The sequence below is a fragment of the Marinobacter lipolyticus SM19 genome, from assembly GCF_000397065.2.
Taxonomy (GTDB): Bacteria; Pseudomonadota; Gammaproteobacteria; order Pseudomonadales; family Oleiphilaceae; genus Marinobacter; species Marinobacter lipolyticus.
Genome location: NZ_KE007317.1, coordinates 406,494 through 464,164, shown reverse-complemented (window position 1 = coordinate 464,164; position 57,671 = coordinate 406,494). Strand labels below are relative to the sequence as shown.

The window sequence follows — 57,671 nt, the reverse complement described above, 5'->3', positions numbered from 1 at the left end:
CGGTCTTGATCCGTTTGCGGACTTCCGGTGGATTTTTCTCCGGCGCGCCAAACCAGGGCCAGCAAATCGGAATGCCTCCCCTTATCGCGCGCCCCGTTTCAAAGCGTGCTGTGTCACTGAGCCAGAGCCAGTCCGGTTTGTCGTGTGTGGCGAAGTGAGTGAGGTGAGCTCCCTGGAGGAACAGTTGTGCGCGGAATAGTGGATGATGTACGTCAATGGCTTCCAGTTGCCCGATGGTAGTCCAGCGGGTAAACGACCAGTGCCCGGGTTGTGTTGTCACTCTTTGCCTCATGCTGCGGTATGGCGATCCCCGGTCTGTGTGACGGGGATTAGGTGTATTTGCGTACCAACAGAGTAAATTAAAACTGCCGTTGCCGCGAGAATCCGGCATAAAATATCGGGCTTGCAGAGGAGCCTTGCCATGGACCATCCGGTCGTTACCCCGATCAGGGACACCCTGACTTCCGATACCCGTCGCCAGTTTGACGCCGTTGCAGGTGAAGTTGACATGGTGTCGGATGTAACCACCGTCGATATGGGCCACGAAGGCATCAGTGAAGAGTGGCTGGATGAGCTCGCTGGGGGCCTGACCGAGTCCGGCTGGATGAGCCTGGATGTGCGCAACCATTTGGGGGGCGGCCTGCTGAATGCGCTGCGAGATGAGGTGCGGATACTGGATGTGACCGATGCCATGAAGAAGGCGGGTATCGGTCGCGGTGCGGACCTGACCCGGGACCGCTCTGTGAGGCGGGACAGGATTGCCTGGCTGCAGGGGATTACTCCGCCCCAGCGGGAATTGTTCCGGTGCCTGGAGCGAATTCGGGAAGGCCTGAATCGACGGTTATTTCTGGGGCTTAAACGTTTTGAGTCCCACTACGCGACCTACCAGTCCGGAGATTTCTATCGCAAACACGTGGACAGCTTTGCCGGCCGCGCATCCCGGGTGGTCAGCCTGGTGTTGTACTTTAACGAAGACTGGCAGCCTTCGGATGGCGGAGAGCTTCAGGTATTCAACCGCGACAGTCCGGATGAGGTCTGCGGCCTGATCCTGCCGGAAATGGGGCGGATGGTGTTGTTCCTGAGTGAAGAAATTCCCCACGAAGTGTTGCCGGCAAATCGTGCTCGTTACAGTTTGGCTTGCTGGTTTCGACAGGATGAAGTGCCACTTCCACTATAAGTCGTTGTAGTCCGCCAACCCTTTTGCTACTATGCGCGCCGCTTTCAGGGAAATGTCCTGAAACGCCGTTATGGTGGCTCCATTGGTGCCTCCGCAACATGAAACCGTGAACCCGGTCAGGCCCGGAAGGGAGCAGCCGCAGCGGTGGAATTGTGTGCCGGAGTGTCGCTGGTGGAGTCACCCCCAGATTTTTCCCTTCGTGATGCCTTATCCCACTGAAATCGACGTTTTTTCCAGTCCGAACTGATGACCCGGCGGCTTCTTATCAGTGGATGTCCATGCTAAGGTTAAGGCCATTTTCACAGCAGTTGGCAAAACATGAGCTACCAGGTACTTGCCCGTAAATGGCGCCCCCGTACATTTGAGGACATGGTTGGTCAGGAACACGTGCTTCAGGCATTGATTCACGCCCTGGAAAATCAACGTCTTCACCATGCCTACCTCTTTACCGGCACCCGCGGCGTGGGAAAAACCACCATCGGTCGTCTGTTGGCCCGGTGTTTGAATTGCGAAACCGGCGTGACGCCTAACCCCTGTGGTGAATGCTCCAGCTGCCAGGAAATCCAGGAAGGCCGGTTTGTCGATCTGATCGAGATCGATGCAGCCTCCCGTACCGGGGTGGATGACATGCGGGAGTTGACGGACAATGTTCAGTACGCGCCTACCCGCGGCCGTTTCAAGGTGTACCTGATCGATGAGGTGCACATGCTCACCAACCAGTCCTTCAACGCGTTCCTGAAGACGCTGGAAGAACCGCCGGAGCATGTGAAATTCCTGCTGGCTACTACCGACCCCCAGAAGCTACCGGTCACGGTGTTGTCCCGCTGCCTTCAGTTCAACTTGAAACGCATGACGCCGGAGCACATCGCCGGCCACCTGAAGCATGTTCTGACCGAAGAGCAGGTCCCTTTTGAGGAGCCGGCGCTGTGGTTACTGGCCCGCGCTGCGGATGGCAGTATGCGCGATGCCCTGAGTCTGACCGACCAGGCCATCGCCTTTGGCAATCAAAAGCTGGCGGCCAGCGATGTCAGCAATATGCTGGGCACCATCGACCAGCGGGATATCGAGAAGCTGGTGAATGCCCTGGTGAGCAATGACGGGCCGTCACTGCTTTCCGAGATTCATCGTATTTCCGACTTCGCGCCGGATTACAGTGTGATCCTCGCAGACCTGTTGTCCCTGTTTCATCGCGTCACCATGGAGCAAGTGGTACCAGGCAGCGTGGATAACGCACTCGGTGATGCCGCCCAGGTACAGACACTGGCGCGTCAACTGAGTGCGGAAGATGCCCAGTTGTTCTATCAGGCGGCCTTGATGGGCCGAAAGGACCTGGCGGTCACACCGGATGCCAGGATGGGATTTGAAATGACCTTGCTGCGGATGTTGGCCTTCCGCCCGGGCACAGATCGTCGGGAACCACCGACCGTCAGTTCCGGCGGTCAGTCCGGCTCCACGGAATCCCGTGATGAACCCGACCCTGCGCTCGCATCTGTGGGTCAGCAAGCGGAACCGGTGCAGTCAGCCCCGCCACCGGTAGCTGAGCCACCACAGCCAGAGTCCGACCCGAAACCCGAATCCATGCCAGAGCCGGAGTCTGCTCCTACCGCTACACCAATACCGGAATCCGAGCCTGAACCCGAGTTCGATCCTGGCCCGGCACCTGAGTATCTGTCTGAGGCCGATCCTGTCCAGGCCCCGGAATCGAACCCGGAACAGGCACCCGGGCAGCAATCACCAGAATCAGGGCCGGAGCCAGAACCCGGGGTAACGGAACAGGTGAGGGAGCCCGAGCCCGAACTTTCCGGCGAGTTCGTCTGGGAACGTGACTTTCGCAGTCTCGGTATTGTTGGCATGCCTGGAAACTTGGCCAGCCACACCGCTTTCACCCGTGACGGAGACAACATCCTGTTAACGATGGAGGAAGGCCATGCCCGGCTGTTGAACGCCCGGCATGAGGAAAAGATTCTCGCCGCCTTGAGAAACCACTTCGGCGACACCATCAATCTGCGTATAGAGCAGGGGGAGACCGGCGGCAAGACTCCGGCAGCCTGGGAGGAGCGACAGCGTCTGGCGCGTCAACAGGCTGCGGAATCGGCCATCCGGAATGATCCGCTGGTTAAGTCCATTGTTGAACGATTCGAGGGCAGGGTAGTCGAAGACAGTATCCGGCCCGCACAAGGTTCTCGTTGAAGGAGATGAACAGATGATGAATGGCATGGGCGACATGATGAAAAAAGCCCAGAAAATGCAGGAAGAAATGCAGAAGGCCCAGGAAGAGATTGCCAAGGCAAAGGTCACCGGTGAATCTGGAGCCGGGCTGGTCAAGGTGGTCATGAATGGGCGTCACGATGTTCGCAAGGTGGAGATTGATCCATCCTTGATGAGCGAGGAAAAGGAAATTCTGGAAGACCTGCTCGCGGCGGCGGTGAATGATGCCGTGCGTCGGGTGGAAGCAAACCAGAAAGATAAAATGTCCGGATTGATGTCCGGGATGGGTATGCCTCCCGGGTTCAAGATGCCTTTTTAATCCATAGGCTTAAAATGCATTGTTGATAATATGGATGAGGATATTTCATGGCATTTAGCCCGCTGGTAGATGAACTGGTGGAATCACTCCGGTGTCTTCCTGGGGTGGGGCAGAAAACCGCCCAGCGTATGGCGTTTCATCTACTGGAACGGGGGCGTTCCGGCGGTGTAAGGTTGTCAGAGGCATTGAGCACTGCCATGTCAGATGTTCGCCGGTGCGATAGCTGTCAGAATTTCGCGGACACGCCGGTTTGTGGAATCTGTGAGAATCCCGCTCGACATACCGGTACGCTGTGTGTGGTCGAAAGTCCTTCCGATCTGCTGGCCATTGAACAGGCTGGCGATTACCGAGGCAGTTACTTTGTGCTGATGGGCCACTTATCTCCCATTGATGGTGTTGGTCCAGAAGAAATCGGTATCGAACGTCTGCTGCAGCGCATAGAGGCCGAAAGCGTCAAGGAACTGATCCTTGCAACCAATCCGACCGTCGAAGGTGAGGCCACGGCGCACTATATTGCAGACCGTCTGGACGGTAGAAACGTTCTTATTACCCGGCTGGCCCATGGCATTCCTGTGGGTGGAGAGCTCGGGTACGTTGACGGATTCACCCTGACTCATGCCTTTCGCGGGCGCAAGCCCCTGGCTGACTAACGACTGATCGAGCATTTCTATGGCTTCAACCCTTCCCTCCGCAGCGGTCCCGGCGGCCCCTGCTACTGTTCACTGGATAGGTGAGCCCTCAGCGCTTGACCAGTGGCTGGTGAATCGCGATGGTCTGCCGCTGGCTCTGGATACCGAATTTGAGCGAGTCAGCACCTTTTTCCCGATTCCGGGGCTGGTCCAACTGGGGCTGGGCAGTGACTACCGTCTCGTTGATCCGGGGGTTGCCGAACAGTCGGTCGAGTTCCGGCGGATTCTGGCCGATGCGGAGGCACCGAAGCTGCTGTATGCCATGAGTGAGGATCTCGAACTGTTCCGGCATTGGCTACAACTGACGCCCGCGGGCGTTGTGGATTTGCAGATTGGCGCCGCACTGGCGGGTGCCGGCTTTTCAGTGGGTTACGCTCGTCTTGTGGAAACACTTTTCGGCGAAAGCCTGGATAAATCCGCGACTCGTTCGGATTGGGTTTCACGCCCCCTGAGTGAAGCACAGGAACGTTACGCGCTGGACGACATCCGTTTCCTGGCTCCGATGTATCAATGGGTGATGGCCAGTCTCCGGGAAAGGAAACTGGACCACGCCCTGTTCGAGGAGTCCGAGCGTTTTGCGACAGAGCTCTCCGGGCAGAATGATCCGACGAGCCATTACCTGAAACTGCGTGGTGGCTGGACGTTGAGCCCGCAGCAGCAGGCTGTACTGCAGAAGCTGGCTTGCTGGCGTGAGGAGGAAGCCCGTCTTCGTGATCGTCCCCGTGGCCGGGTGGTGGCAGATCCACTGCTGATTGCCATCGCCGAACGACTGCCGGGCTCTGTCAGGGAGTTGTCGAACATCCAGGGCCTGCCTCAGCCAGTCACCCGGCGCTACGGTGATAAGATACTGCAATTGGTGAGCGCAGGCAGGGAGGCCGATGTCTCGGACATGCCGCTGATTGCTGCGCCGTTGACCCGGCAGAATCAGGCCTTTTATAAGCAGATCAAGCGTGTGATTGTGACGGCGGCGGAAAAAGCAGATGTACCCGTGGAACTCCTGGCTCCACGGAAAAGACTGGAAGCCGTGGTTCATCAGCGTGACCTGTCTGCTGGTCTTTTTACCAGCGGCTGGCGCAGCGAGATAATTGCCCCGGTTCGTGAACAGCTTGAGGATTTATTGAAGTCATGACGAATAAACAGTTTGTTTCGGTGTTTCGCAGTAGCAAGAAGGCGGACACCTACCTTTACGTACGACGGGGGCAGGTATGGGACGACCTGCCAGAGAGCCTACGCGGCATCTTCGGTGCTCCCGTTCATGCGATGGATCTGGTTTTGACGCCCGATCGCAAGCTGGCCCGCACCGATGGCAGGCAGGTGCTTGATTCCATTGCAGACAAGGATTTTTACCTGCAAATGCCAGAGGAAAAAGCCGGTTACGTGGTCGATTTCCGCAAGAAGCCGGAGCACAGGTAGTCATGATTGCCGAGATTCCATTCTGGCAGCGCAAACATCTTGATGAGATGACGCCTGCGGAATGGGAATCCCTGTGTGATGGTTGCGGCAAATGTTGTCTGGCCAAACTGGAAGATGAAGACACCGGGGAGGTGTATTACACCGACCTGGTTTGTCGCTATATGGATACCGACAATTGCCGCTGTACCGTCTATCCTCAGCGGCTGGAAAAAGTGCCGGCCTGTACAGTGCTGACACCGGATACGCTGGCGGATTACCATTGGCTGCCGTTCACCTGTGCTTACCGTACCCTGTCGGAAAATCGACCGCTCGCGGACTGGCACCCGCTGAGATCGGGTGATCCGCAAACGGTTCACGAAGCCGGGATTTCGGTTCGTCATCGGGTTGTATCCGAAGCTGGCGTGCCAGAAGAAGACTGGGAAGAACACATAATTCACTGGATCCTGTAATGATCGATAACGACGCACAACTCGCATACGGCATATTCTGGGCGCTCTACGCCGTTTCCTTCGTGGTTTTCTTTTACATGATGTCCCGGCTGTTCCGGGTTTTACCAATATATGGACTGCGGACTCTGCTGCAGGCGGTCCTTGTTGTGGTCTTGCTAACGCCCGTGGAATCGATTGATGTCAGCGGTTGGTGGGTTCCGGCCTGGCTGTATGGTGGATATGAGCTGATCCTTGGTGATGCCGATGCATCGGGCAAGGCGATCATGAATCTGGGTATTGCAACGTTGGTGATGCTGCTGGTGTGGTTACTGGACCTGGTCCGGTACCGATTGGTGAAGCGCTGAATCCATAAAACAATAATAAATCGGAGTCACGATGCGCTGGATAAAGAGCGTCCTTTTTCTGGTTATCTTCAATCTTCCTCTATGGACAAGTGCACAGACCAACGCCAATCTGGAACTCCCTGAGGGGGCCGATGTCCGGATCATAGTGGATATTTCCGGATCCATGAAAGACAACGATCCTGACAATCTCCGGCAGCCCGCCGTGCGATTGCTTGCCAGGATGCTGCCCGAAAATGCCTATGCTGGCCTCTGGACCTTTGGTCAATACGTCAACATGCTGGTTCCCCGCGACCGTGTAGATGAAAATTGGCGGGAACGAATGATCAGCCGGTCCCCGGAGATCAATTCCGTTGCTCTTCGTACCAATCTTGGTAAAGCCATCGAAGTCGCCAGTGATGACTACTATACCGATGGCGATTTGACCCACACTGATTTCATTTTGCTGACCGATGGTAAGGTCGATATTTCTGATGTTGAACAAGTAAATCAAGCCGAGCGTGAGCGCATTCTCGGGCCGCTACTGGATGAGCTGGTCACCAAGGGTGCCACTTTCCACACTGTTGCCTTGTCCGGTGAGGCGGATGTCGAATTTCTCCGGACTCTGGCGACCGAAACCGGGGGCAGTTACAGCGTGGCGCCTTCCGCAGAGGCCCTCAATCGCGCCTTTCTGAAAGCACTGAACGCTGCCGTACCCCAGGAACAGGTCCCGATTGAGGGCAACCGCTTCCGTGTGGACAGTGCCGTGCGTGAGTTCACCGCACTGATTTTCTGGGGAGAGGGCGAAACCAGTGATACACGTGAACTTTTGCTCTCGGACCCGGAGGGTAAAACAGCCAGGGTAGAGCAGCCGGGCAACAGTATGAAATGGGCCCGGGAATCCGGTTATGACTTGATTACCGTTACCGACCCGAAAGCAGGGGAGTGGCGGTTGGACGGCCAACTGGGGGAAGGCAGTCGGGTCACGGTGGTCAGTGATTTACGTATGGTGGTAAGCCCATTGCCGTTGGTCTTTTCCGAGAATGAGCCTTTACAACTCCAAATCGGGTTTTTCGAAGATCAGGTCCGGCTGACCGATCAGGGTTTCCTTGATGTCATGGAGGTGCGAGTCACGATTACCTCCGAGGATGGTCGCAGTGGAACCAAGGTGCTATCCCGGGAGCAGCCGCCAGAAGACGGTATATACCAGGACGTTGTAGAGCGACTCCCGTCTGTCGGGGAATATGTCATTGATGTAGTGGCTGATGGTAAGACATTCTCACGCAAGTTCACTGGTGCCAGCCGTTTCATTATACCGGAAGGGGGGGCTCCCGCTTCCTCTGAAGAACCAGCGCCCGTAGAACCCATCGTCCCCGTTCAGGCGGATGCTCCTGACTCTGAATCAGGCAGTGTGCCTGAACCCGATCCGCAGCCCAATCCGGCGGAAGACGACATCAGCACCAGCCCGATTGACATCAATGCCGTCGAGGAACCCTCGCCCGTCGCCACAGAGCGGGAGGAGGCGGACACGGCACTGCCGTTATGGGCTATGGTCGCCGGAGCCATCGTTCTGATTGCACTTATCGCCGGTGGCCTGTTCGTCGCTGTCAGTCGTAAGAGAAAGGCAGCCTCGGAACCTCAGGAAAGCCCGGGCGATGACGACGTTCCGGTGATTGAGCCGGAACAACGTGAAGAGGAAAAGGCCACTCAAGAGCCGGGGGCGGATCCTGTAACCGAGCCTGAAGCTGATCCGGAAGAGGATATCCCGGTTGCCGATGCTGAGGTAGAGGACAGCGACGAAGAATTTGGTCTGGAGGATTTCGACCTTTCCGAGTTTGATGATCTTCCAGATTCGGGTGAAGACGACGAAGAACACAAATCGTGAGGGCTTCAGCGGTGGTTCGCAACCCTTATCACCGGCCGGGCAAGGCTTTATACTCCGCAGCGGACAAACAGATAATCGAACAGGAACCAACAGAATGAAGTTTACCGGTACCGAGAAATACGTAGCTACTGATGACCTGCAGATGGCGGTGAATGCGGCTATCTCGCTGCAACGCCCGTTGCTGATTAAAGGCGAGCCCGGGACCGGCAAAACCCTGCTGGCGGAAGAAATGGCCTCTGCCCTGGGCATGAGACTGATTCCCTGGCACATCAAATCCACCACCAAGGCCCAGCAAGGCCTGTATGAGTACGATGCGGTGTCCCGCCTGCGTGATTCCCAGTTGGGGGATGAGAAGGTGAAGGATATCAGCAATTACATCGTCAAAGGGAAGCTCTGGGAAGCTTTTGAGGCGGACGAGCAAGTGGTGTTGCTGATTGATGAGATCGACAAGGCCGACATTGAGTTCCCGAACGATCTGTTGCTGGAACTTGATCGCATGGAATTCTATGTCTACGAAACTCAGCAGTTCGTGAAGGCGAAACAACGGCCCATCGTGGTGATTACCAGTAATAACGAGAAGGAACTCCCGGACGCTTTCCTGCGCCGCTGTTTCTTCCACTACATCAGCTTCCCGGATCACGACACCATGCAAGACATAGTGGACGTGCACTTCCCCGGGCTGCAGCAGGCCATCGTGCGGGATGCCCTGGAAGTATTCTTCGATGTCCGCAAGGTGCCAGGGCTGAAGAAAAAGCCGTCCACCTCCGAGTTGATCGACTGGCTCAAGCTGCTGATGGCCGATGAATTATCTGCCAAAATGTTACAGGAGAAGGATACCAGCTCTGCCTTGCCGCCATTGTATGGTGCCCTGGTGAAGAACGAGCAGGACGTTCACCTGCTGCAGAAACTGGCCTTCATGGCTCGTCGTCGCAGCTGACATTCAGCAAGAGCTACACCTTATGTTGATTGATTTTTTTCTCGAAGTGCGGCGGGCAAAAGTGCCTGCCAGCCTGCGCGAATTTCTGGACCTGCTGGAGGCCTTGCAAAACCGGCTGGCCTTCGCGGATATGGAAGAATTCTATTACCTGTCACGGTTGTGCCTGGTAAAGGACGAGCGCCACTTCGATAAGTTCGACCGCGCCTTTAAGGCCTACTTCGAGGGGATCGAGAACCTCGAGGACCTGATGGAGATGCTGATTCCCGATGACTGGCTCCGGGCCGAGTTCGAGAAGCATCTCAGCGAGGAGGACAAGGCCAAAATCGATTCCCTTGGCGGTCTTGAAGAACTGATCGAAACCTTCAAGAAGCGCATGGAAGAGCAGCAGGAGCGCCATGCCGGTGGCAACAAGTGGATCGGTACCGGCGGGACATCGCCGTTTGGTGCCGATGGCTATAACCCGGAAGGCTTCCGTATTGGTCAGAAAAACGGTCGTCAGGGCCGGGCCGTGAAGGTCTGGGAAAAGCGCGAATTCAAGGACCTGGATGACAGCATTACGCTGGGTATCCGAAATATCAAAGTAGCGATGCGCCGGCTTCGCAAATTCGCCCGCCAGGGCGCTGCGGACCAGCTGGATATGGACGACACTATCCGTTCCACGGCTCGCAATGCCGGCTACCTTGATCTGAAAATGGTCCCCGAGCGGCATAACGCCGTCAAGGTTTTGATTTTCTTCGATGTTGGTGGCTCCATGGACCCCCATGTTCGTGTCTGCGAAGAGTTATTCTCCGCCGCGCGTATGGAGTTCAAGCATATGGAGTACTTCTACTTCCATAACTTCGTTTATGAGAGTGTGTGGAAGAACAATATCCGCCGCATGAACGAAACCACCAGTACATGGGATATCCTCAACAAATACACGCCGGACTATAAAGTGATCTTCGTGGGGGATGCCACTATGGCCCCCTATGAAATCTCCCATCCCGGTGGTTCGATTGAGCACTGGAACGAGGAAGCAGGATCCACCTGGTTCCAGCGAATCTCCGATCATTTCCGCAAAGTGGTATGGCTGAACCCGCTGCCCGAGAGCTACTGGGGAACCGGCGGATCACTGGGCATGACCAGACAACTGGTTAACGATCATATGTATCCGTTAACCATAGATGGCCTGGAATCGGCCATGAAGCAGTTGAGCAAATAAAAAAAAGCCGATGCGATTGAGAGCATCGGCAAAGCTCGGCATTCCAAACGGGGTTGCTGTCACAGCTTCCCCGCTATTCCCCGGAGCAATTCCGGGGCCACTTGAACTATTTTCAGGTGTTTCAATGACGTAGCCTGCCTTTGACCATTCCCACGAGTACATTCGCCGATCTACTTTGAATATCCGTCAAATAAGTCGACACTTCGAGTTTTCCAATTGGTGATCTGGATACCGTTCTTGGAAGTAACCGGGTGTTACGCTTCTTGTCAGTGTGTAACGGTGCATAACAAGAGGCAGGATGCGTATGTTCGCGGCAGAATCGGTAACAGGCCCGGCTCCGATCAGGAGGCGATACGAACTCACCGCCATCTTTCTGGTCGTTTTCGGCTATACCACCCTGTTTTTTCCCATTCCTGCGGCGGCCGATGAGCTCGATAAGGATATCAGCCAGCTGAGGGCGGATGTTGCCAGCCTGGCGGGTGAGGTTTTCGCGCTTGAAGAAGACATTCTCCATCCCGCCGACAGCCAGGTGACAATATTTTTGACACTTGCCCGAAAAGATGACCTGACGCTGGACTCCGTTGAACTTTATGTTGATGACACCCCGGTTGCTTCCCACCTGTACACCGACAGGGAGTTCGGGGCGCTCCAGCAGGGCGGTGTTCAGCAACTGTATACCGGAAACCTTCCCCATGGTGACCATGTCCTTAAAGCTGTGCTGACAGCCCGCGCCGCGAATGATCGCTACGTCAGGCGTGAGTCGACCCATTCATTCCGCAAGCCGCCAGGGGAGTTGCGTATCCAGATGTCCCTGGAAGTCAGGGCCCCGGATTACGAGCCACGGATGTCTTTCAGGGAATGGAAGTAAGGACCATGTTTGTCAGCTCTGTAGTCTGTTGTTGGCGGGTGTTTGCTCCTCGGGTCAGCTTAGTGATCCTGATTGCGACAACATTGCTATTGTCCGTAACGGTCAGTGCCCGTGCGGACGAAGACCCGGCTATCGGTCTGGCCAGCTTCGCATTGGCTTCAGGATCACCCGAACAGTCACTGTTTTATTCCCGTAATCTGAGTGGGTATCCGGGGACCTGGCTTAGGGCACAGGCGCTGCTGGCATTGGGACAGGTAAATAAGGCGAGACCACTCCTGCAGTACCTGATAGAGGGCGAACACCAACGCGGGGCCGCTGCATTGGCGCTCGCTCGGATCGCGTTGGACGAAGGTGAAGAGATTGAGGCTCGAGAGCGTTTCCAGATCGCAGCCGACGCTGGCTACGGAGAGGTTCGTGAGCAGGCACTCTATGAGTTGGCGGAACTGGCGCGTCGGGCAGGTCACCGTGACATGACGGGGCGAATTTTATCGGGCATGGAGGCCGGTTACTGGGCCGCCCTTGGCTATATGAATCTGGCAGCGGATTACAGTAAACGGGATCTCAATCCGGCTCGGGCATTAGTCGCTCTTCGCGTTGCCCTGGCAATGTCCGAGCATGACACCGTCAGTGAACGCAGCCGTAATCTACGCAGCCAACTCCTGGTGCGTGCCGGTTACTTGTCCTATCAGAATGAAGAGTATGAGAAGGCCATTGATTTTCTTGACCAGGTTTCCCTCGACAGCTACCACACCCCGCGCGCTTTGTATTTTCACGGTTTAGCGTTAACCGCCCGGGATAATCATCGGGCGGCAATGCAATCCTGGCATCGCGCGAAGAAATACCCGCTCGCTTATCCCGGCGTTCAGGAAGCCTGGTTGGGCATGGGCCGGGGCTATGATCTTTCCGGTTACCTTGGACAGGCAGGGGAAGCGTATCTCGCTGCTAACGCGTCTTATGAAGGTGAACGCGTGACGTTACGGAATCTGGCGTCGCAGATTCGACAGGACGGTGCGTGGAAATCGATGGTACAGGATGCCCGGGATTCTGAGGCGCAATGGTTTCTCTCGGATAGCCGCACTCTCACACAACCACGCATGGCTTATCTGTTCAGATTTATGGAAGATCCCGCAGCACAGGATGCGGTGGGCAATGTCTCGGCTTTGGCAAGAGTGGAGGCCCTGTTGGAAGAAAAGGCGAATAATCTGGAGGTTTTCCGGGGTTCCTTGAAAAACAGGCTCGAAACGCCGACCAAGCCGGTAAGTGGTCGTCAAGAATCGCTTTTTGCCGGGCTGGAGACTCTGCGCGCGCGGATAGAGGACTTGAGAGGCAAGGCAGATCGTCCGGACCGGTTAACGACCATCAACCGCTCGGCCAAGTCCATACAGGACATTGAGGCGTCCCTGAGATTGTTGGGAGAAAGGCTGGCAACCCGGGATGCCAGACTTGAACAGCTTCTGCAGAAAACGAACATCGTCCTGAGCAGAATTCAGGTACTCCGGTCACGAGCAGCTTCGTTGCGGGGGCGAGCGGAAAGCAAGCTTGATGACCTGGCGCTGGCATTCGTGAGCAAGCACGATGATCGGATGGCGCATGCGCTGGACAAAACCGAACAGAAGATTGCTCACCTATACGAATATCTCGCCCTCGAAACCCTCGAAAGGGGAGATCAGTAATGAGAATGTCAGCGATGGGTCTTCTGCTGATAGCTTTTTCTATCCCTTCGGCCTACTGCCAGGAATCATTTCGCGTAGAACTGGGTCGCGACGGTGAAACCATCGCGGAATTGCGTCCGGTGTTCATGACGTTTGAGTCCCGTCCGATGCCTGCGATCTCTCCGGCTGAAGTAGTACGCCGATATCAGCGGCTTTTTGACACATCAGAGGAACCGGAGGTGCGGGTTGATGCTCTGAATCGCCTTGCTAATATCCAGCAGGTGTCCGGACAGCTCACCCAGCCTGATGATACGCAAGAGCTAAGGCGATATCGGGAAGCCCTTGGAAGTTATGAATCGATTATCCAGAGTGGTTCTTTCCACGGAAAGCTTGATGAACTGCTGTACCAGATGGCCAAGGCCCATGCCTACGTGGGCCAGGGGGACCAGTCCATTCAGCGGTTAAGGCAACTCGCCGGGTTGTATCCAAAATCACCCCTGGTACCCGAGGCACGCTTCCGGATTGCAGAAGCGGCATTCTCTGCCGGGAATTACACTGACGCAGAACTGGAATACGGCCGCCTGATATCCGGGAGTGGTGGAGATCGCCTGAAGCTCAAAGCCCACTATATGCAGGGGTGGAGTCGGTACAAACAAGGAAAGGATGCATGGCCTCGTGCCGCTGCCAGCTTTATCCGTGTGCTTGATCAACAATTGCCCGATTCTGAGAGTATGGAGCGGGTTTCCGCAAGTGATGTCGAACTGGTTGACGACACACTGAGAGTGATTGCTTTGATGGCCGCTGAATCCGGTGGTGAAAGAGCGTTGACTGCCTGGTTGGGCGGCTTCGGGGAAAAACACTACGATTATCTGTTGGTTGATCGATTGGCTGATCATTACGCCAGCTCTGGCAGGTTTGGCGACAGCGTGTCGGTGAACCAGGCCTACATTGCGGCCCGTCCGGATCATCCTGCCGCGGCTGCGTTCCTTGCTCAGATTATCGACGTATGGATATTGGCCGGGAATAACGATCGGGTGCGCGAAGCATGGGCCGATTATGTGGTTGCGTACGAAAGTGATGACCGGTACGAAGCATTGTCTGCAACCCATCAGGAATTGTGGCGGACCCTGAGCCGTCAGCTGGCGGACTATTATTACGATCAGGGGGAGCGAGCGTCCGGCGATTGGTTCTCCAGAGCCGCAGCTTATTACGAGGGACTCAGCAAGCGAGCCCACGAACCGGGAGACATTCTGGGGCTGGCAGGCGACGCCAGGTTGCAGGCCGGGCATTACCGGGTTGCACTTGAGAACTACCGACAGGCGGCCTACCGCACCGAGGGATACGGCGATGCAGTCGATGCGGGATGGGCCGCAATCAGCCTTCACCGGAATGGTCTGGACAGCCGAACAACGTTTGAAACCCGTTTGCAGGATTTGTCATCGGAAGTGGACCGGTTTGCCGAGCGATTTCCGGGTGATCCCCGCCTGTCCGGGTTGGATGCCGATATCGCCAATCGCTGGTTGGAGCATCGGGCGTATACCGAGGCCCGTCGATTCGCCGAGCGCGTCCATGCCCATAATTCCGCAAGACCAGATGAGCGCTACAGTGCGTGGCTGGCGCTTGGTGAGGTCCATACGGCAACCGGTGACCATGTCCTGGCTGAGCACGCGTGGCGCAACGCAGCTGCGCTGATAAGCGAGCACAGCCTTGCCGGGGTTGACGTAGCCCAAGCCCATGAGGTCCGGCTGCAACTGGCCCGTGCGGTATATCGGCAAGGCGAGGCCGCTCAGCAGACCGGCGACACCCATGTTGCCGTGGGGCATTTCCAGCGGGTGGGCTCGGTGCTTCCTGGTTCGGAGATTGCCATCAAAGGTCGCTACGATGCCGCCAATAGCCTGTTGTTGGCAGAACGTTGGCAGGCGGCCATTGGTGAACTGAACCGATTCCGCGCTGATTATCCTGAACACAGCCTGACGGCGGGTATCAGCGACAAACTGGTTCTGGCCTACACGCGTTCAGATCAGCCTGTACGGGCTGCGTCGGAACTGATTGGGAACTCCGCACAAACAGGGGCTCATTGGCCTCGAAAACTGCGTGCTGCAGAACTGTTTCATCAGGGCGATGCCATTGATCGTCGTAATAGTATTTACCAGCAATTCCTTAACGAGCCCCATGAGCCCGTCAGCGCCGCTGAGCACATCCAGGCCCAAACCATGCGCCAGCGACTTGTGAAATCGGGTGTGTCCCCCGATCACTTTCGGGAACAGCTGGTGAGCACCGAACTCTCCAGTCAATGGCATTCTCCTGACACCCTGAAATGGTCCGCCAGTGCAGCTATGGCTTTGGGGCGCATGAGTGTCAGGAAATTTGAGGCGATAGCACTGCAATATCCCCTGGCAGAGTCGCTGGCACGAAAACAGGCAGCGCTTGAGAAGGCAACGCAGCGGTTTGCAGAGGCGATCCGGCTGGATGCGCAAACCGTTCAGTCCGAAGCGTTGTTCCGGCGGGCTGAGCTCTATCGGATGCTGGCAGCGGACCTGATGGCGTCCGAGGTGCCGGACGAACTGAACGATCTTGAGCGTGCACAGTACCAAATGCTCCTTGAGGAAGAGGCTTATCCCTTCGAAGAGAAAGCCATCCGACTGCACGCGCGCAATCATGAGCTGCTGGCAGAAGGGGAGTACACCGAGTGGGTCGGTAAGAGCCTGGAAGTTCTTGCTGAGCTGTTTCCGGGACGCTACGACCGGGATGTGCGTTGGATGACGTGGAATGAGGAGTCCAGTGATGATGCCTGAGTACCGGGTGTTGGTAATGCTGGTTGTGCTCGGTGTCCTGGGCGGTTGTGCTGGCCGACCGGCCCCCGACCAGAGCCGTGGGGAAGGCAGGGTGGAGCCTGTCACCAGGGAGGATGTGGTGCAGATCAACAACCAGGCGCTGTCACTTAAGGAGCAGAGCAGATTTCGCGAAGCCGCAACGTTACTGCGTTCCGTTATTGAATCAGCCCCGGACACACCCGAGTTGCATTACAACCTCGCCGTCATTTCTGAACTCTACCTGTTGGACCTCGAAGCCGCGCTGGTTCACTACCGCCAATATCGCGAGCTGTCCAGCAGCGAGGATAAACGGGTGGCCGGATGGATAGCGGACCTGGAACGGAGGCTGCAGTAAATGCTTAATCGTATCTGTCTTGTTGCGCTGGCAGGACTGACAATCATGGCCGGCGGACAAGCCGTAGCAGGCGACGCCGCCGCGAACCGCTCTGGCGACTCTCCGCCTGTCGAACTGAGAGTGGAAGGCATTACCGCCCATTCGGCCGATGATGATCCCGGTGTGCTGTACATCCTCCCGTGGCAGCCGCCGACCTTGCCGCGTCGGCCCCGGGCAAGGCTGGATGACAGTGCCCCCGATTTGCTTGAACCCCAGGATCCGATGGCCCTTGAGCGCCACCGGATATTTCGTGAAACCCTGAATCCGTCACCGGATTCTTACCTGTCTGTGCAGTAACTGCAGGAGTCTGATTATGCTGGAAACCGTCATTCGCTTTTTTCAGGAAGGTGGTCCGTTCATGTATCCCATCGCCGTGGTACTGGTTATAGGCCTGGCCATTACCCTGGAACGATTTGTCTATCTGGGGGCTGTGCGCCGTCGTAATCGGCTGGCGTTTGAGCGAGGGATATTGCCGTTGCTGCAGAAACGGGATTATCAACGAGCCATGAAAGCCGCTAACAGTTCAGACAGCGCCATCGCGTCCATCATGGGGGCCGGAATAGGGCGGTTGCTTAACAATCATCGGCGGGAAGAGATCGAGTACGCCATGGAAGAAGGTCTGATGGAGGTGCTGCCTAGACTGGAGAAACGTACCCAATACCTGGCGACGCTGGCAAATATCGCAACCCTGATGGGCCTGCTCGGAACCATCATTGGTTTGATCTCCGCTTTCACCGCCGTTGCCGCTGCTGATCCGGCCCAGAAGGCGACCCTGTTGTCTGAAAGCATCTCCGTGGCCATGAATACCACCGCCTTCGGCCTGATGTCGGCCATCCCCATGCTCATGTTTCATGCGCTGTTGCAGACCCGGACCAACGAAATCGTCGACAGTTTCGAGATGGCGGGCGTGAAGTTGCTCAACATCATTTCAGATCAGGGCGCCGGTCAATCCGCTGCCTGAACCGGGGTTCGCAGTATGAGACGCAGACATCGCCGGGCCGCGAGTAGTCCGGAACTGGACATCACCGCCTTTCTCAACCTGATGATTGTACTGGTCCCGGTCTTGTTGCTGGGCATGGTGTTCAGTCAGATCCGGACCATTGAGTTGCAATTCCCGGGTATGGAATCCGGTGAAGCGCCGTCCGCCGAACAGTTGCGGCTGGTGGTCACCATTATCCCGGGCGGCATCGAAGTCTCCGATAGTGAGCGTGGCGTTATTCGCACCTTACCGTTGCGGGAAGGCGAACAGGACTTTGCCGGCTTGCTTGAAACCCTTAAAAGTATCAAGGCCCGAGTGCCGGACAAGACGGATGTGGTACTCGAAGTCGGGCCGGAGATTGACTACCAGACCCTGGTAACCGCGATGGATACCGTGCGCTCCTATCCGGCGGTTGTTGCCGCCAGCAAGATAGAAGCGGAACTGTTTCCCGATGTAGCCCTGGCGGACGCGATGGAGGGCACATGAAAACCTCCCGTCGTGCTAGCCGCATGCAGCGGCATTACCGGCGTATGCATCGCGCCGGAGGGCTGAACCTGGTGTCGTTGATGGATATCTTTACCATCCTGGTGTTTTTCCTGATGGTTAATTCCTCTGATGTAAAGGTGATGCAGAACACTGCGGACGTGCCACTGCCGTTTTCTTCTGCAAAGCAGGAAGCGGAAGAAACCCTCACGGTCCAGATCAGCGGTCAGTCCGTACTGGTACAGGGTCGGGAGGTTGCCCGCCTGGACAGTATTGCTGAGGAAGACGCCATGGTGCCGGGGCTGGCTGATGCGTTGGCCTGGCGCAGCGAGCGTCGGGGCGCTGTTCCGGAGGAGGGCTTTGAAGTCACCATCATGGCCAGCCGCGACGTCAGTTATCGGCTACTGCGTAAAATCATGCAGACGTGCGTTGACCAGCAGTACCGTCGGGTAAGGCTTGCAGTTGAATCCTTAGGGGAGGTTCGTAATGGCTGAACCTTCAGGCTACCGGACGGGGTTGCCGTGGTCGTCTGCAAAGGGGGAAAACGGTCGCTTCGGTTTGATTCTGCTATTCACCGTTGCACTGTTTCTCCCGCCGGCGATATGGATTCCTGGTCTGGAGTTGCCGGAGCCAGAGCGCAGTGAGAATGAAGATGAGCCCCCGCGGCTGGCAAAACTGATTGAGCAACGGAAGCCCCCGAAGCCCGTCGTTGCCCCGGATCCGAAGCCAAAACCTGAAATTGAACAGGACACAATGGCTGACGTCCCAATCCCGGAAAAGCAGACACCGGTACGCCAGCGATCGGCGTCAGATCCAATGCCGGAACCCACCCAGCAAACCGTGGACCAAGCCAGGGAAAAGGCATCGCGTTCCGGGTTGCTGGCCATGAAAGCCCAGTTGGCGACGCTCCGGTCATCCGAGTCGGAACCTGGCCAACAGCTGGTTGCCAATATTTCTGACACTATCCCGGATCGTACGCGAGGGATTGAGGAATCGGCTGAGGTCCTGCGCGGCAGTGGCGGGGTTACGAGCGAGCGTGGCCCGAAAAAACACGTGAACGTTGCAGACCACAAGGTACGCGAGGTGACGGTAGCCCCTGAGCCTGTACCGGAGGCGGTCGCCAAACCCGATGCTGGGCCGGCACAACGAGGGATGAGCAACATCCGAAAGGTGTTTGACACCCAGAAAACCGCGCTTTATTCCCTGTACCGTCGGGAACTGAGGCAGGATCCCACCCTTGAGGGCAAAGTGTTGCTGGAGCTGGTGATTGAGCCGGACGGCTCGGTTTCCCGTTGCGAAGTGGTCAGTTCCGAGCTGGATAACCCGGAACTGGAGCGTCGAATAGCCACGCGGGTTCAGCTGTTTAATTTCGGGGCCGACGAGGTGGAGGCCCGAAAGGTGAAGTTTCCAATCGATTTCCTGCCGGGGTGATCAGTGCTCGATGGTTATTTTCGGCATGCGGGGTTTCTCAAGTGACAGTTTCTGGGTTGGGGCGATCACCTTTGCCTCTCCACTGACCACCTTTTCATCCCTCTGGTTGCGAACGTCGCAATCGAACACGACCCGGTTTTTAGGCTCTTTTTTCACCACGGTCAGTTTAACCGTCAGGGTATCGTCCAGCTTGACCGGTCGTTTGAAGGACAAGCTTTGTTCCAGATAGATCGTTCCCGGCCCGGGCATCACGGTTGCGAGTGCTGCGGAAATAAGGGAGCCGCTCCACATGCCGTGTGCAATGCGTTCCTTGAACATCGAGCTGGCAGCAAACTCGGAGTCCAGGTGTACCGGGTTCACGTCACCGGATACCGCCGCGAACAGGACCAACTCGTCCTCGGTCAGTGTGCGGCTGAAGGTGGCGGAGTCACCTTCCTTGAGTTCGTCGTAGGTGAAATTTTCAAGAGTATCCGGCGTTTCACTCATGGTTTGCTCCACGGATTTGTTGATTCAAAGAGGGAAGAACACGTGTGCTCTGAAAACTACCTCATCGTTCACAAAACTGCTATTCTCTCACCCTTATTTTTCGGCTGATACTTTTGTCGGGTTGATTTTTTGATCACATTGACACTGGTAAATCATTATAAACACAAGCGCCAAACAGGAGATGGTGATGGATTTCGAGCAGTTCTATCAGGACAAATACCCCGCTGGTGTACCCCGCGAGGTTGATCTGAACAAATACAAAAGCATGGTTGATGTATTTGAGCAGGCCGTGAAGAAATACGCGGATCGGCCCGCATTCAGTGCTGTTGGCGCCACTCTGACCTATCGTGATCTCGACACCCAGAGCCGTAACTTTGCAGCCTGGTTGCAGAACAAGACCGATCTCAAGCCGGGCGACCGCATCGCTGTGCAGATGCCCAACGTCAGTCAATACCCGGTGGTGGTATTTGGTGCCATGCGTGCCGGACTGATCGTGGTGAACACTAACCCGCTGTATACCACTCGGGAAATGGAACACCAGTTCAACGATTCCGGGGCCAAGGCTTTGGTGGTTCTTGCCAACATGGCGGAAAACGCCGAGAAAGTGTTGCCGCAGACCGGTATTGAACATGTCATTGTGACTGAAATTGCCGACATGCACTCGCCGATCAAGCGGACGCTGATGAATGCGGTAATCAAGCACGTCAAGAAGATGGTACCGCCGTTCAATTTGCCCCAGGCCCACAAGCTGCCAGCGGTCCTGAGTGCCGGTGCCAGGGAAAAGTTCACCCCGGTTGAATGCAAGCAGGATGACATTGCGGTGTTGCAGTACACTGGCGGCACCACGGGCGTAGCCAAGGGTGCCATGCTGACTCACGGCAACCTGGTGGCCAACCTGCTGCAGACCCGCCCGATGATGGAAGACATCGTGGTGGAAGGCCAGGAAGTGGTCATTGCACCGCTGCCCCTCTATCACATCTATTCCTTTACTTTGAACTGCGGAATCATGCTGGAAGCGGGTGCACACAACGTGCTGATCCCGAATCCCCGCGACATTCCGGGCTTCGTGAAAGAATTGAAGAACCACAAGTTTACCGCCTTCCTGGGACTGAACACCCTGTTTGTGGCTCTGTGCAACAATGAGGAGTTCAAAGCCCTGGATTTCAGCGGTCTGAAACTGACGTCTTCCGGTGGTATGGCGCTGACCAGCGACACAGCCAAGATGTGGCAGCGTGTCACGGGCTGTGAAATCAGTGAGGGCTATGGCATGACCGAGACATCACCGGTCGTGACGTTCAATCCTCACAGCGCTATCCAGCTGGGTACCATTGGTCTTCCGATTCCATCAACGATGATCAAAACCGTCGACGAGGAAGGAAACGAAACCGCGCTGGGCGAGCCCGGTGAACTTTGCGTCAAGGGCCCGCAGGTTATGCGTGGGTACTGGCAGCGCCCGGAAGATACCCAGAAGTCCTTCACCGAGGACGGCTACCTCAAGACCGGTGACGTGGCCCTGATTCAGGAAGACGGTTATATCCGCATCGTGGACCGTAAAAAGGATATGATCATTGTGTCCGGCTTCAACGTTTTCCCGAACGAGATCGAGGATGTGGTAAGCAGTCATCCCAAGGTGGTTGAGTGCGCCGCTGTCGGTATTCCGGACGCCAAGAGCGGCGAAGCCGTCAAGGTATACCTGGTAGCGACAGCCGAAGGTGTTTCCGAAAACGAATTGAAAGAGTTCTGTCGTGAGCGCCTGACCGCCTATAAGGTACCGAAGAACTTCGAATTCCGGGAAGAACTGCCCAAGACAAATGTGGGCAAGATCCTGCGTCGCGAACTGCGTGACGAAGCGAACGCTTGATCAAGATTGTGAGTAAAATCCGTTAAGAGCCTGAGTTCCCGGGCTCTACGGTTCAAAAACCCCGCTTTGGCGGGGTTTTTCCGTTTAACAGGCCGTCAGTTCCCGTTAGACTGGCGCCAATTTCCTTTGATCTACATCGAAACTGGTGAATCCTGTTCATGTCCCGGACCCCGTCGCAAACATCATCTGCCGCACCGGATAATGCTTCCACTCCGGACATCTCTTCCAAACCGGACAATAAGGCCGCCGTCAAGGCCATCATGGAGCAGTTGGATACGTGCAACCAGCAGGAAGCCGCTCGTATCCACAAGCTGTTGGCGCGGAAGAAAGGGAAGCCAGGGCCTAAAGACCTGGAGAAAATGGCGGGCTGGCTTGATCGTGGTCTGGCTCGGGTGCAACAACGCCAGGCGCTACACAAACCCGCGACGTTCCCCCCGGATTTACCGGTATCAGACCGGGTAGATGACATCCGTGAAGCGATAGATAAACACCAGGTCGTGATCATTGCCGGCGAAACAGGCTCCGGTAAAACCACCCAGATCCCCAAGATCTGCCTGAACGGCGGCCGTGGCATTCGTGGGCTGATTGGTCATACCCAGCCGCGGCGAATTGCGGCCCGCAGTGTGGCCGGACGAATTGCCGAGGAATTGGGGGAGCAGACTGGCCAGCAGGTGGGGTATCAGGTTCGTTTCACCGATAACACCTCCGAGCAGTCCCGCGTCAAGGTTATGACCGATGGCATCCTGCTGGCGGAAGTCCAGCACGACCGTTTCCTTGATCGCTACGACACCCTGATCATCGACGAGGCCCATGAACGTAGCCTCAACATCGACTTTCTGCTGGGGTATCTACGTCAGTTGCTGCCCAAGCGGCCGGACCTGAAGGTCATCATTACGTCGGCTACCATCGAGGTTGAGCGTTTCAGCCATTTCTTTGGCAACGCGCCCGTCATCGAGGTCAGCGGCCGCACTTATCCGGTGGATGTTCGTTATCGCCCCCTGGTGGGTGATGAGGATGATCGCGACCAGAGCTGGACGGATGGAGTGATCAGTGCCCTTGAGGAAATCGAGCAGCACGAACGCCAGGAGAAAAAACCACCGGGAGATGTTCTGGTATTCCTGCCTGGTGAGCGCGAAATTCGCAACCTGAGCAAAGTACTCCGCCATGTGGATCTCAGGCATACCGAGGTGCTGCCGCTGTATTCCCGTCTGAGCAACCAGGAGCAGAATCGCGTCTTCCAGGGCCATCGGGGGCGGCGCATTGTGTTGTCCACCAACGTGGCGGAAACGTCCCTGACGGTACCCGGTATCCGCTATGTCATTGACACTGGGGTGGCTAGGATCAGTCGCTACAGTGTTCGCTCAAAGATTCAGCGCCTGCCCATTGAACCCGTTTCCCAGGCCAGCGCCAACCAGCGGGCAGGGCGCTGTGGCCGTGTAGCTCCGGGTATCTGCTTCCGGTTGTATGACGGGACGGATTTCATCAACCGTCCGGAATACACCGATCCCGAAATCCTGCGCACCAACCTGGCCTCCGTCATACTGCAAATGGCAACGTCCGGACTCGGGGAAATCCGCCATTTCCCGTTTCTGGAGGCGCCGGACCGGCGGTTGATCAATGACGGCTACAAACTGCTCGAAGAGCTGGGTGCTGTCGATGACAAGCGACGGGTGACCTCCCTGGGACGCACCATGTCGCGTTTACCGCTGGATCCGCGGCTGGCGCGGATGCTGGTTACCGCGGCCGAGCAGGGCAGTCTCGCGGAAACCCTGGTGATCATCGCGGGCCTGAGTATTCAGGATCCCCGGGAACGCCCGCAGGAAAAACAGCAGGCAGCAGACCAGGCTCACGCGCCGTTCAACGATAAGGAATCAGACTTTGCCAGCCTGTTGAACCTGTGGAACTTTTATGAAGAGCAGCGGCAGGAAATGTCCCAGAACCAGCTCAAGAAGGTGTGCCAGAAGACTTTTTTGTCCTGGCTGCGCATGCGGGAATGGCGGGACATTCACCGGCAACTTACCCTGATTTGCCGCGAGCAGAAGCTGGCTTTCAACACCGAGCCTGCGTCTTATGAGTCCCTTCACAAAGCCATACTGGCAGGCCTTTTGGGGCAAGTAGCGGTCAAGGTGGAGAAACGTGAGTACCTCGCCACCCGTAACCGTAAGGTCACCCTGTTCCCTGGTTCCAAGGTGTCAAAAAGTGCGCCCAAATGGATCGTGGCGGCGGAAATCGTCGAAACCAGCCGGGTCTTCGCGCGTATGGTGGCGGCAATTCAGCCGGAATGGATCGAGCCCCTGGCCGGGCATGTGGTGAAGCACCACTATTTTGAGCCTCACTGGGAGCAAAAGCGTGCTCAGGTCATGGGCTATGAAAAAGTCACTCTGTATGGCCTTGATGTGGTGCCGCGCCGGCGGATCCCATACAGCAAGGTAGATCCGAAAGAATGTCGGGAGCTGTTTATCCGGCGCGCACTGGTGGAAGGTGACTATCGATCCCGCGCACCATTCATTGAGCGCAATCGCGAGTTGCTGGACACCGTGGAGAATCTGGAAAAGAAGACCCGACGTCGTGACCTGTTGGTGGATGATGAAGCGCTGGTGGCGTTCTACGACCAGCGTTTGCCGGAAGACATTGTCAGTGGTCGCCATTTCGAAAGCTGGTGGAAGAGTCTCAGCGCCGAAGGCCTGAAAAACATGGAGCTGACCGAGCAGGACATTCTTCAGCGGCCGGTGGATGAGCAGGCGGACTCGTTGTACCCGGATTATCTCGAGTGGGAAGGCGTACAGTATCCTCTGAGCTACGAATTCGAGCCCACGAGCGAAAGGGACGGGGTCACTCTTCAGGTACCCCTGATGGCCCTGAGGCAGATTCCAGCACGAAGGCTTGAATGGCTGGTGCCGGGACTGCTGCGGGAAAAGTGCATCGCCCTGGTCAAAGGACTTCCCAAGGCACTGCGCCGGAATTTTGTGCCGGTACCGGATTTTGTAGATGCTGCCCTGGAGAATATGCAACCGTCCAATCAACCCCTGGCGATTCAGCTCGGAGAGCAGTTGCGTCGAATGACCGGGGTACGGATTGATCCCGACGCCTGGCCGGAGGACGAGCTGCCCCGACACCTGCGGATGAACGTCCGCGTGATGGGGGACGGCGGAAAGGTGATGGCTGAGGGGCGGGAAACCTCGGCGCTGCAGGACCAGCTTGAAGGCAAGGCCGAGGCGGCCCTGGCCTCCGCTGCCCAGGCACCTGATGACTCCCGACCGGAGCAGGAGTATGTCGACTGGGATTTCGGGGCGCTTCCGGAATCGGTGCTGACCGAAAAAGGCGGTATGCAAGTAACGGTCTATCCAGCGCTGGAAGACCTCGGTAAAGCCGTAAAGCAGACCCGATATCTGGACCAGTTAACGGCAGAGGACGCCACCCGCAAGGCGGTGGCGAGGCTGATGCTCAACCGGTTTGGCAACACGCTGGATGATCTCGAGCGCAAACTACCTCATTTCAAGGCATCAGCCCTGATGTTCGCCCCCGTCGGGCAGACTAGGGTGCTGCTGGATGATCTACTGGTGGCGACTGCCATGGAGCACTTTCTGTCGGACGGATTGCCCCGTGACCGGCAAAAGTTCGAGACCATTTTCGACGGCGGTCGGGGTGATTTCATTCCGGCGCTGGAACAGGCGGACGAGCGACTGCACCAGGCGATGAAAGGCTACCATGCCGTGGCCAAACAGCTGAAAGGCAAGATCAGCCTGGCACAGGCAAACAGCATGGCCGACCTGAAATTCCAGCTTCAGCATCTCGTCTACCCGGGTTTCCTTGTCGCTACGCCGACCCAGTGGCTGGAACAGTTTGGTCGCTACTTTGAGGCCGCTGCAATCCGGTTCGAGAAAATGCCGCGGGAAATGGGGCGTGAACGGGAATTTCTCCACACAATTGAGCCGCTCTGGTCGCGCTATGCCAGCAAACTGGAGGAGCAGCAGCGTCAGGGAGTGCGGGATCCGGAACTGGTTCTGTATCGATGGATGCTGGAGGAGTTTCGGGTGTCCTTCTTTGCCCAGCAATTGGGCACAGTCATGCCGGTATCTGTCAAACGGCTTGATCGCCAGTGGGCAAATACCCGTGTATGAGGCCTCCATAGGCGCAAGCAAATTGTCAGGACTGTGTTACTATTTGGTGCATAAGCGGAACGTTCTTTCATTTGTTTTCACTACCATGACGTGGGGTTAGCGTGATTAAAGCCGTCATCAGCGGAACCGGTCTGTATACACCGCCTGCAACCATCGACAACGACGAACTGGTGGAGGCGTTCAACGCCTTCGTTGAGATCCATAACGGACAGCATGCCGACGAGATCGCCCGTGGCGATATGGAAGCTCTGCAGCCTTCCTCCTCCAGTTTCATTGAAAAGGCATCCGGCATTAAACGCCGTCACGTGATCGACAAGAGCGGCATTCTCGATCCGGAGCGAATGGCACCGCATATTCCCGAGCGAGGGAATGATGAGCCTTCCGTGCAGTGTGATATGGCGGTTGCCGCCTGTAAGGAGGCCCTGGCGCAGGCTGGCAAAACCGCAGCGGATGTGGATGCGGTTATCGTTGCCTGTTCCAATATGCAGCGCCCTTATCCGGCTATTTCTGTTGAAGTCCAGGACGCCCTTGGCGTTGATGGGTTTGCCTATGACATGAACGTGGCCTGCAGTTCAGCCACATTTGGCCTGCAGGCGGCGGTCAATTCCGTCGAAAACGGCAGTGCCCGTTCGGTGCTGGTGGTCAGCCCTGAAATCTGTTCCGGCCATCTGAACTTCCGCGACCGCGACAGCCATTTCATTTTCGGCGATGCCTGCACTGCGATCCTGGTTGAGCGTGAAGAAGATACGGCTTCGGGACAGGGGTTCGAAATTCTTGGCACCAGTCTCAAGACCAAGTTCTCCAACAACATCCGTAATAACTTTGGTTTCCTGAACCGGGGAGATGAGGCTGGCATTGGTAAGCCCGATAAGTTGTTCGTACAGCAGGGGCGAAAGGTCTTCAAGGAAGTGTCTCCACTGGTTGCGGAAACGATCCTGAATCAGCTCAAGGGGCTGTCACTGGCGGCAGATGACTTGCGTCGCATGTGGCTGCACCAGGCCAACCTGAACATGAATCAGTTGATTGCGCGAAAGGTGCTGGGCCGTGACGCGGATACCGATGAAGCTCCGGTCATACTCGATGAGTACGCCAACACCAGTTCCGCAGGTTCCATCATTGCTTTCCATAAACACAAGGATGACCTGAAGTCCGGTGACCTGGGCGTGATCTGCTCCTTCGGCGCGGGTTACTCAATCGGCAGCGTGGTGGTACGCCGCCGATAGTCCCGGCTGACATCTATTCCGCTGCCAGTACCCTGAGTGTGTCTGGCAGTCGGGTGGATGAGCGGTTTACCCGGTCGAACCAGACAATCTTGGCGTAACCCTCAGCATACAAGTCACCCGTGTCGGCATCCGTCAGGGTATGGTACGTATCCAGACTGGTATTACCGGCCTTGTCGGCGTATGTTTTCACCACAACGGTGGCCGGGTGATTCAGCTCCTTCAGAAAGGTGGCGCTGGTCTTTATAATGATCGGGCCGTCGGCAGCCTCGGGACCGCCTAATTCAAGGGATCTCAGCCATACGATCCGGGCTTCCTCGAAGAATCGGAAATAAACCGTATTATTGGCGTGGCCGTAGGCATCCATATCTCCCCAGCGTAGGGGGACGGACAAGGTGTTGACTAGATTTCCCGGTACTGACATCGGGTTCCTCCGAACCTGAGAGCGAATAAAAAGAAAAACAGAGCCGGTATTTTCGACGAACTGAAACGGATTTAACAACCTCAGGCTCAAAAATGACAGATTATTTTTCACGGTGCCGGACGTTTGGAGTAGCACTGGCCGCTCTCATCGGGTTCCTGGGTGGTGCTGCGCAGGTGGCCGCCCAGAACGTACAGGAACCCGCCCCCGAGATGTCCGGCCCGGTTAATGAAAGTGATCCTTATGAAAACTGGAATCGCAAGGTCTATAGCTTCAATGAGACTATCGATAACTGGTTTCTGAGGCCGGTAGCCCAGACGTACCGAACGGTGATGCCGGGGTTCGCAGACCGCGCTGTGACCAATTTTTTTAATAACCTCACAGAAATTCGTAATTTCGCAAACAGTCTGTTCCAGCTCAAAGGCGAGTCTGCAGTTGTGGCTGCGGGCCGGTTCACCTACAACACCGTATTCGGACTTGGCGGGTTGATTGACGTCGCTACCGCTTTTGATCTTCCGGAGCGTCCGGAAGATTTCGGTCAGACCCTTGGATATTGGGGGACAGATTCCGGTCCTTATCTGATGCTGCCATTTCTGGGGCCTTCCAACCCCAGGGATTTTGTCGGACTCGGCACTGACATACTGCTTCTTCCGTCCGCATGGGATGCGGTCGAGGAACCGGATGTTTACTTCGCCAGAGCCCTACAGATCGTGGATAAGCGGGCCGATCTCATCCCTGCGGAAGGCTTTATGTCCGGGGACGGCTATACTTTCGTGAGGAACGCGTATCTGCAACGCAGGGAATACCTGATTAACGACGGCAAGACGATGTCGGACCCGTTTGCAGATGAAGATGATGATCTGATGCTGGAAGATTTCTGATTGCAATGACTGATGGCCGCATTCGCAAGTTTCGGAAAATGCTGGCGGACGCACCCAATTACGAGGTTTGGAAAGCCGCCGCACTGGAGCTCGACTTCCTTGAGGGGAATGTGGAGTGGAAAGAGGAATTCGTTTCCGACCTCTATCACTATGAGCTGATCTATGATCGGCTCAGCAACCTTCGCCAATATCGACAGCAGAATGATTTTGAACGCTTGAAGCGGGCGTTGCGGGAAGGTCTGCATCACGACCTTGGTAACATGGGTAACGCAGCCCTCTACAGCCGTTCTCGCGTGGGTACCAAACACCTGGTGGAGGAGTACATTACCCAGGTCTGCGAATCGCTGGATTTCCTCTGTGATCACCCGGTGCCCGGGTTCCCCGTTGCCGAAAAGCTTCAGTTCTTCCGGGATACACTGACCAGTTACGGTCGCCCGACGCTGTTGCTCAGCGGTGGGGCGACGTTGGGTATGTTTCATTTCGGTGTGATCAAGGCCTTGTGGGAAAAGGGCCTGTTACCTCAGGTGGTAGCGGGATCCAGTATCGGGGCGATTATTGCCGGAATACTGGGTGTTCATACCGATGCGGAAATTCCCGAAATGCTTGTGCCTGAGAATCATCACCTGAAAGCCTGGAAGTGGCGTGGGCTGATCAGCGCCATGCAGGGGGATGGGCTGATGGATCAGGACCAGTTGAAGGCCTGCCTGAGAGCAAATATTGGCGAGTACACGTTCGAGGAGGCGTTTCAGCGCACCGGTCGCTCCATCAACATCAGCGTATCACCGGTACAGGCGCATCAGAAGGCACGTCTACTGTGCGGGTATACTTCGCCGTACCTTCTGATATGGAGTGCTGCCCTTGCCAGTGCGGCGGTACCGGGCATTTACCCACCGGTGACCCTGATGAAGAAGGACATGCATGGCAACTCGTTGCCGTACACGTCCCGGTTGAAATTCGTGGATGGATCGGTTGTCAGTGACTTGCCTATTGAGCGTCTGATGCATCTGTATGACGTGAACTTCACCATTGTCAGTCAGACTAACCCCCACGTTGTGCCGTTCCTGAATCGCCGTGGCCGGGACGAAAAGCTGAGTCTCGCAAACCTCCCGATGCATCTGTTGAAGTCAGAGATTCAGTTCCACGGACAGGGACTGTTCGATTATCTCCGCAAGCGGGTTCGCCCTGAAATTATGCGACAGGCGTCGGGGCAGTTGTATACCATCATGGCCCAGCGTTATTCCGGTGATGTCACCATCGCACCGTCATACCGGCTGCGGGATTTCCGGCGAATGCTGGCGAACCCGGAGCCTGATTATGTCCGTGAGATGATCCTGGCCGGGGAGCGTGCAACCTGGCCAAAGATTTCGATGATCCGGTCCCATGCCCGTATCTCCAAAACCCTGGAGCGTTGTGTCCGGCGGCTCAAGCACCAGCAAAAAAGAGCATACGCCGAGCTCAGACTGGTAAGCAATGCCGATTCCGGGTCCTCCTGAGATGACATTTCCCGGAGCCGGGCGGTATGATACCGCGATGACCGGGAAGCCTTCTGGGGGATCCTGCCCACTGACTTCTGCAAGCTCCGATTGAGCACCTGACTGGACTCTCATGTACTACGATTTTTTCGGTTTTCGGGAACCCCCGTTTTCGATTGCTCCGGACCCCCGTTATCTGTTTCTGAGCGACCGTCATAAAGAGGCGCTGGCGCACCTGATGTACGGCGTGCAGGGGCAGGGGGGCTTTATTGTGATTACCGGTGAGGTAGGTACCGGTAAGACCACCGTAAGCCGGTGTTTTATTGAGAACGTCCCCGACCACGTCGATATTGCTTTGATCCTCAACCCCCGGCTGTCAGCCAGGGAGCTGTTGTCGTCCGTTTGTGATGAACTCGAGATTCCCCATCCGGTCGGGGCCAGCATCAAACAGTTGGTGGACTTGATCAATGCCGACTTGCTCAAGGCCCATGGGGCCGGGCGACACAAGGTGCTGATGATCGACGAGGCCCAGAACCTGTCCGCCGACGTTCTTGAACAACTGCGGCTGTTAACCAATCTTGAGACGGCAGAGAAGAAACTGCTGCAGATCGTATTACTGGGCCAGCCAGAACTCCAGGAACTGCTGGCGCGACCGGAGCTTCGTCAGCTCAACCAGCGTGTCACCGCACGCTATCACCTGGATGCCCTGAGCAGGGATGAGCTGCCGGGTTATCTGAGGTACCGCCTTGGTGTGGCGGGCCTCAGGGCGGATATATTCACAGGCGGTGCCATCAAAAGGCTGTTTAAAGTCAGTAACGGAATTCCCCGATTAATCAATCTGATCAGTGACCGCGCTCTACTCGGCGCTTATGCCGAGGGTGAGCACGTGATTACCGCAAATCATATCCGCACGGCGGCAAAAGAAGTCAACGGTGGCCGGTCCGCGGCAGGGCAGAACGCTACTGGGGCCTATAATAATAAATCCCGATATCTTGCTTTGGTTGCTTCGGTGTTGGTCGCAGTTATTGGTACTGCGTGGTTGATGGAGCGCTGGCAAGTGGATGCAGAGACCTTCGCTGCATTGACCGGAGAGCAAGGCCCAACCGTTACCGGTACCATTGAGCGCGCCGAGGTTGTACCCGAGCCGGAGCCCGACCCCGAACCTTTGCAAGAATCCGAGACACCGGAGCCCGTAGCGGAGTCGATCCGGTCTTTTGAGTTCAACACCCACGGTCAGTCCCAATCCAGCGCTTTCCGCAGTCTGTTTGGGCTTTGGGGGAAGGATTATTTGCCTTCCGACAACCCTGACGCCTGTATTTTTGCCCGGATTAAAGGCCTTGCCTGCCTCGCTCAACAAGGGACCCGCCGCAGTCTTGAGCGACTGAATCGACCGGCGATTCTCGAGCTTCGCAATCCTGAGGGGGAGCGCCGGTATGTAACCGTTCGACATCTCGACGGAAAACAGGCTGTTGTCGAGACACTGAATGGCTCGAAGACTTTCCCGTTCGAATCCCTCGAAGCCTTCTGGTTCGGTGATTTTACTGTGTTGTGGCAGTTGCCCTCCTTTATGGATGATAGTGTCGACAACACTGGCGCCAGCACAGAACAGCTGTGGCTTAGCTCCCGGATGATGGAACTGGCGGACTTGCTGTCGAGCGAACGCCAGCAAAGTGATCAGGTTAAGCGTATGGAAACCCGCGAGCAGGTACGCTGGTACCAGCAGCAAAAAGGGCTTGTAGTGGACGGTATCGCCGGTGCAATGACGCTCATCCAGATCAACAACGATCTTGATGATGATGTGCCGAGGCTGGTATCGAACGATGCCTTGTGGGGGGATCACTAATGTCCTATATCCTGGATGCCTTGCGGAAATCCGAGGCTGAACGACGTCAGGGTAAAGTGCCGGATCTCGGTCAGCAGGTTCAGCTTATTCATAAACCCCGTAAGAAGTCGGTATCGGCGGCTTTCTGGGTAGCGATTGCGTTGATCATCAATGCCGCGGTTCTGGTGGTGATTTTCTGGCCGCGCAGTATGACCGTCGTGGGCAATGAGACAGATGTTCCCGTCGCTGATCAGAATGTGGAAGTGATTGAGCCAGAAACACCGGCCGAGTCCATGCAATCCGGTAGTGAAGCTCAAACTCCCGATCGTGCCCCTGAAACAGATACGGCGGAGACTTTACCAGTGCCGTCCGTAGACGAGCCGGTGGATGCCATCGCCGAGAGTGGTGAAGCCGAGCCCCGTCTTCGTCCGACGGTGATTGTGCCGAACCGGACAGTAGTTGATTCTGTGCCGGCGCAGCCCGACCAGGAAATGTCGGGCCGTGTGCCCCATCTGGTTGAATTACCCCTGCCATTCCAGAAGAGCATTCCCGATTTGATTTTTAACAGCCATATCTACTCGTCAGAACCGACCGCCCGACGGGTGATGATCAATAATCAGTACATGCGGGCGGGCGACAGCTTCTCCGGTATCCGTGTTGAGCGCATCACTGAAGAAGGGGTGGTCCTCAGCAAGAACGGTCGCCAGTTCCGGGTAGGTGTGGTGCGTGACTGGATGAGCCCCCGCTGATGGCCCTGACAGACGACACTAAACAGCTGATTCAACAGGCCTACCGCGATGTATTGGCGGGGAAGGATGTCCGTGCCCGTTACGGTCAGCGGCTGATGATTGCAGAAATCGCCCGTTACATGGGCGACATCACCGATAATGACGGCCAGCGAACGTCGCCGCCGTCGGCCTGTGTCGTGGAGGCGGGAACCGGTACCGGAAAAACCCTGGCGTACCTGATTGCTGCCATTCCCGTGGCCAAAGCCCTGGGGAAGACCCTGGTGATCTCTACCGCTACGGTCGCCCTGCAGGACCAGATTGTTCACAAGGACCTGCCGGATCTCAAGAAGCACAGCAAGATGGACTTCACCTGGACCCTGGCCAAGGGGCGGGGGCGGTATCTCTGCATGTCTCGCCTGGAAGCCCGACTCCATGATGAGGGTAACGGAGACAGCGATACCATGCCGCTGTTTCTGCTGGATGGCCCCGGTAACGAAGAGCCGGGAACCCGAGCCTTCTTCGAGGATATGCTCGCCAGCTACGGATCCCGAACCTGGGACGGTGACAGGGACCACTGGCCTGATCAGATTCCCGACGATATTTGGCGCCAGGTCACCACTGACCATCGTCAGTGCACCAACCGCCATTGCAGCTACTTCGACAGTTGTGCGTTCTTTGATGCCCGTAAGGGCCTGGATGACGCCGACATTGTGGTGGCAAACCACGACCTGGTCCTGGCCGATCTGACCCTCGGCGGGGGGGCGATTTTGCCTGAACCGGAGAACGCCCTGTTTATCTTTGACGAGGCCCATCACCTCCCGGACAAGGCGTTGAACCACTTCGCAGCATCGGTTCCGCTGAATGCAACGCGCCAATGGCTTAAACAGCTGTCCCAGGCACTGGGGAAAATGCAGCCGTTCCTGGCGCCGGCCACCCAGGCCGCGAAAACCATTGATCGCGTCAGCGAGGCCTCCCGGGGCGTTGATGTGGCCCTGACCGAGGTATATAGCGAAGCGGAGCAGAATACCGGCTGGGAGTTCAGCGAAGAGCGCCGTTCGGCACAGTGGCGATATCCGGAAGGGGAGTTACCGGAAGTCCTGTCCGGGTTGGCCGCCAATGCACGACTCGCGACGGCTAGCCTGGTGCGACAGTTGGGAGTACTGGTGGATGAGCTCCAGAAGGCGTTCGACGAACGAAAGGAACACGATGTGGACCGGGAGACGGCGGAATCCTGGTACCCGGTCATTGGCTCGTTCCATGCTCGCGCGGAAGACCAGCTTCGTCTCTGGGCGGCCTGGTGCGAAACCACGGGCCCCAAACCCGCCGAAGGCGACGAAGATGCCCAGGGTGAAGAAATCACCGTAAAACCCAAGCTCAAAAGTCCGCCGCCAGCTCGCTGGGCGGTTCGTCAGAGATGGGACCACGCCGAGGACATTACCCTGTACAGCAGCCCGGTATTGGCTGATAACCTGCTGTATTCCCGGCTCTGGTCCCGGGCTTACGGCGCGGTCCTGACCAGTGCCACGTTGACTGCACTTGGTCGCTTTGACCGGTTGCAGGCACGTGCAGGTTTGCCGGCGGCCAGTCGTTTCCTGGTGGTTCCCAGTTCTTTCCGCTACGCCGAGATGGCAACAGTGGAAGTGCCAGCCATGACGGCGATGCCAAGTGATGATGCGTTCACGGATGCCCTGGTGTCACGGCTGCCCGATCTTTGGGTTGGCGAGAAGGCGACCCTGGTACTGTTTACAGCTCGTCGTCAGATGCAACTGGTGCGCGATGCCCTCGCGCCGGAGTATCCCGATCTCATTATTACCCAGGATGACATGGCCAAGGGTGAGGTGCTGCGCCAACACTGTAACCGTGTGGACGAGGGGCGCCCCAGTGTACTTTTCGGCGTTGCCAGCTTTGCCGAAGGCATCGACCTGCCGGGTAAATACCTTGGACACGTGGTTATCACCCGGCTGCCATTTTCCGTGCCGGACGATCCGATAGAGGCCAGCCTGGCGGAATGGGTCTCCCAGAAAGGCGGTAATCCATTTATGGAAATCACCGTGCCGGATGCATCCATCAAACTGGTCCAGGCGGTTGGTCGGTTGTTGAGGACGGAACAGGACACCGGTCGGGTGACCATTCTTGACCGGCGCATCGTCACCCGACGCTATGGTCAGTTGTTGTTGGATGCTCTGCCCCCCTTTCGGCGGATCATTGAGCAGTAGGCTATAAAAAAAAGAGCCATCCCGGTTGGGTATGGCTCTTGTTAAAAGGGGTTCTGTTGAACCCGGGCGTCGAAACGCGGAACAAGGATTCTGAAGGCCTGAAGTTTCAGAATTCCTGGTGAAGACTTGCCTCACCTCGGAAAGAATAATAAGGGAGCGGGGGGCTTAAAGGGATCGTCCAAAGGGCGTAGTGGGGCGGATTTTCGGGTTACAAATGTGAGGTATGTCACATAAATTAGGTTATAGAATTCAGGGTTATTCCAGAAGCGCCAACTCCCGAGCTTTTGCCAGGGCTTCCGTGCGTCGGCTGACGCCCATCTTCCCGTAAAGATTGCGGATATGCGCCTTGATGGTGGCTGGAGCAACCTTCATACGGCTGGCAATGTCCTTGTTCGCTAACCCTTCATTGATCAGGACCAGAACTTCTTTCTCCCGCTGACTCAGCGGCTCAGTGAGGGCTACGCTGGTACCGGCTGGCCTCTTGGCCCTATCTTTGGCTGGTTCCGGGCTCTTCGAGCCATCGCCGATGGCCCGGAGCATGGCCAGCAGGCTGCTGTTCCAGCGTGACGGCGCGCGCAGGGCCGGTAGCTCCAACAAGCGCTGACGTACGTTCGGGCTCTCTTCTGCGAACAACCTCATAAACCCTGCGTCTGATGCTCTGTGCACTGCCTGGGACAGCATCTGATCGGCCTCCGGGATTTTCCCCTCGACGTACAGGGCTTCGGAATAGACTGTGAGGATTTCGACCAGATGCCGGAAATGTTGATCTTCTTCAGCACTGAGCCTGAGGGGTGCGAGTATCGCGATGGCGTCCGCCGGTCGGCCAGCTGCCACCATGACCCTGGCAATGCTGATCTGGTTCTGTTCCCGGTTCAGGGGATTGGAAAAATGCTCATCGGTGACTGACTGAGCCCAGCGCTCTGCCTGTTGGAGGCGACCGTCTGCCAGGTAACATCGGACCAGCAATGCAGAACAGGCCGGGGGCTCGAACAGGATATGATCGTGCCTTCGTCGGGCGACGGTGGCGGCGTCCTCCAGGGCTTCGATGGCTTCTTCAAAACGACCCTCACTGAAGGCGAGATGGCCCCGTACGTACTGGATGATGACATGCTGGCCGGGCTCGGTACCATTATTGACGTGCTCCATCAGCGGCGTAAGATGTGAGGTCGCCAGTTCGGGCTCGTTACGTTCCCGGTAGATCTCTGTCAGCGCACTGTTCTGCCAGCAGGAAATCAGTCTGGGTTGTGCTGGATCGGAATAATGCTGGTCCACCCAGCGCCGGACCGAGGTGCAGGTTTCCAGTGCGTCGTCGATATCGCCACGGTTGTACTGAATCCATGCCAGTAATCCTCCGCTGGATAGCACCGTGTTGGGTTTCCGCTCCAGCTCGCCATAATGGATTGCAGAGCGCAGGGCTTCCCTGGCGGACGGAAGATCCCCCTTGCCGTAATAATCCAGGCCAATGCCATAGTAGGTCACTGATTTAAGCGGGATGCGGGTATGGTCGATATCCTTGAGCACCTGGCGTGTCAGGTCATTGGCGCTCTTGTCATCGCTTCGGGTGCGGGCAAGGTAGGAGCGGATCAGTGAGATCTCGCTTTGCAGGCCCAGGGCCCCTTCAGCGTCCGGGTGGGAGTCAGCGACCTGTTGATCAAGAACGTCTTCGAGGGTCGAGAGTAACGGCTCCAGCATATCGACACGGTTGGCAAAAAACAGGGACCAGATCCGCAGCATCTGAAGCTGGGGGTTATCCTCCACCATGTCCGCAGGGAGGGAATCCAGCCAATTGAGGACTGGAAGATGATAGCCCCCGTGAATCAGGTTGTTGCCGTGTTCGGCGAGCACCCGTGCCAGCCAGGACCAGTCCCGTTGGCGGACAATCTGGGCAATACCCTCCTGAACGTGATTATGACTCAGAAGCCATGAGACCGCCCGCTGCCAATGTTGTTCAGCCATGTCTGGACTATCAACCCAGGCCCGTTGCAGCAACGCATCCCGAAACAGGTCGTGGTATCGGAACCAGTGGTTGCGGGTGTCCAGGGGAATCAGGAACAGGTTCTGCTTCAGTAATTGCTCCAGCATGGCCTGGCTGTTCGATGTGCCCCTTACGGCATCACACAGGGGCGCGCAAAGCTTTGGGCAGCAGGCGGTACTAAGAAGGAAATCGCGGATTGCTTCGGGTTGCTGATCCAGAACTTCACTGAGCACATAGTCGTTGATGCGGCGCTCGTCGACATCAACTGTAATAGGCAGAGCCGAATCGCCGGTGGATCGGCTGACGCCGGAAAGCGCCGATAGCTGCATTGCCGCCACCCACCCTTCGGTCTTCCGGCAGATTTTGTGGATCTCCTGTTCGGAGACTTTCAGCCCCATGGTTTCCCGGAAAAAGTGACGGCATTCTTCTTCGGAGAAAGCCAGCAGGCCGGGGTGGATATCTGCAACCCATTGGCGAACCCGCCAACGTGCCAGGGGCAGGGGAGGCTCGGTCCGTGACGCGAGGGTCAGGGTAACGCCCGGCGGCAGGTAATCCACAAAGTAGGAGAACTGACGCTGTATATCCGTATCCCGAATCAGATGGAAATCATCCAATACCAGGGACCATTGGGAACCGTCCTCTGCAAGGGCGTTAATAAGGCCTGTGATGGGGCCTTCCAGCTCCTGAACTGAACAGTGGCTGAGTTGCTGGCGACAGGTCTCCAGACCCGCCATTCCGCTGTGCTCGAACGCGCCCACTATGTATTGCCAGAAACGCCGGGGCTCATCGTCGTGGTCATCCAGGGAGAGCCAGGCGGTTGAAGTGCCCTGTTGTGTGCACCACTGGCTGACCAGGGTTGTTTTGCCAAAGCCCGCTGGCGCGACAACCAGGTTGAGCCGTTTTGAGGAACCGGGTTGCAGCAGACGGCACAACCGTTCCCGCCAGACGGCGCGGGGGTCGGAGGTTGGTCTGAGGAACTTCGTGGTCAGTAGCATCGTATCCCTGAATGCACTCGGAGTATCGATCTCGGATTGTGTGCTTTGTCAGACTGAAGTCAAGGGTAGTGTCCCGTCTGGTTAATTTGTTGACCTACTGCGTGACGCTGGCGACTCTGGCCAAGGCGCAAGTCCGCCGATGTGGTGGCTCCACATCAAGGGCTGGCAACACAGGTCCAGAGTCGCCAGCGTCGCGCCCTCCGGGAGCCCCTGAAAGCCTTGAGAGCGGTGTTACGGCGACTCGATTTGGAACTACCAAACCTTCGCCACCGCGCCTTGCTCTCACGGCTTTCAGGGGCTCAGTAGATCAACAAATTAACCAGACGGGACACTAGCTGCAAAAACGGCATTAGGGATGCGGCGTTATTCGATTTTTGGTCTAAACTGTGTAGGAGTGTCTATGTATATTAATAAAGAATGAAAAGTGTCATTTTTATGCGTATTCTGTGCTTCTCCAATATGGGCTGAAGTTCAGAGTTAACGCAGCCCGAGTTTTCCGGGAATTCAGGGAGCAACAGGGTCGATGAAACTACAACAGTTGCGCTATATCTGGGAAGTTGCGCACCATGATCTGAACGTATCAGCCACTGCCCAGAGCCTTTTTACTTCACAGCCCGGTATTTCCAAACAGATCCGCTTACTTGAGGATGAACTCGGCCTTGAGGTATTTGCCCGCAGTGGTAAGCATCTGACGCGGATCACCCCTGGCGGTGAGATCATTATCCGTGAGGCGGGGGAAATACTTCGAAGGGTAGAGGGCATAAAAAAGATTGCCCAGGAGTTCAGCAATCAGCGCAAGGGCGACCTGAGTATCGCCACCACCCATACCCAGGCCCGTTACGCGCTTCCGCCAGTGATTAGCGGCTTCATTGAGGCCTATCCGGATGTTTCCCTGCACATGCACCAGGGAACGCCCATGCAGATTTCGGAGATGGCAGCCAACGGCGCGGTGGATTTTGCCATTGCCACCGAGGCCATGGAATTGTTTAACGACCTGATCATGATGCCCTGTTACAAGTGGAACCGCAGCGTGATCGTACCGAAAAACCACCCACTGGCGAAGCTTTCCGAACTGACCCTGCCGGAGTTGGCCGAGTACCCGCTGGTTACCTATGTCTTCGGCTTTACCGGCCGGTCCAAGCTGGATGAGGCATTCCAGTCCCAGGGGCTGACACCGAAGGTGGTCTTTACCGCGGCGGATGCCGACGTGATCAAGACTTACGTCCGCCTCGGGCTGGGCGTAGGCATTATTGCCAGTATGGCGTTCGATGAGAAAGTCGATACCGACCTGGTGGCCCTGGACGCGCGCAAGTTGTTCCGGCCGAGCGTCACCCGCATTGGATTCCGTAAGGGCACTTTCCTGCGCGGTTATATGTACGAATTTATCCAGCGTTTTGCACCTCATCTCACCCGCGAACGGGTGGATGAGGCGGTTGCGCATCAGGGCAGTCGGTCGGAAATCGAAGGATTGTTCAAAGATGTCGAGCTGCCGACTTACTGATTGTCCTTGGCGATCAGGTTCCCGGCATGCAGGCCACACTCTTTCTGTGTGGCTTCTTCCCACCACCAGCGGCCTTCACGTTCGTGTTGGCCCGGAAGCACCGGTCGGGTGCAAGGCTCACAGCCGATACTGACGAAACCTCTGTCGTGCAGCTTGTTGTACGGGGCTTCCGTCATGCGGATGTAGTCCCACACTTCCTTTGAGGTCCAGTTCGCCAGGGGATTGAACTTTACCAGTTGGCGTTCTTCGGTAGAGAAGGCTTCGTCAATCTGCACCACCGGGACATCATTGCGGGTGCCAGGGCTCTGATCCTTGCGTTGCCCGGTTATCCAGGCATCCACGGTGGCCAGCTTGCGGCGTAGGGGATTGACCTTGCGAATGCCACAGCATTCCGAATGGCCATCTTTGTAGAAGCTGAACATACCCTTACGGGTGACCAGGTCCTCTATTTCCTTGGCGTCCGGGAACATCACTTCAATGTTAATTCCGTAATGCGTGCGTACCCGTTCCACGAACTCGTAGGTTTCGGGATGCAGGCGACCGGTATCCAGGGTAAACACCTGAAGGTTATCCGTGAGCTTGTGGGCCATTTCAATCAGGGCAACGTCTTCGGCCCCACTGAAGGAGATGGCAATATTATCGAATTGTGTCAGGGCCGCTTTCAGAATGGCCCTGGGGCTCTGGCCTGCGAGTTCCTGCTGTAACGCGCCAATGTCTGTCATGAAAAGCTTAGTCCTTCATAAATGTGTGATAAATCTACCATTAAGGGGCTCCGGGCTAAAGGAATGTGGTCGTATATCCTTATAGCGGGCAAGAAGCACGATGCATTCGGCGGCGGATTTTCTTATCATACGGGCCCATTGAAGCCGGAGCGCCTGTTTGCTGCCGGAAACACTGAATATGACTATCAGGAGATCACTGTGGAACTCGCGTGCCTTGACCTCGAAGGAGTACTGATCCCGGAAATCTGGATCGCGTTTGCGGAAAAAACCGGAATTGAGGAGCTGAGGGCCACCACCCGTGATATTCCTGATTACGACGTGCTCATGAAGCAACGCCTGCGCCTGCTGGATGAGCACGGTTATGGCCTGCCGCAGATTCAGGAAGTCATCGGTGAACTGGACCCGCTGCCGGGAGCCAGCGAGTTTCTGGACTGGCTGCGGGAGCGCTTCCAGGTAGTGATCCTGTCTGATACCTTCTACGAATTCGCCATGCCGCTGATGGCCAAGCTGGGTTTCCCGACGCTGCTGTGTCACAAGCTGGAAGTGGCGGACAACGGCCAGATTACCAATTACCTGCTGCGTCAGCGGGATCCCAAGCGCCAGTCTGTTCGCGCCTTCCAGCTACTGAACTACCGCGTCATTGCAGCTGGTGATTCCTACAACGACACCACGATGCTGAGTCAGGCGGAAGCCGGCATCCTGTTTCACGCTCCGCAGAACGTCATTGAAGAGTTCCCCCAGTTCCCGGCGGTTCATACCTTTGATGATCTGAAGCAGCAGTTCCTTAAGGCCAGCTCGGTGCACAACGCCTGAGTTGCCGGCCGGGATTCGTGTCGGATTACGCCTGCGGCTAATCCGACCTACAAGAAAAGCACCGTAGGTCGGGTTAGCGAAGCGTAACCCGACACCTACAAATTCGACTTACAGTTCCAGTTTCTCCAGAAACTCCATCAGCGGCCGCACCTTGGTCAGCGTCTCCTCATACTCCGCCTGCGGATCGGAATCGGCAACGATCCCTCCGCCACCCCAGCATCGAATCGTGCCCTCGTCATCACAAAGCAGAGTCCGGATTGCAATATTGCTGTCCAGCACGCCGTTCAGTCCCCAGTAGAACACCGACCCACAGTAGGGGCCTCGCCAGTGGGGTTCCAGCTCCCGGATAATTTCCATGGCCCGTATCTTGGGCGCGCCTGTGATGGAACCGCCGGGAAAGGCATCAAGCAGTGCTTTAATTGGCGATACATGATCCTTGAGAGTGGCATGGATGTGGCTGACCAGGTGATGGACATTGCGGTAGGACTCCAGGGCAAATAACTGGTCCACGGCCACGGTACCTGTTACCGCGCTGACACCAAGGTCGTTCCGCAGCAGGTCCACGATCATCAGATTCTCGGCGCGGTCCTTCTCCGAAGCTCTTAACTCGTCCGCCAGGGCCGCGTCTTGCTGAGGAGTCGTACCGCGTGGGCGGGTGCCCTTGATCGGGCTGGTGTGAACGGTTTTTCCCCGGATCTCCAGAAAGCGTTCGGGAGAAATCGAGAGTATCGAATGTCTTCCGGCCCGAATGAACGCGCTGTACGGGGTGGGGTTGGCGTCAGAAAGCGCCCGGAAGGCTTGCCATGGGTTGCCCGCATAGTGGCCGCTGAACTCCTGGGAGAGATTGGCCTGGTAACAATCGCCCGCCTCAATGTACTGGCGAACAGCGGCTACGCTTGCCACGAATTCGTCCCGGGACTGGGTGGCCGTGAACGGAGCGGGCATGTGCCACGTCTCATCCGGTGAGGCTGCGTTGCCTGTCAGCCAATCCTGCAGTTTTCTGAGGATTTTCCCCGGGCAGTCAGGGTGGACCCACAAATAATAGCTGTCGTTTACCCTGTTATGGCTAGCGGACCACAGGTAGAGGCCGGCGTGCATGAGCGGAACGTCAACGTCCGGGCATTGGTCAATCAGGCGTTTCTCTTTTACGTAGCCCAGCTCATACCCCAGGAACCCAACCCAGCCGCCGGTCAGGTGGTCCCCGGACTCCGCCTGGGGAGTGCTGTAGTGCTGCGCCGCTTTCTCCATTTGCCCTGCGAGCATGCTGAGATCCGCCGCTGCGGAAGAGCCCGGGCTGATTTCCAGGGATTGGCTGGCACAGGCGGAGAATCCACAGATCACGCCCCGGGATTCGCCGTTTCCAACGCTGCCAATATAGGCGAAGTCGTATTCCCCACAGGCATGGTCCAACAAGTGGCTGTACTCTTCGCTGGTAATGGGTCTGGAAACAGGCAGGCTCAAACTAACCCCGTAACAAATGTAGAAGAATGATAATCAGCCCACAAAACGGGCATTGTCGGTTCCGAACTCACGCTGATCTAATAGAACGGACATTTCCGTTGCATTGGACAGCGCCGGACAGGCCGGTTATTTATTTTAACCGACTTCCGGGGGTGTCGTGTGGAAACCGATTGAAAATAATAAGGAAGATTACGATGCCAAGCCTGAAAAAGTCACTGGTTACCATAGCGTTGACCTCTGCATTGCTCACAACCCCTTTTGCTCTCTCTGAGGAGAATCAACTGGCCGTCGAAATTCCGGAGAACAGTGTGCTGTCTGATGGAATGCTTACCAAGGAAGAACTGGCAAAGTTCGCCGTTATTGGTCAACAACAACTGGTAAAGCTAACGGAAAAAGCGATGGAGGAGTACACCAGCGAGTTAATGGATGACGATGACAATATGCCTGCTGCCTGGATGCTGCTGGATGACGGGGAAACCATCAAGAGGATCAATATTGATTCCCAGGCGGAGCAGGCAAACGCCCAGATGAGGATCCTGATGTACCGGGCGGCACTCAAGTCGATTGCGCGTCGCGGAAAGATCAATGCGGCAGTCATCCTTTATACCGGCAAGGTTAAAGAAGGGGAAGATGCTGAGGCGCTTGTCATAGAGCATGAGCATCGGTTGGGTATTTCTGCCAACAAGGTGGTGCCTTTCCATCTGGAAGATGGGGACGCGTCGTTCTCGCAGGCGATTACCAGGGAAAAGCCGTTCCAGATGTTTTACGACGATAAGCAAGAATCACCGGCTCATCAGGGGTGAAAGTGAGAAGTAATGCGCGTTTGTTTCAGGTTGTAAGCGACTCGTGAAGAACTGTGAATGCAGTCACGGACTAGGACTGTAAAACAATCTTAAATGGAGTCGTGGGGTAAGGGACTCCACATCAAAAAATACAAACTCAGATAACAACAACATGAGTTTATAAGGAGATAATATGAAAGGCCTGAAGAAAATCGCACTCGCAACCGCGGTCGCTGCTGCTCCTTTTGCAGCACACGCTGACCTGAAAGCAATGGACGACAGTGCAATGGGTAACGTCACCGGTCAGGCCGGTGTGACCATCGAACTGGAAACCAAAGTAAGCATTGGTCAGTTCAAGTACACGGATGAAGGCTCCTTCGCAGTTAACGACATCGTTCTCGGTGGTTCGGGTGTTGCCGGTGGCACAGGTACTGAGCTGCTGGACCAACTGAAGATCGATATCGACGTGGCTGATGATGGCGACGCAGTTATCCACGTAGGCACCCTGGATGGCAACCCGATCGACTGGGGTATGACCGTTGGTTCCATGGAGCTGCTGGCTGGTAGCACTGGCTCAGATAGCACTACGCTGATCTCCAACATGAGCGGTTACGGTAACCTGGCGCAGCTCGACTTCCGTGTTGACACCGCTACCGACCACCTGAATATCGTTGCTGCCTTCGACGTACAGGATATGGACTTTGACGTTGAGTTCCTGGGTATTGGTATTCGTGACATGGTGATCACCGGCGCTGGCGGTAACTTCGACTATGACGGCGACGGCTCGGTCATGTCTGCTGACGCAGATGGTGAATTCGGTCTGGATCCGGCATCCCAGGAAGCTCAGGTGCTGGCCGGTTTCGCCAACGTGAACCTGGATGTATATAAAGGTGCTGGCCTTGGTGCCTCCACGGCTACAGACGTACTGCGTATCGACGTAAACAACGTGTACATGGATATGTCTATCGGTGCAGTTGAAATTGGTGGCACGTCCATCGGTTCCCTCGCCATCGACAACCTGGCGGTTACCGACACCAAGCTCGCAGTTTACGGTCACTAATCTGACCTGACTCAGCAGGTGTTCAATAAACGCTCCGCTTCGGCGGGGCGTTTTTTTTATTCTGAAGGTAAAAAAACGACGCCCACAAAGACGTCGTTTATGGCTGGTAATTCTGCTATTGGGTGCTACTGATCCGGTACCGCTATCGATAAATCAAAACCACCACCCGGGCGTGGTGTCAGGCTGATGGGCCCTTCATTGATCGCCTGAGGTACTTCAATGCGGTCAATGCCGGGAGGGTTACCGATGGAGAAATTCACGTTCTGGCCGTCAAATCCGATACCAAGCTGGTCGTTCAGGAATGTCTGGGTGAAGGGTTCATCCGGAATCTGGGCCTGTTGACCAAAGATGATGGGCGGGATTGTGGGTGTGAAGTCTACTTGAGGCTGCGCACGAGCCAGTTCTTCCTGAGGCAAAAGCAGGGCACGGCGAAGGAATTCTTCCTCGGCCTGTTCCAGTGCCTCGGATTTGCCTTCTTCCTGATACCGCTGCAGGGCTTCCCGATAGGCTTCTTCTTCCGCTTCCGATACTACGGGTTCACCGGGTGAAATCGTCAGGGAGCGTAGGATGCGCTGGCGATCCGCTGCACTTTTCTGCTGGTCCCTGGGAACGACGATGACAGCGGAGTCTTTCACATAGGTGTCCACCATCTCATCGGATGTCATGGTTTGCACACCCGCTGACAGCGCTGTGCTGAAAACAGCAAGTCCGGTGGCGCTGGCGATGGCAATGGAGAGAGGGGTTGGGCGTGTCATGGTATAGCCCCCTGGCTGTGATCCACGATGTAGGAGGTATGCCTGATAACACTGCAATCAGTCTGCTCCCTTTATAATCAGTATTCGGATTGCCCGACACAAATTCAAGGGATTTGTCGCGGGATTGTGACCACTATCGGTGTATTTTCAGTATTGTTATAAATATCGTAGTAAAGATGGTTATATAGACGGCCGATTTTCCCGGGGCACCCTGGGGTAGCTAACAGGACCTTTATGTTTCAGGCACTTCGTTCGCGCTGGCAGCGCTGGGTTAATCGCAGGATTCCCCGAGCGGATAAGCAGGTATTCAGCCAGCGAAATATTTTCATTTTGCCGACCGGACCGGGTGTGGTGTTTGGCCTATTGCTGCTGGTAATGCTGATTACCGGCATCAACTATCAGAACAGTCTGATCTACCTGCTGACCTTTATGCTCGGCGCCATTATGGTGGCTGCCATGCACCAGACACACCGCAATCTTGCAGATCTGGAACTTACCCTTGTTCAGGCCGGCGAGGGGTTTTGCGGTGATCGGATTCCATTCCGATTTCGCGCGGTGTCAGGTAAGCACGACGCTGTTGCAATTTCCCTGAGTTTCGATGAGCACACCCTGAGTCAGCAGCACGTACCGGCTGGACAGGCTGGTGATCTGGTGTTGTCGGCGGAAAGCCCGCAACGTGGGTATTTCCGTCCCGATCGAGTCCGGGTGGAGACCCGCTTTCCATTCGGACTGCTCAAGGCGTGGTCCTGGGTCCGGCCGGCGTCCTTTGGTATTGCTTATCCGCGGCCAGTGCCTGCGCCGGACGCGATGAGTACAGTATCTGACGGTGATGATCAGGAAACCGCCCGCGCCATCGACGGTAACGACCATGCTGACATGCGGCCCTGGCGGGAAGGGGATCTGGCTCAACGTGTTTTATGGAAACGCTTTGCGCGTACCGGCCAGATGGTGATTGCAGACTGGGAGGGTGAGCAGGGCAGTCCCCACTGGATTGATTACCATGCATTCCCTGGCGTGGATCAGGAATTGCGAATCAGCTATCTGACGGCTTTGGTTATTGAACGCGGCCAGACAGGCACACCGTTTGGACTGAATCTGCCGGGCCAGGTTATTGATCCGGATGCCGGACCCGCTCATGTCAACCGTTGTCTTAAAAGCCTTGCGGTGTTTGGCCTGGATAAGCCGCGGGATGATTCCACGAGCGCTTTTGGTTCCAGGGCACAGACTGATGGCACGACAGTGATCGGGGAGGTCGGTTGATGGCAACACTTCCCGGTAATTATGAGGTGTCAGGCTTTTCTGGAGCAGAAGTTCCAGCACTGCCGAGCAGGGCGCTGATCTGGGTGATCGCCAGTTTTGCGTTGCTACTGGTGCCGCAATGGGACCGACTACCGGTGTGGCTGATTGCCAGTTGTGTTGCCCTTGCGGGCTGGCGTTGGCTGGCTCAGTCCGGTCGTGTCCGTTTGCCGGGAAAATGGACGAGAACCGCGATCATGCTGGGGGTGATTGCCATTTACGTTGCCACGGTACAGGGACGGTTTACGGTGGATACGGCAGCCTCTTTCTTCGTCCTCGCTGTGGGACTCAAGTGGCTGGAAACCCGATCCACCCGGGATTTCTATGTGCTGTTTTTCATCCTGGTGTACCTGGCAACGGTCAATTTCCTGTTCCATCAGGAGATCCACTGGGCGGCGCTGAATCTGCTGGCAGTCGGTTTTTTGCTGGTGGGGCTTCAGACGTTGAATGCTCCGGATTTACCGGAGTCCATGCGTTCCGGCTGGGGTCGTTTGGGCATGATGCTGCTGAAAACGTTGCCCGTTGTCGTATTGCTGTTCTTATTTTTTCCGCGTGTGGCTCCGCTTTGGAGTGTGCCTCTGGTATCCGGAGAGGCGCGCTCTGGTATCAGTGACACCATGCGCCCCGGAGATATCTCCAACCTCGCACAGAGCAGTGAGAGAGCATTCCGCGCTACCTTCGGTGGCGAACTGCCCGCGTATAGGGACCGTTATTGGCGGGGGTTGATCCTGGACTATCTGGATGGGGAGACCTGGCGTCAGGGTCAGGGGGAGCCCTTCCGGAGACCGGGTCGCGTGTCTGTCGATGGCGGCGTGGGCAACCTGACGCCTGGCCAGTACGATGTGTTGATGGAGCCCACGGACGAGCGTTGGGCCTTTGTGCTGGAGGATTCTGTAGCTGTTTCCAATAACGTGGTGCCGACAGACGAGGGCTTGTTCCGTTTCCGCCGCCCAGCCGACACGACCGTTCGTTATCGTATGGAGTTGCAAGGTGGCGACAGCGAGAATGCCGTAGCAGAGGATCCGCAAACTTTACGCCGATACCTGCAGTTGCCCGGAAGCGGTAACCCGCGAGCGCGAGCCCTGGCGGAAGAAATGAAGGCAGACAACCCCACCCCTGAAGCCCTGGTTGGGGCGCTGATGTCCCGGTTCCGACAACAGGCATACTATTACACCCTGCGACCTCCTACGATGCCTCAAGACGGCATTGATGCTCTGCTGTTTGATGAAAAACGGGGATTCTGCGCCCACTACGCAGGTGCGACAACGTTCCTGTTGCGAGCCGCTGGCATACCCGCCCGAGTAATCGTGGGATATCAGGGAGGGGATCCGGGTGCGGGTAACGAGTATCTTGTCGTTCGTCAGTACGATGCCCATGCCTGGGTCGAGGCGTGGATCGAAGGTCAAGGCTGGGTGCGTGTGGATCCGACCGCCGCCATAGCACCTGACCGGATTGAGTCCGGATTGCGGGATGCCGTGGCCGAAGAAGGCTCATTTCTTGAGAATGACTGGGCGTCACCGCAACGGTACGGCAACATGGCTGTACTCCAGTGGGCGTCCCTGCAACTGGACCGTATCAACTATCAGTGGCAACGCTGGGTGGTGGGCTACCAGGGCCAATCCCAGATGGATTTGATGTCCCGTTTGCCCGGAGGGTTCGGGTTGAAAGAGTTGGGCTATGCGACAGCGGGCATAGTCGGGTTCGCCCTATTGGTTGCCGGAGGGTTTTCCAGCTGGCAAATGCGTAGCTCAACTTCCCGTGATCCTGTCATGCGGCTAATCCGACGCTGGTACAGGCTTTGTGAACGTGCGGGTATTCCGGTGCGCTTTGGGGAGACGCCCGCGCAGCTGGCCGAGCGTATTGGTTCGGCGAGCCCCCGGGCCGGGGGAGCCGCCAGAGCTTTTGCCCGAATGGTAAACAAGCATTACTATGGCAGCGAACCGCGAGCGGATCAGCGCCAGTCACGGGAAAAAATGGGGCGTTTACTGATCACTATGCGTAAACAGATGTTGCGGGATACCTCCGAGTCTGGTGAAACCGCGACTCACCGCCACTAAAAAGGGTAACAGGTTGAATCCATCCGAAGTGTCCATGCCCTGGCTCCACGATGCCTGGCAAAGTCTGCAGAAACGTCTGGGTGAAAACCGGCTACCTCATGCGTTACTGGTGACGGGCGAGCGTGGCGTTGGTAAGCGGATGTTTGCCGATGGCGTTGCCGGATTACTGATCTGTGATCGGCCTGCCCATGATGATGATCATGGTCTTCAACCATGTGGCGGCTGTAAACAGTGTGAGCTGGTGGCGGCTGGTACCCATCCGGATATCCGCGTTTATAGCCCCGAAAAGTCACGGATGATCAAGGTGGATCAGATTCGGGCACTGTCGTCGTTCGCCGTATCGTCTCCACAGGTCGGACAACGCAAGGTAGCGATCATTGATCGTGCAGATCAATTGAACATCAACTCTGCGAACGCTTTGCTGAAGACCCTGGAAGAGCCTTCCGACGATGTGGTGCTCCTGCTGTTGCAGGAAAGCGGGCGCCCGATTCTGCCGACCATCCGATCCCGCTGCCAGACCCTGTTGATTGCCATTCCGGATGGCGATGCTGCAGCTCGTTGGTTGGCAACTGAAGTCATGAAACTGGATGAAGCGGACCGTCCCTCCGCGGAGTTGTGCGGCAAAGCACTGACGTTGTCCGGCAACACGCCGAGACTGGCCTATGAGTACCTGACAGGGGATTACCTGACGTTGCGGGATCAGGCCCTGAATCAATTCCGTCAGTTCATGAAAGGCCAGCTGACGGTAGGCGAAGCCGCCAAGCCGTTCAAGGCTCTCGGGCTGGAAGGCGCCCTGGGATTGTTTGAAAGCTGGGCAGCGGATCTGGCCAGGATCAGTGCCAATGGCACGCCAAGGGATACGGATGCAGCAGAGATGCTGAATTATCTCGCCAAATCCAACCCGCCGTGGTGTGCGCACCAGATCCTGGAGCTGATTCACGAGACACGTTCCGCGGCTGTCTACAACGTTAATCCGGAGCTTGAGGCAGGCAGGCTGCTGATCGCGTGGCAGGCATTGATGCCCCGTAAACGGGCGCCGGCCTGAACCGACAACCGCTGGGGGGGGCAGAGAGAGCGATTTTGGCCAACTGCTGCTATGATTGCGAAATATCAGATAATTTTCAGTCTCGAACAGTAAGTCGGATAAGCCGAAGCCTTCATCCGACATCGTAATCCAACAAAGTAACAATGTTTCTCAGCCAGATAGAAAGGTGTTAACTATGGGCCCCGGCTTTGGCGCACGAAGTGGCATACTGACCCTTACCATAAAGGACAAAGCCGTACTGTACGCGGCGTACATGCCATACATCCGGCAAGGTGGACTGTTCATTCCGACCCAGAAACAGTACCAGCTCGGGGACGAAGTGTTTCTGTTGCTGAACCTGATGGATGAACCCGAGAAAATACCGGTTGCCGGTAAAGTGATCTGGATTACCCCCAAAGGTGCGCAGGGTAACCGCGCCGCGGGTATTGGAGTCCAGTTCAATGGCGATGATGAGACCGCGCGGACCAAGATCGAGTCCTATCTGGCAGGCTCCCTGAGCTCCGACCGACCGACCCACACCATGTAACCGCAGGTGAACTGATCCTTTAATGAATGACATTGTGTTATCCCCGAAAGCGGCCGTAGAGGCGACTCCTGAAGAGGTGAACTGGCCTCTGAAAAACATCGAGCTGGCGGGTCTGCGCTGGCCTGCCAGCGAAAATTCTGGCGACTCGTGTCCGATCCTGATGCTTCATGGCTGGCTGGATAACAGTCTGACATTTGCTCATCTGGCGCCGGCGCTGCCACGTGGACGGGAAGTGTATGCCATCGACATGGCGGGCCACGGGCACTCCGGTCATCGTCCGGACGGCCAGAGTTATCTGCTGATGGATTACGTAGCCGACCTGGCAGAGCTGATCGAACATTATTTTGATCATGCGCCTGGGCACAAGGTGGACCTGATCGGGCATTCTCTGGGCGGGATTGTGTGTGTCCTGTACGCGGCGGCGTTTCCGGAGCACGTCCGGAATCTGGTGATGATTGACAGTCTGGGCCCGATCAGCCGGCCACCGGAGGATACTATTCCGAAATTGCGCCAGGCCATCAGGAAAAGAATGACCGGGTCGGGCAAGTCCGTGGTTTATCCCGATCCCCAGACCGCTGCCAAAGCAAGGGAAGGGGGGCTGAGCCCGCTATCTCCCGAAGCTGCGTTGACACTCATCCCTCGCAACATGAAAGCGGTCGATGGTGGCTTTGTCTGGCGTACTGATCCAAGACTCCGTCATCCTTCTATCATGATGCTGGAGGAATCGCAGGTGCTGGCGAGTCTTCGCAAGGTCAGTACACGTACTCTGTTTATCCGAGCCGAGAATGGCTTACTGTCCCATCGAAAGGGATGGGAGCCCCGCCTTAAGGCCATTCCCCGGATGGAAACCGTGACGGTACCTGGTGGTCATCACTGTCATTTCGACGGTGATATTGAACCTGTCAGTCATGCAATCAGGGAATTTATCAGCCATGATGTTTAAAGGGCTATTGAACGGTTTTATCGTGGGATTTCTGGTATTAGCAGGTTCTCATCCGGTCGTGGCACAGACCACCAACGGCGACCTTGCGGCGTTTCCGGCTGCTTATCCCCAGTCCTCACTGGAAGACGAAGAGCCGGTAGTCTCTTCTGGCCATCTGGTTCTTTTCAGCCCGGTCCGGGAGATAAATAATCAGATCCGCTCGGAGAAAATGGCAAGAATTCCGGTCACAGGCGTAGGGCGTCTCTATCAGGTCAACCGGGATGCCAGTCGCGGTGAAGCACGCGCACATTACCAGAGGATATTGCAGGCACGGGGTGCCCAGGTGTTGTTTGAGTGCAGTGGTCGCGATTGCGGTCGCAGTAATGTCTGGGCGAATCAGATTTTTGATCAGTCGACATTGTATGGACGCGATTCCGATCAGGATTATCTGGTTGCGGCAGCGGTCGGAGAATCCGGCAAGACCTGGCTTACCCTGATTTATACCGTTACACGTGGTACGCAGCGAGAATACGTATGGGTGGAGCATCTGGAAACCAGCGAGGGCGGAGCGATTCCCGGCCTCGATTCGGCCAGTGCCCGTATTCGGGGCCCTATCATTGTGCCCTGGCAAGGAGGCGTCACACACAGCTTCGATTGGAGTGCCAGTGACCGGCGGATTCTGAATAGCTGGGCAGACGAAGATGGCGCCTCAGTTGTGTTAACAGGGTATGCCTCACTGGGTGAAAATGAACCGCTGGAGGATGCCATGGCGCGGGCGCGGAATGCCATGGAGTCTCTGTCGCAGGTACTCGATAAAAGTGGAGTCTCCAGGAATCGCCAGACGCTGATTACTGTTGGTCCGGCAATCATTATCCCGTCTCCCGAACGTCAGGGTGATCGTGTTGAGATTGTCGTGATACGAGGTGGGCCGGGTGAGTAAACCGACAGACAACCATTCCGATAAAACGGAACCCCCTACCGATGGTGCCTCTGCCGTCGTTAAGGATGCTGAGGTTACTGTGGCGGAAGCATCTCAATCATCTGAAAAGAAACCCATGAAGCCGGGGCAGGGAAAAACTGTAGCCCTGACTCTGGGAAGTGGCGGTGCGCGCGGTTACGCCCATATTGGAGCCATTGAAGTTCTGGAGGAACGAGGCTACGAGATTGTCGCTATCTCCGGGTGCTCCATGGGGGCCTTGGTCGGTGGCATGTATGCGGCCGGAAAGATGAAGGACTACAAGGATTGGGTGACAGGACTGGGGCAGTTTGATGTCCTGAAACTTCTTGACGTGACTTTCAATTCTGTCGGTGCGATACGTGGTGAGAAAATCTTTTCCGTTGTGCGGGAAATGCTCGGCGATATCCGTGTTGAGGATTTGCCTATCGCCTATACCGCCGTGGCGACGGACTTGCTGGCACACAAGGAAATATGGTTTCAGGAAGGCCCTCTGGATCAGGCTATCCGCGCGTCCGTTGCCATTCCCAGCGTGGTGACGCCACTGGTGCTTAACGGTCGGGTGCTCGTGGACGGTGCGCTGTTGAACCCACTTCCCATCATTCCCACGATTTCCTCCCATGCTGACATGATCGTGGCGGTGAATCTCAGTGGTGAGGATGACAGGCGTCGCCGGATTCCTGACGCCGGCTTCAATGAGGCTGGTGAGCTGGAGGAAGGTGAAACGGAAGAATGGATGGACGTCATCCGCGAAAAAGCGTCCCGTTGGTTTGACTGGGATGCGATCAAGACCTTCAGTAGTCGCAAAGTGGGAGTGGCGCCAGGCGACAGTCCCGAGGATAAAATCAGCAAGGCTGTCGAAAAAAAACGGGTAGACAAGGTTCAGGACGATCCGGACTTGGCTCATGAAACCATCGATTGGGACAAGCTGGGCATCGGGAAGTTCGATGTCATGAACCTGACTATCGAAACCATGCAAAGCGCCCTTGTCCAGTACAAGATCGCCGGCTACCCACCGGATTTGCTGGTCAACGTGCCGAAAAACGCGTCGCGCAGCTACGATTACCACAAGGCTCCAGAGCTGATTCAGCTGGGAAGAGAGCGAATGGCGGCAGCTCTGGATCGCTATGAAGAGAATCGCACCAGCTCTGGCCCCATGGCAATGTAATGCCGTTGGGTAAGCGGGGCTGCAGTGTGCTGGCCAAACAGCGTATAATGCCGGTCAGAAACGCATCTTCACACAGGAATCCGAGCTACGTGACCAGCCCTATTGATGACCTGCATACCGTCAGGGATTTCCTGCGGTACGTTTCTTCCCGGTTCTCCGCTTCAGATTTGTATTTCGGTCATGGCACTGACAACGTGTGGGACGAAGCCGTGCAGTTGGTGATGCGCAGCCTGCACTTGCCTCTGGAGAACAACACGCTGTTTCTCGACGCGCGTCTGATCCGGGAAGAGCGGGAACTCATCATCAGTCGCATGCGCAGACGGATTGAAGAACGGGTACCCCTGGCTTATCTATTGGGGGAAGCCTGGTTTATGGGCATGCCGTTCAATGTGGATGAGCGCGTTTTGGTTCCACGCTCTCCCATTGGAGAGCTAATTGAACGCGGCCTTCAACCCTGGCTTGGCGAACTCCCGGTGACACGCATTCTTGACCTTTGCACAGGTAGTGGCTGCATCGGCATAGGAGCCGCGACAATATTTGAAGAGGCAGAAGTCGATCTCTCGGATATATCATCGGATGCCCTGGAGGTCGCCCGATCCAACATCGAGCTTCACGAGTTGACTGATCGGGTACGCACCGTGCAATCAGATGTATTCGACGGCATTGAGGAACGTTATGACGTTATCCTGAGCAATCCGCCTTATGTCGACGCCGAGGATATGGCGGGCATGCCGGAGGAGTATCGCCATGAACCAGAGCTTGGATTGGCAGCCGGGAATGATGGTCTTGAGATTGCCCACCGGATCATTGCCGGGGCGGCGGATCATTTGAATCCGGGCGGACTGCTCATTGTTGAAGTGGGCAATAGCTGGGTCGCACTCGAGCAGACGTATCCGGATTTGCCAATGACCTGGCTGGATTTCGAAAATGGTGGTGACGGCGTCTTTCTGGTGACCGCCGAAGACCTTCGCCAGTGGCAGGGAAAATCCTGAGAACCTTTTTATAAACCCTGGATAAGATACTGAATCATGTCGGGAAACACCTTCGGAAAATTGTTCACAGTCACCACTTTTGGTGAAAGTCACGGGGCCGCTTTAGGGTGCATCATCGACGGTTGCCCTCCGGGGCTGGAGCTGTCCGAGGAGGACATGCAGCAGGATCTGGATCGCCGCAAGCCAGGCACCTCCCGACACACTACCCAGCGCCGTGAGGCGGATGAAGTAAAAATCCTGTCTGGTGTGTTTGAAGGAAAGACCACGGGGACACCGATTGGACTGGTCATCGAAAACACCGATCAGCGGTCCAAGGATTACTCCAAAATCTCCGAGCAGTTCCGCCCGGCGCACGCTGATTACACCTACGCCCACAAGTACGGTATTCGCGATTATCGGGGCGGTGGCCGGTCGTCGGCCCGTGAAACTGCCATGCGCGTAGCCGCTGGTGCAGTGGCCAGGAAGTTTCTTGAACAGCGTCTGGGTATCCGGATTCGCGGTTACCTGTCACAACTGGGACCAATCAAGGCGGAGAAGTTAGATTGGGATCAGGTGCACCAGAATCCCTTCTTTTGTCCTGACGCTGACAAGGTGGCGGAGATGGAATCCTATATGGATGCCTTGCGGAAGGAAGGTGATTCCATTGGTGCCAGGATTAATGTGGTGGCTGAAGGTGTTCCACCCGGGCTGGGTGAGCCGATTTTTGATCGCCTGGATGCCGATCTTGCCCATGCGCTGATGAGCATTAACGCCGTAAAGGGTGTGGAAGTCGGCGCCGGCTTCGGGTGTATTGAGCAGAAAGGCACCGAACACCGGGATGAGATGACGCCTGAAGGGTTCTTGTCCAACAACGCCGGTGGTGTGCTGGGCGGTATTTCTTCCGGCCAGCCGATTGTGGCAAGCATTGCCCTGAAACCGACCTCGAGCCTGCGGCTGCCTGGCCGGAGTATTGATGTTCACGGCAATCCCGTGGAGGTTATTACGACCGGGCGTCACGACCCCTGCGTAGGTATACGGGCAACCCCGATTGCCGAGGCAATGATGGCCATTGTGCTGATGGACCACTATCTGCGCCATCGTGGTCAGAATGGCGATGTGGAGGTTTCGACGCCGGTTCTTGGTCAACTCTGACGCCAACCCGAAGGGTTATTGTTATCTACTGGCGGCTCTCAAACCTCTATTTCTGGTTTTTCGCCCTCCTGGGAGGGCTTCTTCCCTATTGGTCCCTTTACCTTGAGGGGCAGGGCTTTTCCTACCTGCAGATCGCCACATTGATGGCGACCATCCAGCTCACCAAAATAATAGCCCCCAGCGTGTGGGGCTGGCTAGGGGACCGGTCCGGCCAGAGGGTGCGCCTGGTTCGTTTTGGCGCAATCACCGGATCGTTGTTTTTTGCCGGTGTTTTCCTGGAGCCCGGGTTCTATGGGCTGCTCCTTGTCATGCTGGCGTTTACGTTTTTCTGGAATGCGATACTGCCGCTCTACGAGGTAATCACCCTCAGAACACTTGGCAAGCGAAAGGACAAATACGGCAAAGTCAGGCTGTGGGGATCTGTTGGATTTATCGGCGCTGTGGCTCTGGTCGGCGGGATTCTGGAGTGGGTCCCAATACAAAAGTTGCCATGGCTGCTGCTTCCAGTATTTGTGGGGATCGCGGTGTCAGCCTTCCTGGTGCCTTCTGATCGGGGGGAGCGTAAACCAGCAGCACCGAAGGGCAGTCTCAAGGCAATTGTCACCCATCCGGCGGTGGTGTCGTTTTTCCTGATGAACTTCCTGCTCCAGGTGTCTCATGGGGCCTACTACACGTTCTTCAGTATTCACCTGGCGCAGCATGGATATGGCAAACTTTCCATCGGGCTCCTGTGGTCTCTTGGGGTGCTGGCGGAGATCGGGCTGTTTCTGGTGATGCATCGGCTATCCCAGAACTTTTCGGTTCGCCAGATAGCCATCGGTGCACTGACGCTCACCATGATCCGCTGGATGTTAATTGCCGAGTTAACGGATGTGGTGGCTGTGCTGGTGTTTGCACAGCTGTTGCACGCCGCATCATACGGAGCATTGCATGCCATTTCGGTGCAGTATATCCAGGGCTTTTTTGGCCAGCATCATCATGGCCAGGGGCAGGCTCTATACAGCGGTCTGACGTTTGGGGCCGGCGGCGCGGCGGGAGCATGGTTGTCGGGTTTTCTGGTGGATGGTATCAGCACCGCAGCGGCGTTCTGGGGTGGCGCTGTAGCAATGATGGTGGCTATTGTTATCACCTGGCGGGGGCTCAGGCCCCCACCGAAGGATGATAACGCCTGACGTCGGGTTACTCCGGTTCGTCCTCTTCGTCTTCTTCGATCTGCAGCGACAAACCGCTTCCGGTGGGTCCGGAAGGCTTGTCAGTGGTACCGTCCTGACCGTGGAGTTTGATCTTCAGGCGAAGGTTGTTGGCTGAGTCGGCATTCTTCAGAGCTTCCTCTTCGGATATCTTCCCTTCTTTCCAGAGATTGAACAGGGCAAGATCGAAGGTCTGCATGCCGATGTTGGCCGACTTTTCCATGATTTCCTTGATGCTATCCAATTCTCCGCGAAGAATAAGCTCCGAAATGGTCGGTGTACCAAGCAGGATTTCGATGGCGGCACAGCGCTTTTTGTCTACCGTGGGCACCAGACGCTGGGATACAAAGGCCTTCAGGTTCATGGCCAGATCCATCAGCAGCTGCGGGCGCCGTTCTTCCGGGAAGAAGTTGATGATACGGTCCAGTGCCTGGTTGGCGTTGTTGGCGTGGAGCGTGGAAATACACAAGTGCCCGGTTTCTGCAAAGGCCAGAGCGTGCTCCATGGTCTCCCGATCGCGGATCTCACCAATCAGGATGACATCGGGGGCTTGGCGCAGAGTGTTTTTCAGCGCCTTGTGGAAGCTGCGGGTATCCACGCCTACTTCCCGCTGATTCACAATGCATTTCTTGTGACGGTGAATGTATTCCACGGGGTCTTCAATGGTGATGATATGGCCTGAGGAATTGGAGTTCCGGTAGTCGATCAGGGCTGCCAGTGACGTAGATTTGCCAGAGCCAGTAGCGCCGACAAACAATACCAGGCCTCGTTTTGTCATCATTACGTCTTTTAGTACGGGCGGCAGCCCCAGATCATCCGCATTGGGGATTTCGGTGACAATGTTACGGGCAACGATGGAAATCTCGTTGCGCTGACGGAAGATATTGACCCGAAATCGCCCGACGTTGCGAATGCTGTACGCCAGGTTCATCTCGAGTTCCTGTTCAAATTCCGATACCTGCTCGTCATCCATGATCTGGTAGGCAATCTCCTTGATCGCACCCGGGACAAGGGGCGTGCGGTCGATTGGCTTCAGCGTGCCATGAAACTTTGCGCAGGGCGGTGCGCCGGTGCTCAGGTAGAGGTCAGAACCATCATTCTTGGCCAATACCTTCAGGTAATCATCAAATCCCATTTAAAACTCCCCGAAATCCAGGATAGTTGCAATTGCTAACCGGAATGTTGTTATCGACGTAAACTGTTCAGGCGCTTTCCTCGGCCTTGACCACCTCAATCAGGGCTCTGGCGGCGCCGCTTAGCTGACGGCCGGAAAGCCCGACAGCGCCAAGTACTCGCATGATCGGATACCCGATATCCAGGCAATGGACGCTGTTATCCATCATGCTCACTGGCAGAACACTCCAGCCAAGCCCAACGCTGGTCATCATCTTGATGGTCTCAAGATAATTGGTCGGCATCTGTGGATGCAGGGGCAAATTGGCCTCCAGAAACAAACGACTGACCACCCGATAGGTCGCCGTCGTGGTATCGGGCAGCAACGCCGGATGTCCCGCAAGATCCTCCAGCCCGGGCGATGCAATGCCTGCCAGCGGGTGTTCTGGCCCAACCACAAACGCCATGGGGTCGGGCCATTGTTCGTATACCATGAAATTTCCTTCCATACTGTCACTAAGTGTGACAAAGGCCAGCTCAGCGTTACGTTTACGCATCTGCTCATAGGCCGCATCCGATTCCATGAATTGTAGATTCAGCGAAACATTCGGAAACTCCCGGCTGAACCGGCGTAGCCAGTTGGGGAGGTGGTGAAGCCCGATATGGTGGCTGGCGATAATCTGCAATTCACCCTCCACCTGTCCGGAATCCGGCGACAGCGCCACCCGTGCATTATGAATCTCATCGAGGATCTTGCGGGCATGGG

The 57,671-nt window shown here is 56.3% G+C and carries 51 protein-coding genes and 1 other RNA gene (2 of these 52 cut by a window edge); 43 read left to right on the top strand and 9 right to left on the bottom strand.

Annotation, left to right across the window (positions count from 1 at the left end):
- Positions 1–280 carry the start of a D-hexose-6-phosphate mutarotase gene (locus MARLIPOL_RS08505; RefSeq protein ID WP_012137648.1) on the bottom strand. 614 nt of this gene lie to the left of the window's left edge, so only the first 280 of its 894 coding nucleotides appear in the window; the start codon lies at positions 278–280; the stop codon falls past the left edge of the window.
- Positions 281–421: 141 nt separating this feature from the next.
- Here MARLIPOL_RS08505 and MARLIPOL_RS08500 point away from each other — a divergent pair, with 141 nt between their 5' ends.
- The 21 genes from MARLIPOL_RS08500 (at position 422) to MARLIPOL_RS08405 (ending at position 19,218) form a co-directional block, all read left to right on the top strand.
- Positions 422–1,177, top strand: coding sequence for a 2OG-Fe(II) oxygenase (locus MARLIPOL_RS08500; RefSeq protein ID WP_012137647.1), 756 nt, complete (start codon positions 422–424; stop codon positions 1,175–1,177).
- An 80-nt stretch (positions 1,178–1,257) separates the two neighbouring features.
- An RNA gene (ffs, locus tag MARLIPOL_RS18305) (signal recognition particle sRNA small type) lies at positions 1,258–1,354 on the top strand.
- 141 nt (positions 1,355–1,495) lie between these two features.
- Positions 1,496–3,367, top strand: coding sequence for a DNA polymerase III subunit gamma/tau (gene dnaX, locus MARLIPOL_RS08495; RefSeq protein ID WP_012137646.1), 1,872 nt, complete (start codon positions 1,496–1,498; stop codon positions 3,365–3,367).
- A gap of 13 nt (positions 3,368–3,380) precedes the next feature.
- Positions 3,381–3,704 (top strand): YbaB/EbfC family nucleoid-associated protein, encoded by a 324-nt coding sequence (locus MARLIPOL_RS08490; protein ID WP_012137645.1) that lies wholly within the window; start codon positions 3,381–3,383, stop codon positions 3,702–3,704.
- Positions 3,705–3,751: 47 nt separating this feature from the next.
- Positions 3,752–4,354: a recombination mediator RecR gene (gene recR / locus MARLIPOL_RS08485; RefSeq protein WP_012137644.1), complete on the top strand. Its 603-nt coding sequence runs from the start codon at positions 3,752–3,754 to the stop codon at positions 4,352–4,354.
- Positions 4,355–4,373: 19 nt separating this feature from the next.
- Positions 4,374–5,522, top strand: coding sequence for a ribonuclease D (locus tag MARLIPOL_RS08480; RefSeq protein ID WP_012137643.1), 1,149 nt, complete (start codon positions 4,374–4,376; stop codon positions 5,520–5,522).
- On the top strand, positions 5,519–5,806 hold the full coding sequence (locus tag MARLIPOL_RS08475; protein WP_012137642.1) for a YcgL domain-containing protein: 288 nt from the start codon (positions 5,519–5,521) through the stop codon (positions 5,804–5,806). Before MARLIPOL_RS08480 ends, MARLIPOL_RS08475 begins: the two co-directional genes overlap by 4 nt.
- A gap of 2 nt (positions 5,807–5,808) precedes the next feature.
- Positions 5,809–6,255: a YcgN family cysteine cluster protein gene (locus MARLIPOL_RS08470; protein ID WP_012137641.1), complete on the top strand. Its 447-nt coding sequence runs from the start codon at positions 5,809–5,811 to the stop codon at positions 6,253–6,255.
- Entirely contained in the window at positions 6,255–6,599 is a 345-nt protein-coding gene (locus MARLIPOL_RS08465; RefSeq protein ID WP_012137640.1) for a hypothetical protein, read from the top strand. The genes MARLIPOL_RS08470 and MARLIPOL_RS08465 overlap by 1 nt, the downstream gene beginning before the upstream one ends.
- Positions 6,600–6,630: 31 nt before the next feature.
- Positions 6,631–8,460: a VWA domain-containing protein gene (locus tag MARLIPOL_RS08460; RefSeq protein ID WP_012137639.1), complete on the top strand. Its 1,830-nt coding sequence runs from the start codon at positions 6,631–6,633 to the stop codon at positions 8,458–8,460.
- 94 nt (positions 8,461–8,554) lie between these two features.
- The gene (locus MARLIPOL_RS08455; RefSeq protein ID WP_012137638.1) at positions 8,555–9,397 is read left to right on the top strand and encodes an AAA family ATPase; all 843 of its coding nucleotides are present in this window, start codon (positions 8,555–8,557) and stop codon (positions 9,395–9,397) included.
- A gap of 22 nt (positions 9,398–9,419) precedes the next feature.
- A complete protein-coding gene (locus MARLIPOL_RS08450) occupies positions 9,420–10,598 on the top strand; it encodes a vWA domain-containing protein (protein WP_012137637.1) in 1,179 nt (392 codons plus the stop codon).
- Positions 10,599–10,896: 298 nt separating this feature from the next.
- Complete coding sequence (locus tag MARLIPOL_RS08445) at positions 10,897–11,466, top strand: AraC family transcriptional regulator (protein WP_228677596.1); 570 nt, start codon at positions 10,897–10,899, stop codon at positions 11,464–11,466.
- 62 nt (positions 11,467–11,528) lie between these two features.
- The gene (locus MARLIPOL_RS08440; protein WP_145768761.1) at positions 11,529–13,139 is read left to right on the top strand and encodes a Rossmann-fold NAD(P)-binding domain-containing protein; all 1,611 of its coding nucleotides are present in this window, start codon (positions 11,529–11,531) and stop codon (positions 13,137–13,139) included.
- Positions 13,139–15,913, top strand: a complete 2,775-nt coding sequence (locus MARLIPOL_RS08435) for an outer membrane protein assembly factor BamD (protein ID WP_012137634.1) — start codon at positions 13,139–13,141, stop codon at positions 15,911–15,913. Before MARLIPOL_RS08440 ends, MARLIPOL_RS08435 begins: the two co-directional genes overlap by 1 nt.
- A complete protein-coding gene (locus MARLIPOL_RS08430) occupies positions 15,903–16,286 on the top strand; it encodes a tetratricopeptide repeat protein (RefSeq protein WP_012137633.1) in 384 nt (127 codons plus the stop codon). The genes MARLIPOL_RS08435 and MARLIPOL_RS08430 overlap by 11 nt, the downstream gene beginning before the upstream one ends.
- Positions 16,287–16,622, top strand: coding sequence for a hypothetical protein (locus MARLIPOL_RS08425; RefSeq protein ID WP_012137632.1), 336 nt, complete (start codon positions 16,287–16,289; stop codon positions 16,620–16,622).
- A 16-nt stretch (positions 16,623–16,638) separates the two neighbouring features.
- Positions 16,639–17,286, top strand: coding sequence for a MotA/TolQ/ExbB proton channel family protein (locus tag MARLIPOL_RS08420; protein WP_012137631.1), 648 nt, complete (start codon positions 16,639–16,641; stop codon positions 17,284–17,286).
- Positions 17,287–17,301: 15 nt separating this feature from the next.
- Positions 17,302–17,790 (top strand): biopolymer transporter ExbD, encoded by a 489-nt coding sequence (locus tag MARLIPOL_RS08415; RefSeq protein ID WP_012137630.1) that lies wholly within the window; start codon positions 17,302–17,304, stop codon positions 17,788–17,790.
- Positions 17,787–18,281, top strand: a complete 495-nt coding sequence (locus MARLIPOL_RS08410; protein ID WP_012137629.1) for an ExbD/TolR family protein — start codon at positions 17,787–17,789, stop codon at positions 18,279–18,281. Before MARLIPOL_RS08415 ends, MARLIPOL_RS08410 begins: the two co-directional genes overlap by 4 nt.
- A complete protein-coding gene (locus MARLIPOL_RS08405) occupies positions 18,274–19,218 on the top strand; it encodes an AgmX/PglI C-terminal domain-containing protein (RefSeq protein WP_012137628.1) in 945 nt (314 codons plus the stop codon). The genes MARLIPOL_RS08410 and MARLIPOL_RS08405 overlap by 8 nt, the downstream gene beginning before the upstream one ends.
- On the opposite strand, the gene MARLIPOL_RS08400 is transcribed toward MARLIPOL_RS08405, so the two are convergent.
- Positions 19,219–19,704 (bottom strand): MaoC/PaaZ C-terminal domain-containing protein, encoded by a 486-nt coding sequence (locus tag MARLIPOL_RS08400; protein ID WP_012137627.1) that lies wholly within the window; start codon positions 19,702–19,704, stop codon positions 19,219–19,221.
- Between the two features lie 187 nt (positions 19,705–19,891).
- Between MARLIPOL_RS08400 and MARLIPOL_RS08395 the strand changes: the two genes are divergently transcribed.
- The 3 genes from MARLIPOL_RS08395 to MARLIPOL_RS08385 all read left to right on the top strand — a co-directional run bounded on the left by MARLIPOL_RS08395 (position 19,892) and on the right by MARLIPOL_RS08385 (position 26,909).
- The gene (locus tag MARLIPOL_RS08395; protein WP_012137626.1) at positions 19,892–21,565 is read left to right on the top strand and encodes a long-chain-fatty-acid--CoA ligase; all 1,674 of its coding nucleotides are present in this window, start codon (positions 19,892–19,894) and stop codon (positions 21,563–21,565) included.
- 260 nt (positions 21,566–21,825) lie between these two features.
- Positions 21,826–25,686, top strand: coding sequence for an ATP-dependent RNA helicase HrpA (gene hrpA / locus MARLIPOL_RS08390; RefSeq protein ID WP_228677605.1), 3,861 nt, complete (start codon positions 21,826–21,828; stop codon positions 25,684–25,686).
- A 101-nt stretch (positions 25,687–25,787) separates the two neighbouring features.
- Positions 25,788–26,909: a beta-ketoacyl-ACP synthase III gene (locus tag MARLIPOL_RS08385; protein ID WP_012137624.1), complete on the top strand. Its 1,122-nt coding sequence runs from the start codon at positions 25,788–25,790 to the stop codon at positions 26,907–26,909.
- A gap of 13 nt (positions 26,910–26,922) precedes the next feature.
- On the opposite strand, the gene MARLIPOL_RS08380 is transcribed toward MARLIPOL_RS08385, so the two are convergent.
- Positions 26,923–27,330: an acyl-CoA thioesterase gene (locus MARLIPOL_RS08380; protein ID WP_036190977.1), complete on the bottom strand. Its 408-nt coding sequence runs from the start codon at positions 27,328–27,330 to the stop codon at positions 26,923–26,925.
- Between the two features lie 92 nt (positions 27,331–27,422).
- Here MARLIPOL_RS08380 and MARLIPOL_RS08375 point away from each other — a divergent pair, with 92 nt between their 5' ends.
- From MARLIPOL_RS08375 to dinG, 5 genes are all read left to right on the top strand, one after another.
- Positions 27,423–28,208, top strand: a complete 786-nt coding sequence (locus MARLIPOL_RS08375; RefSeq protein ID WP_012137622.1) for an MlaA family lipoprotein — start codon at positions 27,423–27,425, stop codon at positions 28,206–28,208.
- Positions 28,209–28,213: 5 nt separating this feature from the next.
- Positions 28,214–29,701: a DUF3336 domain-containing protein gene (locus MARLIPOL_RS08370; protein WP_012137621.1), complete on the top strand. Its 1,488-nt coding sequence runs from the start codon at positions 28,214–28,216 to the stop codon at positions 29,699–29,701.
- Between the two features lie 112 nt (positions 29,702–29,813).
- Complete coding sequence (locus MARLIPOL_RS08365) at positions 29,814–31,523, top strand: ExeA family protein (RefSeq protein WP_012137620.1); 1,710 nt, start codon at positions 29,814–29,816, stop codon at positions 31,521–31,523.
- On the top strand, positions 31,523–32,251 hold the full coding sequence (locus MARLIPOL_RS08360; RefSeq protein WP_012137619.1) for a general secretion pathway protein GspB: 729 nt from the start codon (positions 31,523–31,525) through the stop codon (positions 32,249–32,251). The genes MARLIPOL_RS08365 and MARLIPOL_RS08360 overlap by 1 nt, the downstream gene beginning before the upstream one ends.
- Positions 32,251–34,446: an ATP-dependent DNA helicase DinG gene (gene dinG / locus MARLIPOL_RS08355; protein ID WP_012137618.1), complete on the top strand. Its 2,196-nt coding sequence runs from the start codon at positions 32,251–32,253 to the stop codon at positions 34,444–34,446. Before MARLIPOL_RS08360 ends, dinG begins: the two co-directional genes overlap by 1 nt.
- Before the next feature lie 255 nt (positions 34,447–34,701).
- Here the strand turns inward: dinG and MARLIPOL_RS08350 are convergent, their stop codons facing one another.
- Positions 34,702–37,416, bottom strand: a complete 2,715-nt coding sequence (locus tag MARLIPOL_RS08350) for a LuxR C-terminal-related transcriptional regulator (protein ID WP_012137617.1) — start codon at positions 37,414–37,416, stop codon at positions 34,702–34,704.
- Between the two features lie 523 nt (positions 37,417–37,939).
- Between MARLIPOL_RS08350 and cysB the strand changes: the two genes are divergently transcribed.
- Positions 37,940–38,917, top strand: a complete 978-nt coding sequence (gene cysB, locus MARLIPOL_RS08345) for an HTH-type transcriptional regulator CysB (protein WP_012137616.1) — start codon at positions 37,940–37,942, stop codon at positions 38,915–38,917.
- Here the strand turns inward: cysB and MARLIPOL_RS08340 are convergent.
- On the bottom strand, positions 38,911–39,639 hold the full coding sequence (locus MARLIPOL_RS08340; RefSeq protein WP_012137615.1) for a phosphoadenylyl-sulfate reductase: 729 nt from the start codon (positions 39,637–39,639) through the stop codon (positions 38,911–38,913). The genes cysB and MARLIPOL_RS08340 overlap by 7 nt on opposite strands.
- A 198-nt stretch (positions 39,640–39,837) precedes the next feature.
- Between MARLIPOL_RS08340 and thrH the strand changes: the two genes are divergently transcribed.
- Entirely contained in the window at positions 39,838–40,452 is a 615-nt protein-coding gene (thrH, locus tag MARLIPOL_RS08335) for a bifunctional phosphoserine phosphatase/homoserine phosphotransferase ThrH (protein ID WP_036191121.1), read from the top strand.
- 108 nt (positions 40,453–40,560) lie between these two features.
- Here thrH and pabB read toward each other — a convergent pair whose 3' ends face one another.
- On the bottom strand, positions 40,561–41,913 hold the full coding sequence (gene pabB / locus MARLIPOL_RS08330; protein ID WP_323807370.1) for an aminodeoxychorismate synthase component I: 1,353 nt from the start codon (positions 41,911–41,913) through the stop codon (positions 40,561–40,563).
- Positions 41,914–42,107: 194 nt separating this feature from the next.
- Here pabB and MARLIPOL_RS08325 point away from each other — a divergent pair, with 194 nt between their 5' ends.
- Positions 42,108–42,716, top strand: a complete 609-nt coding sequence (locus MARLIPOL_RS08325) for a hypothetical protein (protein ID WP_012137612.1) — start codon at positions 42,108–42,110, stop codon at positions 42,714–42,716.
- Between the two features lie 172 nt (positions 42,717–42,888).
- Positions 42,889–43,755, top strand: coding sequence for a DUF6160 family protein (locus tag MARLIPOL_RS08320; RefSeq protein WP_012137611.1), 867 nt, complete (start codon positions 42,889–42,891; stop codon positions 43,753–43,755).
- A gap of 125 nt (positions 43,756–43,880) precedes the next feature.
- Here MARLIPOL_RS08320 and MARLIPOL_RS08315 read toward each other — a convergent pair whose 3' ends face one another.
- Positions 43,881–44,510: a hypothetical protein gene (locus tag MARLIPOL_RS08315; RefSeq protein ID WP_012137610.1), complete on the bottom strand. Its 630-nt coding sequence runs from the start codon at positions 44,508–44,510 to the stop codon at positions 43,881–43,883.
- A gap of 234 nt (positions 44,511–44,744) precedes the next feature.
- Here MARLIPOL_RS08315 and MARLIPOL_RS08310 point away from each other — a divergent pair, with 234 nt between their 5' ends.
- The 10 genes from MARLIPOL_RS08310 to MARLIPOL_RS08265 all read left to right on the top strand — a co-directional run bounded on the left by MARLIPOL_RS08310 (position 44,745) and on the right by MARLIPOL_RS08265 (position 55,774).
- Positions 44,745–45,770 (top strand): DUF58 domain-containing protein, encoded by a 1,026-nt coding sequence (locus MARLIPOL_RS08310; protein WP_012137609.1) that lies wholly within the window; start codon positions 44,745–44,747, stop codon positions 45,768–45,770.
- Entirely contained in the window at positions 45,770–47,863 is a 2,094-nt protein-coding gene (locus MARLIPOL_RS08305; RefSeq protein ID WP_012137608.1) for a transglutaminase family protein, read from the top strand. The genes MARLIPOL_RS08310 and MARLIPOL_RS08305 overlap by 1 nt, the downstream gene beginning before the upstream one ends.
- Before the next feature lie 34 nt (positions 47,864–47,897).
- The gene (gene holB, locus MARLIPOL_RS08300) at positions 47,898–48,908 is read left to right on the top strand and encodes a DNA polymerase III subunit delta' (protein WP_012137607.1); all 1,011 of its coding nucleotides are present in this window, start codon (positions 47,898–47,900) and stop codon (positions 48,906–48,908) included.
- Between the two features lie 175 nt (positions 48,909–49,083).
- A complete protein-coding gene (locus MARLIPOL_RS08295; RefSeq protein ID WP_008171779.1) occupies positions 49,084–49,434 on the top strand; it encodes a PilZ domain-containing protein in 351 nt (116 codons plus the stop codon).
- 22 nt (positions 49,435–49,456) lie between these two features.
- Positions 49,457–50,377, top strand: a complete 921-nt coding sequence (locus MARLIPOL_RS08290) for an alpha/beta fold hydrolase (protein ID WP_012137606.1) — start codon at positions 49,457–49,459, stop codon at positions 50,375–50,377.
- A gap of 58 nt (positions 50,378–50,435) precedes the next feature.
- Positions 50,436–51,296, top strand: coding sequence for a DUF4892 domain-containing protein (locus MARLIPOL_RS08285; RefSeq protein ID WP_228677595.1), 861 nt, complete (start codon positions 50,436–50,438; stop codon positions 51,294–51,296).
- 115 nt (positions 51,297–51,411) lie between these two features.
- A complete protein-coding gene (locus MARLIPOL_RS08280) occupies positions 51,412–52,479 on the top strand; it encodes a patatin-like phospholipase family protein (RefSeq protein ID WP_186008484.1) in 1,068 nt (355 codons plus the stop codon).
- An 89-nt stretch (positions 52,480–52,568) separates the two neighbouring features.
- Positions 52,569–53,471: a 50S ribosomal protein L3 N(5)-glutamine methyltransferase gene (gene prmB, locus MARLIPOL_RS08275; protein ID WP_012137603.1), complete on the top strand. Its 903-nt coding sequence runs from the start codon at positions 52,569–52,571 to the stop codon at positions 53,469–53,471.
- Positions 53,472–53,507: 36 nt separating this feature from the next.
- Positions 53,508–54,602 carry a chorismate synthase gene (gene aroC, locus MARLIPOL_RS08270; protein WP_012137602.1) on the top strand — a complete coding sequence of 365 codons (1,095 nt, stop codon included), beginning with the start codon at positions 53,508–53,510 and terminating at the stop codon, positions 54,600–54,602.
- Positions 54,599–55,774 (top strand): MFS transporter, encoded by a 1,176-nt coding sequence (locus tag MARLIPOL_RS08265; RefSeq protein ID WP_323807372.1) that lies wholly within the window; start codon positions 54,599–54,601, stop codon positions 55,772–55,774. Before aroC ends, MARLIPOL_RS08265 begins: the two co-directional genes overlap by 4 nt.
- Positions 55,775–55,781: 7 nt before the next feature.
- On the opposite strand, the gene MARLIPOL_RS08260 is transcribed toward MARLIPOL_RS08265, so the two are convergent.
- Together MARLIPOL_RS08260 and MARLIPOL_RS08255 are read right to left on the bottom strand one after the other, a co-directional pair.
- Positions 55,782–56,927: a PilT/PilU family type 4a pilus ATPase gene (locus MARLIPOL_RS08260; protein WP_012137600.1), complete on the bottom strand. Its 1,146-nt coding sequence runs from the start codon at positions 56,925–56,927 to the stop codon at positions 55,782–55,784.
- A 67-nt stretch (positions 56,928–56,994) separates the two neighbouring features.
- Positions 56,995–57,671 carry the 3' portion of a LysR family transcriptional regulator gene (locus MARLIPOL_RS08255; RefSeq protein ID WP_012137599.1) on the bottom strand. 196 nt of this gene lie beyond the right edge of the window, so 677 of the gene's 873 nt are visible here — the last part of the coding sequence; the start codon falls outside the window, past its right edge; it ends in the stop codon at positions 56,995–56,997.

What these genes read in the sequence shown, in the direction of transcription:
- MARLIPOL_RS08500 (WP_012137647.1), top strand. Translation starts at nt 422, where the DNA reads ATGGACCATCCGGTCGTTACCCCGATCAGGGACACCCTGACTTCCGAT.
- dnaX (WP_012137646.1), top strand. Translation starts at nt 1,496, where the DNA reads ATGAGCTACCAGGTACTTGCCCGTAAATGGCGCCCCCGTACATTTGAG.
- MARLIPOL_RS08490 (WP_012137645.1), top strand. Translation starts at nt 3,381, where the DNA reads ATGATGAATGGCATGGGCGACATGATGAAAAAAGCCCAGAAAATGCAG.
- recR (WP_012137644.1), top strand. Translation starts at nt 3,752, where the DNA reads ATGGCATTTAGCCCGCTGGTAGATGAACTGGTGGAATCACTCCGGTGT.
- MARLIPOL_RS08480 (WP_012137643.1), top strand. Translation starts at nt 4,374, where the DNA reads ATGGCTTCAACCCTTCCCTCCGCAGCGGTCCCGGCGGCCCCTGCTACT.
- MARLIPOL_RS08475 (WP_012137642.1), top strand. Translation starts at nt 5,519, where the DNA reads ATGACGAATAAACAGTTTGTTTCGGTGTTTCGCAGTAGCAAGAAGGCG.
- MARLIPOL_RS08470 (WP_012137641.1), top strand. Translation starts at nt 5,809, where the DNA reads ATGATTGCCGAGATTCCATTCTGGCAGCGCAAACATCTTGATGAGATG.
- MARLIPOL_RS08465 (WP_012137640.1), top strand. Translation starts at nt 6,255, where the DNA reads ATGATCGATAACGACGCACAACTCGCATACGGCATATTCTGGGCGCTC.
- MARLIPOL_RS08460 (WP_012137639.1), top strand. Translation starts at nt 6,631, where the DNA reads ATGCGCTGGATAAAGAGCGTCCTTTTTCTGGTTATCTTCAATCTTCCT.
- MARLIPOL_RS08455 (WP_012137638.1), top strand. Translation starts at nt 8,555, where the DNA reads ATGAAGTTTACCGGTACCGAGAAATACGTAGCTACTGATGACCTGCAG.
- MARLIPOL_RS08450 (WP_012137637.1), top strand. Translation starts at nt 9,420, where the DNA reads ATGTTGATTGATTTTTTTCTCGAAGTGCGGCGGGCAAAAGTGCCTGCC.
- MARLIPOL_RS08445 (WP_228677596.1), top strand. Translation starts at nt 10,897, where the DNA reads ATGCGTATGTTCGCGGCAGAATCGGTAACAGGCCCGGCTCCGATCAGG.
- MARLIPOL_RS08435 (WP_012137634.1), top strand. Translation starts at nt 13,139, where the DNA reads ATGAGAATGTCAGCGATGGGTCTTCTGCTGATAGCTTTTTCTATCCCT.
- MARLIPOL_RS08430 (WP_012137633.1), top strand. Translation starts at nt 15,903, where the DNA reads ATGATGCCTGAGTACCGGGTGTTGGTAATGCTGGTTGTGCTCGGTGTC.
- MARLIPOL_RS08425 (WP_012137632.1), top strand. Translation starts at nt 16,287, where the DNA reads ATGCTTAATCGTATCTGTCTTGTTGCGCTGGCAGGACTGACAATCATG.
- MARLIPOL_RS08420 (WP_012137631.1), top strand. Translation starts at nt 16,639, where the DNA reads ATGCTGGAAACCGTCATTCGCTTTTTTCAGGAAGGTGGTCCGTTCATG.
- MARLIPOL_RS08415 (WP_012137630.1), top strand. Translation starts at nt 17,302, where the DNA reads ATGAGACGCAGACATCGCCGGGCCGCGAGTAGTCCGGAACTGGACATC.
- MARLIPOL_RS08410 (WP_012137629.1), top strand. Translation starts at nt 17,787, where the DNA reads ATGAAAACCTCCCGTCGTGCTAGCCGCATGCAGCGGCATTACCGGCGT.
- MARLIPOL_RS08405 (WP_012137628.1), top strand. Translation starts at nt 18,274, where the DNA reads ATGGCTGAACCTTCAGGCTACCGGACGGGGTTGCCGTGGTCGTCTGCA.
- MARLIPOL_RS08400 (WP_012137627.1), bottom strand. Translation starts at nt 19,704, where the DNA reads ATGAGTGAAACGCCGGATACTCTTGAAAATTTCACCTACGACGAACTC.
- MARLIPOL_RS08395 (WP_012137626.1), top strand. Translation starts at nt 19,892, where the DNA reads ATGGATTTCGAGCAGTTCTATCAGGACAAATACCCCGCTGGTGTACCC.
- hrpA (WP_228677605.1), top strand. Translation starts at nt 21,826, where the DNA reads ATGGAGCAGTTGGATACGTGCAACCAGCAGGAAGCCGCTCGTATCCAC.
- MARLIPOL_RS08380 (WP_036190977.1), bottom strand. Translation starts at nt 27,330, where the DNA reads ATGTCAGTACCGGGAAATCTAGTCAACACCTTGTCCGTCCCCCTACGC.
- MARLIPOL_RS08375 (WP_012137622.1), top strand. Translation starts at nt 27,423, where the DNA reads ATGACAGATTATTTTTCACGGTGCCGGACGTTTGGAGTAGCACTGGCC.
- MARLIPOL_RS08370 (WP_012137621.1), top strand. Translation starts at nt 28,214, where the DNA reads ATGACTGATGGCCGCATTCGCAAGTTTCGGAAAATGCTGGCGGACGCA.
- MARLIPOL_RS08365 (WP_012137620.1), top strand. Translation starts at nt 29,814, where the DNA reads ATGTACTACGATTTTTTCGGTTTTCGGGAACCCCCGTTTTCGATTGCT.
- MARLIPOL_RS08360 (WP_012137619.1), top strand. Translation starts at nt 31,523, where the DNA reads ATGTCCTATATCCTGGATGCCTTGCGGAAATCCGAGGCTGAACGACGT.
- dinG (WP_012137618.1), top strand. Translation starts at nt 32,251, where the DNA reads ATGGCCCTGACAGACGACACTAAACAGCTGATTCAACAGGCCTACCGC.
- MARLIPOL_RS08350 (WP_012137617.1), bottom strand. Translation starts at nt 37,416, where the DNA reads ATGCTACTGACCACGAAGTTCCTCAGACCAACCTCCGACCCCCGCGCC.
- cysB (WP_012137616.1), top strand. Translation starts at nt 37,940, where the DNA reads ATGAAACTACAACAGTTGCGCTATATCTGGGAAGTTGCGCACCATGAT.
- MARLIPOL_RS08340 (WP_012137615.1), bottom strand. Translation starts at nt 39,639, where the DNA reads ATGACAGACATTGGCGCGTTACAGCAGGAACTCGCAGGCCAGAGCCCC.
- MARLIPOL_RS08325 (WP_012137612.1), top strand. Translation starts at nt 42,108, where the DNA reads ATGCCAAGCCTGAAAAAGTCACTGGTTACCATAGCGTTGACCTCTGCA.
- MARLIPOL_RS08320 (WP_012137611.1), top strand. Translation starts at nt 42,889, where the DNA reads ATGAAAGGCCTGAAGAAAATCGCACTCGCAACCGCGGTCGCTGCTGCT.
- MARLIPOL_RS08315 (WP_012137610.1), bottom strand. Translation starts at nt 44,510, where the DNA reads ATGACACGCCCAACCCCTCTCTCCATTGCCATCGCCAGCGCCACCGGA.
- MARLIPOL_RS08310 (WP_012137609.1), top strand. Translation starts at nt 44,745, where the DNA reads ATGTTTCAGGCACTTCGTTCGCGCTGGCAGCGCTGGGTTAATCGCAGG.
- MARLIPOL_RS08305 (WP_012137608.1), top strand. Translation starts at nt 45,770, where the DNA reads ATGGCAACACTTCCCGGTAATTATGAGGTGTCAGGCTTTTCTGGAGCA.
- holB (WP_012137607.1), top strand. Translation starts at nt 47,898, where the DNA reads ATGCCCTGGCTCCACGATGCCTGGCAAAGTCTGCAGAAACGTCTGGGT.
- MARLIPOL_RS08295 (WP_008171779.1), top strand. Translation starts at nt 49,084, where the DNA reads ATGGGCCCCGGCTTTGGCGCACGAAGTGGCATACTGACCCTTACCATA.
- MARLIPOL_RS08290 (WP_012137606.1), top strand. Translation starts at nt 49,457, where the DNA reads ATGAATGACATTGTGTTATCCCCGAAAGCGGCCGTAGAGGCGACTCCT.
- MARLIPOL_RS08280 (WP_186008484.1), top strand. Translation starts at nt 51,412, where the DNA reads ATGAAGCCGGGGCAGGGAAAAACTGTAGCCCTGACTCTGGGAAGTGGC.
- aroC (WP_012137602.1), top strand. Translation starts at nt 53,508, where the DNA reads ATGTCGGGAAACACCTTCGGAAAATTGTTCACAGTCACCACTTTTGGT.
- MARLIPOL_RS08260 (WP_012137600.1), bottom strand. Translation starts at nt 56,927, where the DNA reads ATGGGATTTGATGATTACCTGAAGGTATTGGCCAAGAATGATGGTTCT.